The organism is Fuscovulum ytuae, assembly GCF_029953595.1.
In the GTDB taxonomy this organism is placed as follows: domain Bacteria; phylum Pseudomonadota; class Alphaproteobacteria; order Rhodobacterales; family Rhodobacteraceae; genus Paragemmobacter; species Paragemmobacter ytuae.
This window is the reverse complement of record NZ_CP124535.1, coordinates 622,387-677,836: the sequence shown is the minus strand read 5'-3', so window position 1 is coordinate 677,836 and position 55,450 is coordinate 622,387. Positions and strand designations below refer to the sequence as shown.

The window sequence follows — 55,450 nt, the reverse complement described above, 5'->3', positions numbered from 1 at the left end:
ACAGGCCTGCCGCCTCGGCCGCCAAAAGCGCTGCATATTCCGCCTCAACCACCGGCAGAAGATCGCCGCAGGGTTTGATGCGGACGGAGAGATAGCCGCCGTCGATCGGGGTGACGAGGGCGTAGACCCAGTAGAACAGCCCGTCACGGGCGCGGTTCTTGACATAGGCGCCAATAGGATGGCCGGCCTTTATCCCCTCCCACAGGAGGTGAAAGACGCCCTTGGGCATGTCGGGATGGCGGATGATCCGGTGCGGTGCGCCAATCAGATCGGCGGCCGTGTAATCGGCAATACGCAGGAAAACATCGTTGAAGGCGCAGATGACACCGCGTTCATCGGTGCGGGAAAAGAAAATCTCATCCGCTGCAAAGGGGGCAGCCCCGGTTGCGGGGCGCGCGGCGGGGCCGCAGCGGCGCGAGAAATCTTGGCCTGTCATCCTCTGGCCCCACTGGTGGCAATGCCACATCTGCCCCGCGCAATCCGGGTCCCACTCTCATGAAGGGAGTGACGACCGGTTTTGCGCTTGGTTTAGCGGGCGGGCCGGACTGGCCTGTCAGAGCGGCTCGATATCGCCCGCCGCGCGGGTCGCATGGAAGTCAGCCACGAAGGCCTGCAAGCGTCCGGCAGCGATTGCATCCCGCAGACCCTGCATCAATTCCTGATAGTAATGCAGGTTGTGCCATGTCAGCAGCATTCCCGAAATCATCTCGCCCGCTTTGAACACATGGTGCAGATAGGCGCGGGAATAGCCCGTGCAGGCAGGACAGGTGCAGTCTTCGTCCAAGGGGCGTGGATCATCCTGATGGCGGGCGTTCTTGATGTTGACCTGCCCGCGCCGTGTCCAAGCCTGCCCGGTGCGCCCTGAACGGGAGGGAAGGACGCAGTCCATCATATCGATCCCGCGTTCGACGGCCCCGACGATATCGTCGGGCTTGCCCACACCCATCAGATAACGCGGCTTATCTTGCGGCAGGAAACCCGGTGCATAGTCAAGGACAGAGAACATCGCCTCTTGCCCCTCGCCCACCGCAAGACCACCCACAGCATAGCCGTCAAAGCCGATCTGTTGCAGCGCGCTGGCCGACTCTTCGCGCAACTCACGCGTGACGCCGCCTTGCATGATGCCGAAAAGCGCGTGCCCCGGACGGTCCCCAAAGGCATCGCGCGACCTCTGCGCCCATCGCATGGACAGCCGCATGGATTTCGCGACCTCGTCTTCCGTGGCCGGAAGTGCAGGGCATTCGTCAAAACACATCACGATGTCGGACCCAAGAAGGCGCTGGATCTCCATGCTGCGTTCGGGGGTCAGCATGTGGCGTGACCCGTCGATATGCGAGGAGAACCGCACCCCCTCCTCGGTCAGTTTGCGAAGCGAGGCCAGCGACATGACCTGAAATCCGCCGCTATCGGTGAGGATCGGGCGATCCCAGTTCATGAAGCGATGCAGACCCCCAAGCCGCGCGATGCGTTCGGCGGTGGGTCGCAGCATCAGGTGGTATGTGTTGCCCAAAAGGATATCGGCCCCTGTGGCGCGCACGCTATCGGGTAGCATCGCCTTGACCGTCGCCGCCGTACCCACGGGCATGAAGGCGGGGGTACGAATTTCGCCCCTTGTCGTTTGAATCACGCCCGTGCGCGCCTTGCCATCCGTCGCCTGAAGCGTGAAGCCGAAGCCCTGCGCCATGAGGGAAACCCTTTCCTGAAAGCGGCCCCTTTTGGCGCAAAGGGGTAAGCAAGGGCAAGGGGCAATCCCGTCAATGCCTGCGGCGGTGCGTTTGGCGTGGGGGTGGCAGGCTGTCGCCTTCTTCTAGCGCGCGGCGAAGGCGGCGAATGAGGACAGATCGACCACGCTCATCCGTTGTGGCACGCAGAGCCTCGTCAATATCCAGCATGAGCCGCGACACATCATTGTGCCAATCCATCCGCGCCACCTGTTCGGGGGCAAGGCGCGGCGGCCCCTCTCCGGCGCGGCGGATTGGGCCATCAGGGGTCAGGTCAAAGCTGTCATCCAAAGCGGGCATGAAAAGACGTTCGGCGGGAATACGGGGTGCCAGCCGGGCGGCAAGGCCTGACATCGCCTCTTCCTCACCATGCGTAAGAAAGACCCCCGCCCGGATCGGCAGGCGTTCCGCAACCCATTGCACCAATTCCGGTCCGTCGGCATGGCCGGAATAAAGGTCGATCGACCGGATATGCGCGCGGACGGGAAAGGCTTCGCCCTGAATCCGCACCTCATGCGCGCCATCCTGCAAAAGGCGACCCAGCGTCGCCTCTGCCTGATAACCCACCAGAAGAAGCGTTGCCTCCTCCTTCCAGAGCCAATTCTTCAGGTGATGGCGGATGCGCCCCGCCTCGCACATGCCAGAGGCGGCAAGGATGATATGAAAGCCCCTTGCATGGGCCAGCGCGCGCGACTGTTCGACGGTTTCGGTAAAGCGCAGGTGATGATCCTGCAAACCATGAACCAGCGCGCGGCCGTTCTCAAGTTCGGCGGCATGGCGGCGGAAAATGGCTGTGGCTTTTCCCGCCATGGGGCTGTCGACATGGATAGGGCAGAAGGGAATGTCGCCCGCCATCATCATCGTGGTCAGGTCGGCGATGAGTTCCTGTGCGCGTTCCACGGCGAAAGTTGGGATCAGAAGAACCCCATCCTCACGCCACGCCGCCTTGACCGCATCCCGCAGCATGGCGCGGCGCGCGGGGGCGCTTGCATCGACGCGGTCCACATCGCCATAGGTGCTTTCGCAGATGACGTAATCCATGCCCGTTGGCCCTTCGGGATCGGGCTGGAGCAGTTTGCTGTCCGGCCCAATATCGCCCGAAAACAGCAAGCGAAGGGAGGGATCGGAAATTTCCACCTCTACGGAGGCGGACCCAAGAAGGTGGCCTGCGTTCCAGAACCGCGCGCGCAGGCCGGGGATGACCTGCACCCAGTCACCCAATGGATGGCCACGAAAGCGTTCCAGAGTGCGTGCCGCGTCGCGCCCGTCATAGATGGGCGTGACCTCTTCGCCGCCGCGCCGTCGGTTGCGACGGTTGAGCATTTCAACCTCGCTTTCCTGAATATGGGCGCTGTCGGGCAGCATCACGCCACAAAGGTCCACAGTGGCGGGGGTGGCGTGAATCGGACCGGAAAAGCCATCCTTCACCAGTTTGGGAAGAAGACCCGAATGATCGATATGGGCATGGGTCAAAAGAACAGCGTCGATCTGCCGGACATCAAAGGGAAAGGGGCGATAATTCAACGCCTTTTCCGTTTTCGACCCCTGAAACATTCCACAATCAACAAGGACCGCGCCGTGGCGCGTCTGAAGCCGGAAGCAGGACCCCGTCACTCCCCGCGCCGCGCCATGAAACGTGAGGATGGGGTGGGACATGGCGCTATTCCAGCACCTCAAACTGCACCGAGACGGGTGTGCAATCGCGGCCGTTGATCGGGATCATATCTTGCGGACATGTCGACATGACCACCACGCAATCCATCACCGCGCGCAGGGTCACATGGTCACCGGGGCGTGACAGCGGCTCGCCCCAGATGATGGTGCCATCCGGGGTAATTGGGATGTTCATCCACAGGTTCAGGGGGGCGGGAACTTGCGTGCAGGGAAAGCCGATCAGGGCCAAGGCGGCCTGTAAATTGTCGGTGCAATTGTCGTGATAGCCCGAGCAGCCCAGAGATTGGTAGCGATGCAGGTCGCAGGCCGCGATGACCGTGTCATGGCGACCGGGCGAGGTATCCTCTTCAAGGATCAGGATCGGACGGCGGCGGTTGGTTACCAGTGCATCGCCCTGTTTGGGAAAGACCGATCCGAGGAAGGCATGGAGATGTTCCATCGACATCACCTCATTCGGATCAGCGGCGTTGAAGGCCCATGTGTCAACGACTTGGGTGCCATGGGTGTTCACGATGCGGATCGCCTGCCCTGCTGCCAGACGCACCGCCCGCCCCCGACGTGCTGGAACCGTGTCCATCCGAACCTCCCGTCTTTTGGGCAGGATGAGCCTGATGGGACCCGGTGGCAAGGGGCGGCTTTTAATCTTCGAGGCGCAGCCAGTCTGTCACGGAAGAAAGCAAGGGGCGAAAATAGGCCACCATACGCCCCGGCGGATCGGCGGTGGCTCCATCGCGCCACGGGGCGACCCCATGGATCAGGTGACGGTGCAGGATCACCGCCGTCCCCGGTGCGCCGGGCAACTCTACACGGGGGCAGGTGTCGAAGACCTGCCTGCGGACGGCCTGATAGGCATTGGTGATGTCGTGATCCTCTGGCGGGCCTTCACAGCTGGCAAAGGCCGCGCGCAGCGCCGGGCCGATGATGCGGTGGCTGCCTTCCCAGACCACAAGAGGTGCCGCCCCCGTATCGGCGGGGTTAAGTGGCAGGCCCAGAATCCAGCCATGCGCTTCCTTCACCATGCGGCGTTTTTCGGGTCCCACCGGAAGTAGCCCGTCCAAATGCGCCCCATCGCGGTTCAGGCGAAAGCGGAAGGCAGCCTCCGTCTCTTCCGTGCCTTGCCGGGGATAGCCGGGGCGCGTGACGGAAAGCTGCGCCGGGTGGAGCGGTTCGGGGGCAAGGCCAAGCTCGGCCCATGGCAGCGCCACTCCGCCCACCGCGCCATCGGGGGCATTCGGAAGGGCGTCGAGGCCCACGAACCACGTACCACCACAGCGCCATGCCTGGTCACTTTCGGTGACGGCCGTTTCTGCTATCGGGCGTGCGGCGGCGGCCCAATCGGCTATCCCGCGCCCCGCCACGCGCCGCCAGCCGCACGTGCCGAAATCCCCTGCCATATGGTTCCTCTACCCTGCCCGACCCCCGCCTTGTCGCCAGAATGTCACTGGACCCCGTTGGGGAAAAGGCGTATCCGCTGCGGCTCTTTTCCGATCAAGGCCCTTTTCCATGCACGCCCCCGCCCCCGCACGCGACAGTATCCTGCGGCCCGCCCTTGTTCTGGGCCTTTTGTCCTGTGTCGGGCCCTTTGCCATTGATATGTATCTGCCTGCCATGCCGCAGATTGGCGCCGCCTTGGGCACGTCGGTGCCTGCAATGCAGACGACGATCACGGCATACTTTATCGCCTTCGGGTTGGCGCAACTGGTCTATGGCCCATGGGCCGATCAGGCAGGCAGAAAACAGCCGCTTTATGCGGGACTGGCCATTTTCCTTGTCGGGTCGGTGATCTGCACGCTCGCGCCCACAATCGATTGGCTGATTGCCGGGCGGTTCGTGCAGGGATTGGGAGGCGCGGCCCTGATGGTGGTGCCACGCGCGATTATTAGGGACATGTATACCGGCCATGCTGCAACGCGGCTGATGGCGGCGGTGATGCTGGTCATCTCTGTCTCGCCCATGCTGGCACCCTTGGCGGGAGCGGGGCTGATGCAGGTGACAGGCTGGCGCGGAATCTTTGGCGTGCTGCTGATTGCGGGGGTTCTAAGCCTTGCCATGCTGGCCTTGGCCCAGCCCGAAACGCTGCGCCCAGAACATCGCCAGCCCTTTGACATGCGGGCCGCGCGGCGCGGGATGGCGCGGCTATTGGGCGACCGGGTCTTCATGGGGCTGACCTTTCTTGGCGGCTTCGGCATGGCGAGTTTCTTCGTCTTCATCGCCTCGGCCTCCTTCGTCTACACACAAGCCTTCGGCCTATCGCCGACCGGGTTTTCCCTGGCTTTCGCTGTGAACGCGTTGGGCTTCTTTGCTGCTTCGCAGGCGGCGGGGGTTTTGGGGATGCGCTTTGGTGCGCGCCGAGTGATTGGCTGGGCCAGCCTTGGTTTTGCGGGGTTTACCCTGATGTTGCTGGCGCTGGCGGCAATGGGGCTGGCGACACTTGCCGTCTGTATCGGCGGTTTGTTCCTTGCCAATGCCTGCCTTGGCCTGATCATCCCCACGACAATGGTCATGGCGCTAGAGGACCATGGTGAGATTGCGGGCCTTGCCTCATCCCTTGGCGGCACGCTTCAAATGCTGGCAGGTGGCGTGATGATCGCCGCGACGGGACCGTTCTTCGATGGCAGCGCAATGCCCATGCTTGCAGCAATCGCGATCTGCGGGGTGATGGCGCTGATCCTGTCGCGGGTGGCGTTGGCAGGGCGTCAGGCGGCCTGAACCGTCACCTCTGCCAAGGCCTTTTCGACAAGCCGCACCCCCGCGCCGGGGCGCGATGCACCTTCGGAAAGGACGCGCCGCCAGCCACGCGCCCCTGGTTGACCGTGAAACAGCCCTAGCATGTGGCGGGTGATTTGATGGAGCCGCCCACCCCCCGCCAAATGCTGATCGATATAGGGCAGCATCGCATGGACCACCGCCACGGCATCCAAGCCCGGCCCATCCCCCCAAAGCGCATCGGCCCCGATCAGCACCCGCCCCGGTTCGTGATAGGCCGCGCGCCCGATCATCACGCCATCAAGCCCGGCCTCCAGCATCGCGCGCGACTGATCCAGCGTCGTAATCCCGCCGTTGATGCAGATCGTAAGATGCGGAAATTCCGCCTTCATGCGCCGGACCAATGCGTAATCCAGCGGCGGGATTTCGCGGTTCTCCTTGGGCGAAAGGCCCTGAAGCCATGCCTTGCGTGCATGGATGATGAAATGGCTTACCCCTGCTGCTGCCACCTTTTCCAGAAAATCGGGCAACACCTCTTCGGGGTTCTGGTCATCAACGCCGATCCGGCATTTGACCGTGACGGGAACGGGGCTTTCCTCTTGCATCGCCGCCACGCATTCAGCCACGAGCGTTGGGCGCTCCATGAGCACGGCACCAAAACAGCCTGATTGTACCCGATCCGAGGGGCAGCCCACGTTCAGGTTGATTTCGTCGTAACCATAGGGCGCAGAAAGCCGCACCGCCTCCCGCAATTCCGCAGGGTCAGACCCGCCCAGTTGAAGGGCGATGGGATGCTCCTCCTTGGAATAGCCCAGAAGGCGGTCGCGGTCGCCATGCACGACCGCGGGCGCCGTGACCATCTCAGTGTAAAGCATGGCGCGGCGCGTCATCAGACGGTGAAAAACCCGGCAATGCCGATCCGTCCAGTCCATCATCGGGGCCACGGACAATCTCTGCGGTTGTTCTGCCATCTTCATCATGTTCATTTCACGCGCAGGCCGCGGTGAAAGCCGCAACCCGCGCCCTGATATCCGCAAAAGGTGCCTTTTGGCGACCCCTTGCAGAAAGCGGGATGCGGAAAGGGTACAGTCCGTTGGCCCGCATGGCCTACGCGTCTTCTCCTTGAGGGCCATCGGCGATGATGCGGCGAAGAAGGACATCCAGTTCGGCGGTAATTTCCGGACCAAGACGGGCACGCAGCGCCCGGTCATAGGCGATGGCACGCTTGCCGAGGTCGGCAAAAACCGCGCGTCCTGCATCTGTTAGCGACAAAAACTCGGCCCGGCGGTCCTGCGGGCTGGTGGTGCGGGACAAAATACCTTGCTCTTCCAAGGCGGCGACGGCGCGACTGACCTTGGTCTTTTCAATATGGCTGATTGTGCAGATGTCGCGGGCGGTCATGGACCCGAACTTGCCGAGGTTGGCCAGCACCCGCCATTGCGTGCGGGTCATGCCATAAGCGGATTTGTAGCTGGTTTGAAAGGATCGCGACGTCGCCTCAGCCGCTTGATTGAGGAGATAGGGCAGAAAGCGTTCAAGGTCGAAATCGGCTTGATCTGGCATGGCGGCGTCCTTTGGATCGCTGGACCGTGGCACAGGGCGGGCGGCCTGTCACGCCTGCGGTTTCACACGGTCCGGATGCGCCGCGGCAAAGGCAGCGATTGCCTCGGCGCGTTCAGCAATGGCCGCAAGGCGCGGATAGGGTGATAAGTCCACCCCCCAGCGGCGGGCATTGTAAACCTGCGGAACAAGGCAAAGGTCGGCAAGGCCGGGGGCATGTCCATGGCAAAAGGGCAAGTCAGGCCCTTGCGCCAGCAACCCTTCGAACCCTTGCAGACCGAGCGTGATGAATTGGCCCATCCAACCTTCCATCGTGGCTGACCCGCCCAAAGAAACAGCGTGGCGTGCCACGCGCAGATTGCAGATCGGTTGCACCTCCATCGCGATGGCATAGGCGAGCGCGCGGGCATGGGCACGGGCAGCGGGATCCTTGGGAAGAAAGCCCGCATTGCGGGTTTCATCGAGGTATTCAAGGATGGCGAGGGATTGGGTCAGGCGCTGCCCGTCGATTTCCAGCACCGGAACGAGACCCTGCGGATTGGCAACAAGATGGTCGGCGCTTTGTTGATCGCCCGCCACCAGATCGACGGGGCGTGACTGGTAAACCAGACCAAGCAGGTTCAGCGCGATACGAATGCGATAGGCCGAAGATGACCTCCAGTAATCCCACAGGATGATGCTGTCCGACATCGCCCGCCCCTTCTGCAAAGCCATAGATCGAAGTCAGGTTTAACTTGACTTAGTTGCGCCTGCAACTAATTCTGTGACTCGAAAGGCCTGCCCCACTCAATGGGGTGCAGGCCCCTTAGGAGGTTCCCATGACCAGCCAGAGCTTGCCCGAAGGGATGATCCGCGCGGTGTCGCAAAGCGGCCCGTATGAGGGCTATATGCCCGGTTTTGCCAATGATTTCGAAACCGAGGCGCTGCCTGGCGCGCTGCCGCAAGGACAGAATTCGCCACAAAAATGCGCCTACGGGCTTTATGCCGAACAACTCTCTGGATCGGCCTTCACCAAGCCGCATCCTGAGCGGACATGGTGCTATCGCATCCGCCCCAGCGTGAAGCACACGACGCGGTTCGAGAAGATTGATGTGCCGTTGTGGAAATCTGCGCCGCATGTGCTGCCGGACGTGATTTCGCTGGGCCAATACCGTTGGGACCCGGTGCCGCATGCAGCCGAGGATCTGACGTGGATCACGGGAATGCGGACGGTCACGACAGCGGGGGATGTGAACACTCAAGCGGGCATGGCGTCGCATATCTATCTTGTGACGAAGTCGATGGAGGATGAGTATTTCTACTCGGCCGACGGCGAGTTGCTGGTCGTCCCGCAGGAAGGGCGGCTGCGCTTCTGCACGGAGCTTGGCATTATCGATGTGGAACCGAAGGAGATCGCACTTCTGCCGCGCGGGCTGGTTTACAGGGTCGAAGTGCTGGACGGCCCGGCGCGCGGTTTTGTCTGCGAGAATTACGGGGTGCCTTTCACCCTGCCCCATCGCGGGCCGATCGGTGCGAATTGCATGGCGAACCCGCGCGATTTCAAGACTCCGGTCGCGGCTTTTGAAGATCGGGATGCGCCCTCTTCGGTGGTGTTGAAATGGTGTGGGCAGTTCCACCGGACGCAGATTGGGCATAGCCCCCTTGATGTCGTGGCGTGGCACGGGAATTACGCGCCGTGGAAATACGACCTACGGACCTACTCCCCGGTGGGGGCGATCCTATTCGATCATCCCGACCCGTCGATTTTTACCGTGCTGACGGCGCCTTCGGGGCTAGAGGGGACGGCGAATATCGATTTCGTCCTGTTCCGCGAACGCTGGCTGGTGGCGGAAAACAGCTTCCGCCCACCATGGTACCACAAGAACGTCATGTCCGAATTGATGGGCAATATCTACGGCATCTATGACGCGAAGCCCAAGGGGTTCGTGCCGGGTGGCATGTCCTTGCACAATTGCATGTTGCCGCATGGGCCGGACCGGAACGCGTTTGAGGGCGCGTCGAATGCCGCGCTAAAGCCTGAAAAGCTGGACGAAACCATGAGCTTCATGTTCGAGACGCGCTTTCCCCAGCATCTGACGGAATGGGCGGCGAAGGCGGCGCCCTTGCAGGATGATTACATCGATTGCTGGGAGTCGCTGGACAAGAAGTTCGACGGCACGCCCGGTGTCAAATGACAGAACCGGGGGTTTCACACCCCCGGACCCCCGTTGGATAGTTTCAGACAGAAAATGAAGGAAACCAGATGGGCCTGATCCGGTCTTGGGTGCAGGGCGCGAATGCGGCAGAGTCGCCCTTTCCGCTGAACAACCTGCCCTGCGGGGTGTTTTCCATGGGCGATGACGAAGAGCCGCGTTGCGGGATGGCGATCGGGGATTTCGTTCTGGATGTGACGGGGCTGGAGGAAGCGGGTCTGATCGCATTGGACGGCGGGCCCCTTCTGGATGTGCCGTTCTGGAACGAGGTGATGGCGGCAGGGCCTGCGGTCTGGGCGTCGCTGCGTGCACGGGTGACGGAAATTCTGATGGATGGCGCGGGAGAGCGGGTCGCGGTGGAGCCGTTCCTTCATCCGCTTGCCAAGGTTGCGTTCCATCTTCCCTTCCTTGTGGCGGAGTACACGGATTTCTATGCCGGGCGGCACCACGCGACCAATGTGGGCACGATGTTCCGGGGGGCGGAAAATGCGCTGCCACCGAACTGGCTGCATATTCCCATCGGATATAACGGGCGGGCGTCATCGGTCGTGGTGTCGGGAACTCAGGTTCGGCGGCCTTGGGGTCAGGTGAAAGGACCCGATCATGCCCTGCCCGCCTTTCAGCCATCGCGGCGGTTCGATATCGAGTTAGAGATGGGTGCGGTGGTCGGCCTGCCATCCGAGGGGCCGGTGACGGTGGCAGAGGCGGATGCCATGATCTTCGGCTATGTGCTGCTGAACGATTGGTCGGCGCGGGACATACAGGCTTGGGAATATCAGCCGCTTGGACCTTTTCAGGCCAAGGCGACCGCGACGACGATTTCGCCTTGGATCGTGATGAAGGCGGCGTTGGAGCCGTTCCGTGCATCAACGCCCCCGCGCGAAGTGCCGCTTCTGCCTCATCTACAAGAACCGGGCCCCATGCTTTACGACATCGCGCTGGAAGTGACCTTGGCGCCAGAGGGGGGCGCAGAGACGGTCATCGCGCGGACGAATTATGCCGAGATGTATTATTCCGCCGCGCAACAACTGGCGCATCACACGACCAGCGGGTGCCCCATGAACACGGGCGACCTGCTGGGATCAGGAACGATCTCGGGACCCACGAAGGACAGCCGAGGTAGCCTGCTAGAGCTGTCATGGGGTGGCAAGGAACCCATCGCCATCGCAGGTGGGACGCGGACGTTCATCGAAGATAACGACACGCTTACCCTACGCGGGCATTGCCGGGGAAATGGCTACAGGATCGGGTTTGGCGACTGTGTGGGGACGGTTCTCCCCGCGCTGGCCGACCCCTATGCAAGATAAGGAACAGGGATATGGCAAAGGCTTTCGCCTCGCAGGGCGATCTTGCGGAAAAGAAGATCAGCTTTACGGAAGTTGGTGACGGGCTCTACGCCTTTACCGCCGAGGGGGACCCGAATTCCGGCGTCATCATCGGGGATGACAGCGTCATGGTGGTCGAGGCGCAGGCCACGCCGCGCCTTGCGCAGAAGGTGATCGATTGCATCCGGGGCGTGACGGACAAGCCGATCAGCCACGTCGTGCTGACGCACTACCATGCGGTACGGGTTCTGGGGGCATCGGCCTTCGGGGCGTCGCAGATCATCATGTCAGAGGCCGCGCGCAACATGGTGGCCGAACGCGGGCAGGAAGATTGGGACAGCGAGTTTCAGCGCTTTCCGCGTCTGTTTCAGGGGCATGAAAGCATTCCCGGCCTGACTTGGCCCACGACGACCTTCAACGGCAAGATGACGGTCTGGTTGGGCAAGCGGCGGGTGGATATTCGCCAGTTGGGGCGGGCGCATACGGCGGGGGATGCGGTCGTGCATGTGCCGGATCAGAACGTCATGTTCACCGGCGATATCGTTGAGGCGCATTCCGCCTGCTATTGCGGGGACGGGCATTTCGAAGAGTGGGGCGCAACGCTGGAGTCGATCCGGGCCTATGACCTAGATGCCATCGCGCCGGGTCGGGGCGATGCGGTTGTGGGCCGTGCAGCGGTGAATGGTGCATTGGACCGGACGAAGGATTTCGTCGAAAGCACCTATCGGCCTGTGGCGCGGATCGTGGCGCGGGGCGGTTCCCTGAAAGAGGCTTGGGACGCGGTCCGCGCAGAATGCGACCCGAAATTCAAAGATTACGCGATTTACGAGCACTGCCTGCCGTTCAACGTTTCGCGTGCCTATGACGAAGCGCGTGGCATCGCCCATCCCCGCATCTGGACCGCGCAGCGCGATCTAGAGATGTGGGCGGCCTTGCAAAGTTGAGGGGGGCGCCATGAAGCAGGACATGCCCGATCGCTATGCGCTTGCCTTCCAGCTTTACCCTTACGCGAAGTCGCCGGATCAGACAGCAGCCGACCCTGTGCGCCACAGGGTGATTGTTGTGGGCGGCGGTCCAATTGGCCTTGCCACCGCGCTTGACCTTGGGCGGCGGGGGGTGCCGGTTCTGCTGCTGGATGATCATGAAGGGGCGGGACTGGGCAGCCGCGCGCTGTGCTTTGCCAAGCGGACGCTGGAGATTTGCGACAGATTGGGTGCGGCACCGCACATGCTGGAAAAGGGCGTGCAGTGGAACCTTGGCAAGGTCTTCCATGACGACCGACTGCTCTACGAGTTCAACCTTTTGCCCGAAGGTGGCCATGCGATGCCCGCCTTCATCAATTTGCAGCAACCGTGGTTTGAAAAGTTTCTGCATGACGCCATCCTTGCCGCACGGGCCGCCGGGGCACCGATTGAAATCCGGGGAAAAAACCGGGTGGAGGCGGTGACCCAAGCCGCGGATCACGTGACGCTTGAGGTGATGACCCCGGATGGTCCCTACAGCTTGCAGGCAGATTGGCTGATCGCCTGCGATGGTGCGCGCAGCCCTGTGCGGGGGATCCTCGGGCTTGGCTTTGAAGGCCGCGTTTTCGAGGACAATTTCCTGATCGCCGACGTCAAGATGAAGGCAGATTTCCCGACTGAGCGCTGGTTCTGGTTCGAGCCGCATTTCAAATCCGGGGACTCGGCACTCCTGCATAAACAGCCCGACGACATATGGAGGATCGACTTCCAGTTGGGCTGGAACATCGATCGGGCTAAGGAGTTAGAGCCTGAACGCATTCGGGCGCGGGTGGATGCGATGCTGGGTCCGGGGGTAGAGTACGAACTGGATTGGTGTTCCATCTACACCTTCCAATGCCGCCGGATGGAGCGGTTCCGCCATGGGCGCGTGCTCTTTGCGGGCGATAGCGCGCATCAGGTTTCCCCCTTCGGCGCGCGGGGTGCGAATTCCGGCATTCAGGACGTGGACAATCTGGCATGGAAGCTGGCGCTGGTGGTGCAAGGGGTTGCCCCCGATACGCTCTTGGACAGTTATGATGCCGAACGGGTGCATGGGGCCGAAGAGAATATCCTGAATTCCACCCGCGCCACGGACTTCATCACACCGAAGACACCGGTTTCGAAAATGTTCCGCAACGCCGTTCTGGAACTGGCCGAGACAGTGCCCTTTGCCCGAACCGTGGTGAACTCTGGACGGCTGTCTTTGCCTTGCACCTATGACGGCTCGGCGCTGAACGGACCGGATCAGGCAGAGATGCCCGCGCGGACGCGGCCGGGGTCGCCCTGCCCCGATGCGCCTTTGGGCGACGGCTGGCTATTGGCGCGACTAGGGCACGGCTTTACGCTGATGGGGATCGGGACAGAGGTGCCTGCGTCGATCGCGGCACATGGGGTGGCGGTGGCGGGGCTTACGCTGCCCCCTACGTCAGAGCTTCGGGCACGATATCTGGGTGGCGCAGCGGCGGCGGTTTATCTGATCCGACCGGATCAGCATGTTGCGGCGCGCTGGGATCATCTGGATGAGGCAGCCGTTGCGGCAGCGGTCGCGCGGGCCATCGGAAAGGAATGAAGCGGTGCTGATCACAACCCCAAACCTGACGAAGCCAGATGAAAGCTATGCCCGCCTGATCGCAACGCATGACGGCCTGACCGAAGCGGAAAGCCATGCGCTCAATGCGCGTCTGATCCTGATCCTAATGAACCATATCGGCGACGATGCCGTGTTGGCCGAAGCGATGGCCCTTGCTCGCAACGTTGGGGCGCATGGTGCGGCGGCGGTGTGACGGGCACCTGTCGCCGCCTTAACCACCCGATCCGAGGGTAAGCGACAGGAAGGCCCGAAACACCTGCGCCGGTGCAGAGAGCGGGCGCATCCGCGCCCAAGTCAGGCCCACATCCATTGATGGCACAGGTTCTACCGTCACGCGCTGTTCGATCCGCTGGCCATCCAGCGACCATGGCCGATAGACCATATCGGACAGGATGGTCACTCCCATGCCCGCCGCGACCATGGACCGAACCGCCTCAACCGATGAGGTGGAAAAGGCAACTTCAGGCGTCAGTCCGTAGTGATCCCAATAGCGGCCTGCGGTGCGGTTCGCCTCATCCACGGTCAGCATGATATAAGGTTGGCGGACCACGTCCTGCAAACTGACCTGAGGCTGCGTCAAAAGCGGGTGGTCCGAAGGCAGCCACAACCTGCGGCGCGACCGGAACAGGGTTTCGGCATCAAGATCGTCGTGATTGGCAAGGTTCGAGGTCAGCAGAACCGCAAGGTCCAATCCCCCGGTCACCAGCGCATTCTCGATCGCAGCGCGGGGCTGCTCGGTCAGTTCCAGCGTGATGCCCGGATAACTGCGGCGAAAGGCGGCGTAGTGACGGGCCATGAAATAGCCCGCGACCGTATAGGTCACCCCAAGGCGCAAGCGGCCCGTAAGGCGGGTTTCCTCACCCAAAGGGCTGCGCACCGCATCCTCTACTGCCGCCATGATGCCGCGCGCCCGCGCCAGAAACCGCGCGCCTTCTGGCGTCAGCGCCACGCCTTGCGCGCCGCGCGACAAAAGTTTCACGCCCAAATCCGCCTCTAGGCCCTGAATGCCCGCCGTAACGGCGGACTGCGACACGTTCATCTCGACCGCCGCATGGCTGATCTGCCCCGTCTCGGCCGCGGCGATGAAATATCGAAGCTGTTTGAGCGTAAGAGGCATGCGAAAACCGTATCACTTTTTTCGATGTCGTGTTGCAGAATTTCGTATTTGCAAATGACATCCGACTCGCCCCACCATCTCCTCATCGAAGACATTGCGGGGGGTGCCATGCCAGTCACGGTCAACTGTGACATGGGCGAGAGCTTTGGTCTGTGGCGGATCGGGGATGATGCGGGACTGATGCCGCTGATCCATATCGCCAATGTGGCCTGCGGCTTTCATGCCAGTGATTTCGACCACATGCGGGCCACCGTCCGACTGGCCAAGACGCATGGCGTCAAGGTCGGCGCGCATCCAAGCCTGCCCGATCTTCAAGGGTTCGGGCGGCGCGAGATGAAGATGGGCCGCGAAGAGATGGCCAATTGCATGATCTATCAGATCGGCGCGCTCTGCGGTTTTCTAAAGGCCGAAGGGATGGAACTGAACCATATCAAACCGCATGGCAGCCTTTACGGCATGGCCGCTCGGCAAGAGGATATTGCCCATGCCGTTTGCGATGCTGCCGATGTGTTTCAGGTGCCGATCCTTGGCATGACTGGCACTCTGCATGAAAAAATCTACCCTGCGCGCGGGCATCGCTTCGTCGCGGAATTCTACGCCGATCTGGAATATCGCCCCGACGGTAGCCTGATCGTGACGCGCGAACATGATGCGAAAGATCCCGCCCTCATGGCGGCGCGCTGCACCCGCGCGATCACCGAAGGCAAGGGAACCGCGACCGACGGGTCGGATATTCCCGTCCGCTGCGATTCCATTTGCATTCACTCCGACACGCCGAACGCCATCGACATCGCCCAAGCGGTGCGGGCGGCGGTGCAGCCCTATACCTGAGAGGTTCCCATGGCCCAGCTTCTTTCCCCCCTGCCCGGCACGTTCTACCGCGCCTCTGCCCCCGACAAACCGCCGTTCAAGGCGGATGGCGATGCGGTTGAGGTGGGCGATGTGATCGGCCTGATTGAGGTGATGAAATCCTTCCACGAGGTGAAGGCCGAGGTGGCAGGGCGCAATATCCGCTTTGTCACCGACAATGAAGAACCGGTGATGGCCGGTGCCGTTCTGGCCGAGGTCGACTGATGCTGAAGAAGGTTCTGGTCGCCAACCGGGGTGAGATTGCCGTTCGGATCATCCGCGCGGCCAAAGACCTTGGGATTGCGACTGTGGCCGTTTATTCTGACGCCGACCACGACAGCCTGCATGTGCAGCTGGCCGATGAGGTAGTGGCGATCGGCCCCCCGGCGGCGAAGAAAAGCTATCTGAACATCGCGGCGATTTTGCAGGCGGCGGCGGATACAGGGGCGGATGCTATCCATCCCGGCTATGGTTTTCTGGCCGAAAATGCGGGCTTTGCCGAAGCCTGCGAAGCGGCGGGCATTGTCTTTGTCGGCCCTTCGGCCGAGGCAATCCGCACCATGGGTGACAAGGTCGCGGCACGATCTGCCGCCCATGCGGCGGGTGTGCCAGTGGTGCCTGGATCGATGGGCCGCGTCGCCGATATAGACGAAGCGCGGCATATCCTGATCGACACGGGCTTTCCCGTGATGATCAAGGCGGCAGCAGGCGGAGGCGGCCGTGGCATCCGCATCGCCACTTCGCTGGCCGAGTTTGAGGCGGCCTTCCCGCAGGCCGCAGCCGAGGCGCTGGCCGCCTTTGGCGATGGCGGGCTTTACATGGAACGCGTGGTTGCCAAGGCCCGCCATATAGAGGTGCAGGTTCTGGGCGATGGCACCGATGCCGTGCATCTGTGGGAGCGTGAATGTTCGCTGCAACGCCGCCGCCAGAAGGTCTGGGAAGAGGCGCCGTCACAGGCTCTTACCGACCGCGCGCGGGACGAGCTGTGCCAAAGCGCTGTGCGCCTTGCCCGCGCGGTGGGCTATTCCGGCGCGGGAACGGTAGAGTACCTTTACGATGATGCCAGCGGGCAGTTTTACTTCATCGAGATGAACACCCGCATTCAGGTCGAACATCCGGTGACCGAAATGATCACCGGGATCGACATTGTGGCCGAGGGTCTGCGCATTGCAGGCGGCGCGCCCTTACGTCTGCATCAGCGCGATATCATGGCCAAGGGGCATGCGATTGAGGTGCGTCTGAACGCCGAAGACCCGTCGCGCGATTTTGCCCCCTTCCCCGGCACGGTCAGCGATCTGCGGGTGCCCGGGGGCCCGGGCGTGCGCTTCGAGTCGATGCTTTACGCAGGTTACACCGTGCCACCCTTCTACGATTCCCTTCTGGCAAAGCTCGTCGTGCATGGCGCAACACGCGAAGCCGCGATCAGGCGCCTTGTGCGTGCCTTGGGGGAAACCCGTATCGAGGGGCTGCGTACGACCAAGCCGCTATTCCTTGCCTTGGCCGCCGACCCTGCGGTGCAGGCCAATGACGTTCACACCCGCTGGCTGGAAGGCTGGCTTGACATCCACGCGGCCCGGCTTGTGCCGGAGCTGGAGCCTTGAGGGAGGACCCATGTCGATCCGATTCACCTTTGGCGGCGACGAGCATATCTTCGGCGAGGTGTCCGAGGACATGTCGCTTGAGGCATTCTTCACCTCGCTGTCCATGACCAATGCCGTAAAGGCGGCCGGGATAAAGGGCGTGACCGAGATCTGCCCCGCCAATGCAAGCTTTCAGGTCAAGTTCGACCCTGATGCCATCAAGCCCGGCGATCTGTTGAAAGAATTGCAGGGGATGGAGGCGGCGGCAGCGAAATCCGACGCCACTTTGAAAACCCGGATCATGGAAATACCAGTCCTCTATCAGGACCCTTGGACGCATGAAACCCTGATGCGGTTCCGCGAACGCCATCAGGATCCGTCGAAGACCGACCTTGAATATGCGGCTGAAGTAAACGGTCTGGGCACGGTCGAGAATTTCGTGAAGGCCCATTCCAGCCAGCCTTGGTTCGTATCGATGGTGGGCTTTGTTGCGGGGCTGCCGTTTCTTTACCAGATGGTGGAACGCAAACGGCAGTTGCAGGTGCCCAAATATCTGCGACCCCGGACCGATACGCCCAAATTGACCATCGGGCATGGCGGTTGCTTTTCCTGCATCTATTCGGTGCGCGGTGCGGGTGGGTATCAGATGTTCGGCGTCACGCCGATGCCGATCTACGATCCGACGCAGCAGGTTTCCTATCTGCAGGACGAGATGTGCCTCTTCCGTCCCGGCGACATCGTGAAATGGAAGCCCGTCACCCGTGACGAATACGACGCCGCGATCGAAGCGGTCGATGCGAACCGGTTCGAACCGGTGATCCGTTCGGCGACCTTTTCTTTGACCGAGTTCAACAAGGACATGGCCGGAACGAATGCCAAACTGATGGAGGCGCTGAATGGCCGTTAAGGTGATCTCTCCGGGCCTGTCCACGACGGTGCAGGACCTTGGCCGCCCCGGTTATTACCATCTGGGCATCCCGATTTCCGGCGGCATGGACCGCTTTGCCCTGCGCGTGGCCAATATGCTGGTGGGCAATGACGAAGGCGCTGCCGTCCTTGAGGCGGTCTTCCTTGGGCCGGAACTGGAATTCACCGCCCCGGCGACCGTTGCGGTCACTGGGGGCGACCTGCCGCCCAAACTAAACGGCGAAGACCGCGCAACGTGGGAATCCTTTACGGTAAAGGCTGGGGATCGGCTGTCCTTCGGGTTCCTTAAGGCCGGCGCGCGAGCCTATATCGCGGTGTCTGGCGGCATCGATGTGCCGATGAAGCTTGGCTCGCGTTCGACCTATACGCTGGGCGCATTGGGGGGGCATGAAGGGCGCGCGCTGAAGGCGGGGGATGAATTGCCCGTCGGTGCAGGCGGCAGCGGTTCGGGTGCCGTGCCTGCGGCGCTGCGGCGCGGGCCGGGGAACCCTGCGGAATTGCGCATGCTGCCGGGGCTTTATTGGCACCGGATTACCGCCGAGGCCGGCAAACGCTTTTTCACCGATACCTGGAAGGTCGCGCCAGAGGCAGACAGGATCGGCTATCGCTTCAAGGGTGGCACGGCACTCGACTTCGTGCCGCGCGAACAGCCCTTCGGCGCCGGGTCAAACCCGTCCAACATCGTGGATGCCTGCTATCCCTATGGCAGCATTCAGGTGCCCGGCGGGACGGAACCGATCGTCTTGCATCGCGATGCCGTGTCGGGCGGGGGATATATGATGCTGGGCTGCGTGATCAGCGCCGATATGGACCTGATCGGTCAGTTGCAGCCGCATAGCCCTGCCCGCTTTGTCGAAGTGACAATGGATCAGGCGCTCGCCGCGCGGGCTGACCGACAGGCCGCCCTCCAGCGCGTGCGCGATCATCTGGGCCGATAAGGACAGGGGGGGTGCGGGACAGGCAGATGACCGAACAGCGATCAGCCCCTGCCCCGCGCCTCGGACGGTGTCACGCCGAAACGCGCGCGGAAAGCGCGCGAGAACTGCGCCTGATCGGTGAAGCCGCGCGCATAGGCGATCTCGCCAATAGCGCGGCGATCGGCGGGGTTTTTCAGATCCTCAAGTGCAGCCTGCAGGCGCGAGTCGCGGATCCACTGGCCCAGCGTCTGGTTGGTGTCGCGCAAAAGCTCATGCAGGTAGCGCAAAGAGATGCCGCAGCCCGCCGCCACAGTTTCGGGGCCAAGTTCCGGGTCATCGATATGCCGACGAACGAAGGCCTCGATCCGTGCCAGATGCGCGGTGCGAACGCTGGAGGCGCCCGAGGTCAGCACCCGGTCATCCGACTGGATCGCCAAGGCCAGAAGATCGACCAGCTGTCGCCCCACCGTCGCACGGGTCTCCGCCGTCATCGCGTCATAGCGCTGTGGGATCAGGTGGACCATGTCGACAAACAACCCGTTCGCGCCATTGGTGGCGTCGAATTGCAGGCTGCAAAAGCGGTCGGGCGCGCGCACCCGGCCCCCCAGCATGTCCTTCGACAGCTTCATGACCCACAGATCGGCTGCCTCGGCATGGCTGAATTCATAAGGTTCATGGCTGCGTTCAATGAAGAAAGCGCCCGGATTGGCGCGCACCTCCCGCCCGCCTTGCGTAAAGCGCAGTTCGGATTTCGCAGGAAGCGTGACCAAAAATTCTTCCGGCCCCGGTTCGCGGAAGTGTTTGGGCAAGCGGCGGTAAAGCAGCGCATCCGACGTCAGCCGAGACAGCGACACCCCGCCCAGATCCCAGCTTGTCAATTCACCGTTGAAGGATTCCGGCTGCGGGAAAGACAGGTCCAGTGGGAAGTAGGTCCGCGCGATGGTTTCGTGCCAATGGCGGCTGCGTGCCGCCTGATCGACCCCGCGCGTGGTGATCGTGGATTTCATGCAAGTCATCCCCCTTTGGCCCATCTGGGCATGGGGGCGCGAGTCGGGCAAGCACCCTGCCGCCCCCTATGCACGGAAATGCAAAATCCGATGCACAAGGTGCAAAGACCTGCGGGGCAAAGCGCCGTTAGCCTTCCCTTATCAACGGCGCAACAGACGCTGTGCGACAGGGAAGGATTGCGAAACGGACGGGGGGCGCCCCCGCGCCTCGCCCTGTTGCACGGCCCCTATCGGAGGGCGGCATGATGGCACGATCGCAAAAGAAGAAGGTGGAAGTGGACCCCATCACCCTTTCGGTGGTGCGCGGGATATTGGAAACGACACAGCGCGAAATGACGCTAAGCCTTGAGAAGACCGCGCGGTCAAGCGTGTTCAACCTCGCGCATGACTATTCGACGGCGCTGTTCAACCACCGCCCCGAAATGATCCTTCAGGGACAAGATATCCCGATCCATTTGGGCAGCCTGATCCCGGCGATGAAGGTGGTGGCGAAATACTTCGAGGGCGACATTCATGAAGGCGATCTTCTGATCCACAACGACCCCGCATGGGGCGGCAGCCATGCCATCGACACCTGCTTTTACAAGCCCGTCTTCTGGAAGGGCAAACTGAAGTTCTGGACGGTCTGCAAGGGCCACCTTACCGATGTAGGCGGCCCGGTTCCCGCAGGCTACAACCCGAATGCCAAAGAGATTTACGCAGAATGCCTGCGCATCCCGCCCGTAAAGGTCTGGGATCGGGGGCAGCCGCGCAAGGATGTGTTGAACTTCATCCTGACCAACATGCGCGCGCGACGCGATCAAGAGGGTGATTTCAACGCCCTGATCGGGGCCTGTCAGGTGGGCGAACGCGCCCTGATCGCCATGCTGGAAAAATATGGCGAAGAGCAGGTCGATGCCTGTATCGAAACCCTGCTCGACATGGCCGACCGCCAGATGCGCGGCCTGATCGCCGAAGTGCCGGATGGCACCTATGAAGGCGCCGCAATCCTTGAGGATGCCGGCCACGGTTTTGGCGATTTCGAGATCAAGGCAACCGTCACCATCAACGGCGACCGCTGCCACATCGCCATCAGCAGCCCGCCGCAGATTCCCTATTTCATCAACAGCTATGAGGGGAACAGCCATTCCGGCGTCTATCTGGGCCTGATGATGTTCGCCCAATTGCCGCCGCCTTACAATGAAGGCCTCTATCGCTGCGTGACGGTGGATTTCGGGCCCAAGGGCACGATTTGCAACGCCGCAGAACCTGCGCCGCATATGAACTGCACCACGACGCCGATGGAAACCCTTACGGATGCGGTGCGGCTGGCCTTCGAAAAGGCCGTGCCTGCCAAAGTGTCAGCGAGCTGGGGCCATGCGAATGGCTTGAACATCGCAGGCTGGGACAAGCGGCATGACGAGGAATATGTGACGATGGTCTTGGCCACCATCATTTCGGGTGCGGGTGCCACGCCGTCACAGGACGGCTGGCACGCCTGCGGGCCGGAATGCTGTTTCGGGGCGCTGACATCGGGCGATGTGGAGCTGTTGGAATACAGCTATCCCATCATCATCCACCGCTATTCCTTGATGACCGACAGTGGCGGGGCGGGCAAGTTCCGCGGCGGCAGCGGCACGGCGTGGGAGGTGGAGCCGCTCAATGACGACATGACCTTCATCACCTTTGGCGAAGGCCGTCGCATCCCCGCCGTGGGCGCGGCAGGCGCGGCCAGCACGATCATCGACACAAAGGTCGGGCGGCTGGAACTGGTCGAAGGGGACCGGACCGAAACCATCCGTGAAAACGTCATCAAGGTCATCAAACCCGGTGACCGCATCACCAACATGAACCCCGGCGGGGGCGGCTACGGCAACCCGATGGAACGCGCTGTCGAAAAGGTGCTGTGGGATGTGAAGAACGGCCTCGTCTCGCTGACCGGGGCAAAGGAGGATTACGGCGTCATCATCACCGACCCCGCCACGTTGCACGTCGACATGGCAGCAACCGAAGCTCTGCGCGCGACCCGTCGCGCCGCGGCCGCGAAATAAGGGGGGCCATGTGATGAAATCCGAATATCGTCTTGGCATCGACGCAGGCGGCACCTTCACCGATTTCGTTCTGGCCGACCGGACAGGTCAGGTTCGGCTTTACAAGGCACTCAGCACGCCGCAGGACCCCACGCTCGCTATCCGCAACGGGTTGCAACTGATCTCGGAAGATCTGGGCGTCCCGCCCGAGGCGGTGGTGTCGAATTGCGACCTGTGCATCAACGGCACCACGGTCGGGTTGAACGCGCTGATCACCCATAAAGGTGCGAAGACCGGTCTGATCTGCACTGCGGGGCACGAAGATTCGCTGGAAATCCGTCTGGGCCACAAGGAAGACGGCTATCGCTATGATCCGGAATATCCGCCCGCCACGATGCTGGTGCCGCGCTATCTGCGGCGCGGGGTGCAGGAACGGGTGCTGTCGGATGGCACAGTCCGCATTCCCCTGAGCGAAGACGACGTGCGCGCGGCGTGCGAGCTTTTCAAGGCCGAAGGGGTAGAGACAGTGGCGATCAGCTTCGTCTGGTCCGTGCTGCATCCCGAACACGAGGCCCGCGCAGGCCAGATCGTGCGCGAGATGTTGCCCGATGTGGTGCTGACGCTCGGGTCAGAGCTTTACCCGCAGGTGCGGGAGTATACGCGCACGTCGACCGCCGTGGTGAATGCCTATCTTGCCCCGATCATGAAACGCTATGTTGAGGCGGTGGATGGCTATTTCCGCGCGCTGGGGGCGAAACAGCCGGTGCGTTACTACCAGTCAAACGGGGGCCTTGCCATCGGGCAGGCCATGACGGATCGGTCGGTCTATGCGATCAATTCCGGACCTGCCTCTGCCCCGGCGGCAGGCCAATATGTCTGCGCGCCCTTCGGCAAGACGGATGTCATCACCGTCGACATGGGCGGCACCTCGTTCGACATCACGCTGACCAAGGATGGCAGCACCAATATCAACAAGAATATCGACTTCCTGCGCTATCGCATCGGGGTGCCGATGATTCAGGTGGAAACGCTGGGTGCGGGCGGCGGGTCCATCGGTTGGATCGATGAGATGGGGCTGATGCAGATGGGCCCGCAATCGGCGGGGTCCGATCCCGGGCCGGCCTGCTATGGTCAGGGTGGCAAGCTACCAACCGTGTCGGATGCCAACCTGGTTCTTGGCTATCTGAACCCCGACGGTCTGGTGGGTGGCCGCCTGCCCCTGGACGCTGGTAAGGCGCAAGAGGCGATCCGCGCCCATCTGGCTGATCCCTTGGGCATGAGCGTGGAACGCGCAGCCTATGGAATGTTCACCATCGTCAACGCCAATATGGTCAACGGCATACGCCGCGTGACGGTGGAACGCGGTTATGACCCGCGCGACTTCGTGCTGGTTGGCGCGGGTGGCGCGACGGCCGCACATATCACGGCGCTGGCCGATGCGATGGGGATCGACACCATCGTTCTACCAAAGCTTGCCTCGGGCCTTTGCGCCTTTGGCCAGATCATCAGCGACGTGAAATACAACTACATGGCCACGGCCCCCCTGCGGCTCGACAATGACGCGGCCTATGCGCGGATCGACAGCCTTTTCGCACAGATCGAGGCGCAAGGGGTGGACCATCTGAAAAGCGACGGCTTCAAAGGCCGCGATATCGTGACAAAGCGCAGCCTCGATATGCGCTATGTCGGGCAGGTACACGAATGCACGGTCGAGATCGGGACCTTCAAGGTCGACGCCAAGAGCATCGCAAAGATCAAAGAGGCGTTCCACAAGCGGCATAAGGAACTTTACACCTATGCCGAACCCGCCTCGACCGTCGAAGTGGTGAATATCGAAAGCACCCTCTACGGCGTGGTCGACAAGCCCGAACGCATGAAGATCGGCAAGGGGGCCAGCCCGGCCAAGGCGTTGAAAGGGCATCGCGACGCGGTGTTCAGCGCCGATGGCAAGCGCATCAAGACGCCGATCTATGACGGGACCCCCTTGGGGGCCGGGGCCACGATCAAGGGGCCGGCGGTGATCGAAGAGATCACCACCACCATCGTCATCGAACCGGGTTGGACCGCAAAGCTGGATGCCAGCGGGTCCTACCTCATCACCCGTGACCGGAAAGGAGCGAAATGACCGCGCTAGCCGCTGACAAGGTTTCGGTCGCCTTCGCAGGGCTCAAGGCCCTGTCAGAGGTGGACCTGACGGTTACACCGGGCCAGATCGTTGGGCTTATCGGCCCGAACGGGGCCGGAAAGACCACCCTTGTCAACGTGCTGACCGGTTTTCAGGCCATGACGGAAGGGGAGGTTCGATTGGACGGGCAACCCCTTTCCGGCCTGAAACCGCATGAGGTACGCCGCCGGGGTATCGCGCGCACCTTTCAGGGCGGACGGCTGTTCCGCGACCTACCCGTCATCGACAATCTGGAGGTGACGGGGGTCGGTCTGGGCCAATCGCGCGCCGCCGCCATCGCCGAGGCTGAGGAGATGCTGGATTGGGTCGGCATCTCCCCCTTGGCCAACCGCATCGCGGGCACCCTTCCCTATAGCGACGAACGCCGCGTGGCGATTGGGCGCGCGCTGATGGGGCGGCCGAAATACCTGCTGCTCGACGAACCCGCCGCGGGCATGAGCGCGCAAGAGGCCACGGACCTATCTGCCCTGATCCGCCGCATCGCGGGCGAAATGGGCTGCGGCGTGATCCTGATTGAACACAACGTTGGGCTGGTGCTGGGCCTGTGCGACCATATCGTCGTGCTCGACTCCGGCGCCGTCATCGAAACCGGCACCCCTGCCGCCATCCGCGCCAGCGAGACGGTCCGGCACGCCTACATGGGCACCGCGACCGACACCGACCTTCCTGTGATGGAGGTCGAGACATGAGCCTTCTGTCGCTGTCCAACATCTCGGTTCGCTATGGGCGGCTGACGGCGGTGCGGGGGGTAAGCTTCACGCTGGCCGAAGGCGAGATGCTGTTCATCACCGGGCCGAACGGCGCGGGCAAATCCTCGCTTCTGCGGGCGATTGCCGGGGTGACGCCGCCTGCGGGCGGGCGCGTCGATTTCGCCGATCACGACATCACCGGGCAGGCCCCCGAAGACATCGCGCGGCTGGGCCTTTCCATGGTCCCAGAGGGCCGCGATGCCTTTGCGGGCCTGACAATCGAGGAAAACCTCATGGTCGGCGCGGGCATGCATGCGGGCAGCAGGGGGTGGCGCGCGCGGGCGGCCAGCGAATTGGAAGCGGTCTATGCCACGTTCCCCATCCTCAAGGACCGGCGGCACACCCAGGCAGGGCTTCTCTCTGGCGGACAGCAGCAGATGCTGGTCATCGGGCGCGCGCTGATGACAACCCCGCGCCTTGTGGCCATCGATGAGCCCAGCCTCGGCCTTGCGCCCAATATCACCGATCAGGTCTATGAACGGCTGGCCACGCTGCGGGCTGAGCGCAAGCTGACACTGCTGATCGTCGAACAATCTTCGACCCGCGCGATGATGGCGGGTGGGCGGATGATGCTGATGCGCGGGGGCGAGATCGTGCTGGATGGCGATGCGCGTGCCCTTGGCCAATCTGAGGCGATGCAGGCCGCCTATTTCGGATACGGAGATCACGGATGATGCAGGTCGTCTTCGACGCGCTGTCGCTGGGATCGCTTTACGCATTGGGGGCGTTAGGGATCGCGCTGATTTTTGGCGTGATGCGCCTGGTAAACTTTGCCCATGGCGATGTGATTGCCTTCTGCGTCTTTGCCCTGCTCTGGCCATCGGTCGATGCGGTGGCGATCATTTTTGCGGGCAATCTGCCGTGGTATCTGCTGATCCCCTTCACGCTCTTGGTGGGCGCAGGTCTTTCGGTCCTCTCCGAGGCCCTCGTTTTCCGCCGCTTTCGCCGCGCGAACCCTGCCACGATGATGATCGCCTCTTTCGCGCTCGGCTTCGTAATCCGCTACTTCCTGCTGATGCTTTTCTCCAGCCGCCCGAAAAGCATCTCGCTTCTGCCGGAACTCAGCCAGCCGATCGAACTTTTCGGCGCACGAATCCCACTTTTGCAGTTGATCACCATCCTTGTGACCATTGCCGTCCTGCTGGGCCTAACGGCCTTTCTTCGGCGCACCCGGTTCGGGCTGGAAATGCGGGCCGCGGCCGAGAATTTCACCATGGCGCGCGTCTTGGGCGTCCGCGCCAATCGCGTGATCATGGGTGCCTTTGCCCTGTCTGGTGCGCTGGCGGCCGCCATCGCCCTGATCCTTGGATCGCAGACCGGAACGGCCAATATCATGATGGGGGCCAGCGTCATGCTCATGGCCTTCATCGCCACGGTGATCGGTGGCATGGGCAGTCTTGCCGGGGCGGTGATCGCAGGCTTTGCGCTGGGGGCGATTGCCACGGTGATGCAGGTCATCCTGCCGCCTGACGCGCGGGCCTTCCGCGATGCCTTCGTCTATGGGGCAGTAATCCTTGTGCTGATCTTCCGGCCGCAGGGCCTGCTCAGTGCCCGCAGCACGAAGGAGCGCGTCTGATGGCCCGTTCTGTCGCCCGCCGCACCATCCTGACGCCGATCCTGCTCTCGTCCCTTCTGGTGGCTTTCGCGCTGGCCGCATGGCTGGCCGGATCGCGGCCCTTCAACCAGACGGTCATCGACATTTTTCTTCAGGTGATCTTCGTCGTCGGCCTGTTCACCTTTATCGGGAATTCCGGCGTCATCTCTTTCGGGCACATCGCCTTTGCCTGTCTTGGCGGCTATGTCGCGGCCTGGACCACGATCAAGCCGATGATGAAGGGCATCTCGATGCCCGGCCTGCCCAATTGGCTGATGCAACTGGAGCTACCCTTCTGGGTCGCGGCCCTTGCGGGTGGGGCTTTCGCGGCCTTTTGGGCGCTGGTCTTCGGGGCGGTGCTGATGCGGCTCTCGGGCATCGCGGCCTCCATCGCGACCTTTGCCATGCTCGCCATGGTCAACTCCATCTATTCCAACTGGGACAGCGTGACGGCGGCCACCTCTTCCGTCGTGGGCATTCCCATCGTGCGCACGGTCTGGCCCTATCTGATCGCAGCCATTCTGTCTGTCTTCGTCGCTTGGGCCTTTTCCATCAGCCGCCATGGTCTGGCGCTGCGCGCGGCACGCGACGAACCCACGGCCGCATCGGCCAGCGGCGTGGATATCACGCGCGTGCGGCTGGTGGCCTTTGTCATATCGGGCGCGATCATGGGCGCGGGTGGTGCGCTTTACGCCCACTCAATTGGGCTTGTGACGCCCGATACCTTCTACCTCGGCCTGACCTTCACGACGCTGTCGATGCTCGTCGTGGGCGGCATGGGCAGCCTGTCCGGCGCGGTGATCGGCGTTCTGATCCTGTCCAGCCTGATCCAGGTCCTGCGCTGGCTGGAGGCGGGTGTGACCATCGGCGAAGGCAGCTTTGCCCTGCCCGGCGGCGTGCAGGAAATCGCGCTGGGCGTGGTGATGATCCTGATCCTCATGTTCCGGCCTGCCGGAATCATGGGCAACAGCGAACTGACCGGACGGATATTCCGGTCTGAAAAACCGGGGACACCCGGATCAAACGACGCAAGTCAAACAACGGGAGATCAGAGATGAAAAGACTGACAGCGATCCTTGCCGCGACGACCTGCCTTGCAGGCGCGGCCTTTGCCGATGACGATCGGATCGTGGTGGGCTTCGCCACCGCCGAGACGGGCTTCATGCAGGCCTATGACAAGCCCGCACAGGATGCTGCGATGATCCGCATCGAAGAGATCAACGCCGCAGGCGGCCTGCTGGGCAAGCAGATCGAGGTGGTGAATGCCGACACCAAAACCGACCGCGCCGAAGGGGCCAAGGCGGGCCTTTCCGTGATCGATCAGGGGGCCGATATGGTGGTCGTGTCCTGCGACTATGACTTTGGCGCCCCGGCCGCGCTGGCCGCGGAGTCAAGCGGCCTGATTTCCTTCTTCCTCTGCGCGGAATCGGTGAAGGCGGGCATTCAGGGCGTGGGGCCAAACTCCTTCTCGGCCTCGGTCCTTGCGGCCGTCCAAGGCGCGACGATGGCCGAATGGGCCTATAACAAGAAAGAGGCGCGGACCTTCTATCGCCTGCTCGACACCTGGACGGAATACAACAAGGGCATCTGCGACGGCTTTGATTGGATGATGCCGAAACTGGCCGATGCCACACTGGTGGGCGAGGATACCTTCCTGAACGAAGACGCCTCCATTGCCGCGCAGATCACCCGGATCAAGTCGCTGCCCGAAGAACCCGATGCCATCATGCTCTGCACGATGATGCCCGGGGCGGTTTCCGCCATCAAGCAGATCCGCGCGGCGGGCATTAATTCGATGATCCTGAACGGATCGGGCGTAGATGGGTCCTACTGGTTGTCGGCCGTGCCCGACCTGTCGAACTTCTTCGTCCCGGTTCAAGGCTCGATCTATGGCGATGACCCGAACCCGGACGTGACGGCCTTCAACGCCAAGTACAAGGAAGCCACGGGCGGCGATCCCTCGACCCAATATGTCTATCCGGGCTATGTGATGATTGATGTCTGGGCCAAGGCCGTGGAACGGGCAGGCACCACTGAAACCTCTGCCGTGGTGGCGGAACTGGAAAAGATGAACGGCGAACCCACGCTCTTTGGCCCGCGCACCTTCACCAGCGAACTGCACCACCAGAACCAAGCGCGTTACCTGATCGTCGAAACCAATGCGGGCAAGCCCGGCGTGGTGGATGAATGGACGATCTCGGAGCCGATCCCGGTTGCCGATCTGATGAAGTAAGGCCATAGGCCCGAAGAACGGCCCCGCCTTTCGCGCGGGGCCGTTTCCTTTTCACCCCCGCGACTTGCGATAGCTGTCCTTCACCGCGATCAGTTCACCATCGAAGGTGAATACGTCGCAGCCGTGCACATCGACCTTCGCCCCGTCGCGCGTCACGCCACGAAAGCGCCATGTCGACAGACCCGTGTCGCCCATCACGGCATGCGCCCCCTCGCCCCATTCTGCCTGAGGGAAGGCGTCAAAGATCGCGGCATAGGCCGCGCGCACCGCATCGCGCCCTTGATGCACCGCCCCCTCTGCCAAAGGCCCCGCAGAGGCGTGAAAGGCGCACTCCACCGCCATACAGGACATCAGCGCCTCCAGATCGCGGGCATTGAAGGCCGTCATCAAGGCCTCCATCGTCGCGCGGCGGCGATGGGCCAGCGCGTCATCCACCACTTCCACCTCAAGGAAAGCCAAGGGGGCGGTGGACGATCCGTTGGTCACATTATGCTCCACCCCCACCCGGCGGGAATAGGGCACGCCCTGCCGCAACTCCGCCCGCGCGGCCTGCCCGCCCGGCAGGTCGAGCGCAAGCGTACCATCCGTCAACGGCACGATCACATAATCATGGCCATGCCGATGCCAGCCGGTTTCCGCACCGGGGGCGAAACGCCATTCCGTCACCTTGAAACGGTCGTCATCGATATGAACGATCGGCTGCGCCTGTTCCGGCATGTGAAGTCTCCCCTGATATCCTCGGCACAGAATAGGCGCATCCATCAGCCGCAGATAGCAATTTCAACCTGACGAAAGCCTAAGCGAAAAGCTTCGTTCCCAGCCAAACAAGCGATATCAGCACAGGTTGATGGATCAGATAGACGGCCAGCGAATGCCGCCCCGGCCAAGCAAGGCGCTGTATCCAAGCCGCAGGTTGCCAGACAGCCAACCGCGCCCAAAGTCCCGCCCGATCCATCGCCTTGGCGATGGTCATCCCGGCCAAAAAGGCCGCGAGCCATGGGAACACCGGGACGAAATCCATAGACCAAGGCACCTTGGTGCCAAGCCCCGTCCACACCAGCCAAAGCGGGTTAAGGGCATCAAAGGCCAGGGTCCGATCCGCCACCACCACCGCCACGGTCAGCATCGCAAGGAACGCCCAAGGCAAACCGACCAGCGCCATGCCGATCAGGCTGGCAAAGGCTATGGAATGCAGGATGCCGAAGAAGATGAAGGCCTGCGGCAGCACCGCCAAGGTCGCCCCAGATACCACCAGTGCCGCACCTGCCACGCGCAAGAACCGCTTCCGAAAGGCAGGCCAGCGCCGCCCCTTGCCATGGGCAAGCACAAGACTCAGCCCCGCCAAACAAAGGAAACTGCCCGCCACGACCCTTGCAAAGATCGCCCAACCGCCCGTGACGGTTGTGCCGGGGTCCAGATGTCCAAAAAGTTCCAGATCGAAGGTGAAATGAAAGACCGCCATGCCCAACAGCGCAAGGCTGCGGGCAAGATCGACGGCGACCAGACGATGCCCCTTGCTTTCGTTCAAGAATCGTCCCCTCGGCAATCGCGATGCCTTGTTTCTGAGGGGTTTCCAACCGGATCACAAGCGCAACACCGGGTGGCCCACCCCTGCCCCGCGACCTTTCGCGGATTGACTTCCCACCCCGCCTGTGCGCCCATCATGACAGGGAACCGGGACGAGGCGTAAACCTCGCCATACAGATGTCAGCCGAGTACGACGATCAAAACGCCATATCCACGATTGCCGAAACCTTGACGGGTGGCCGTCAAGGCCCGGTCAGCCGAGAGCATGTAACAGCCTTGGCGACTGAAGTGCTCCGTCAGGTTGCACGCCGCGCGGTCGAGGTGCGCCGCGCCAAAGACCGGGCCGCCGTCCTTGTGGCCGCCATCGCCCTGACCTCCGGCACCGAGGAAGAGGCCGCGGCCGCGCTGGAATCGCTCGACGATCCGTTGAACGGGCTGGACTGGTTCCTTGCCGAGCGCCTAGGCCCCATCGCAAAGGAGATCGGCATCCTTTGGAACAGCGACAAAGTGTCGTTCCTTGAGGCGACAGTGGGCGCGTCGCGCATCTATTCCTATCTGCGCTATCGCCGCCGCCCGCCCCTGATGCCGGATCGCGGCGTACGCAAATCGGCAACCTTTGCGCTCGTGCCGGGGGATATGCATACGCTTGGGATTTCCGCCGCCACCGATGTCTTCCGCGCCCGCGGGTGGGATATCACCCTGCTGATCGGTCAAAGTCATGACGAGTTGAACAGCCATTTCGAAACTTCGGAAGATATGCTCTTCGGCTTTTCGGCAGGGTCCGACCATTCTCTTGCCGCACTAGGTCGGTTGGTTGTCGCGCTGACCGTGGCACGCCCTGCGGCCCAGGTCATGGTGTCGGGCCAGATCGCAACGGAACCGAGTGCGATTCTTGCGCTTCCGGGGGTGGATTTCTGCGATGCCGAATTGGAAGGCGCCTGCCGCTGGTTCGAAGCGCAGGTGGTTGCCCATCCCGGCTGATGGCCCGGCCAAAAGCCACGCTGAAACGCAAAGCGCGCCTGCCTAATTCGATACCTTCGATGCCCCGCCCTGCCGGTTTGACAACCGCCGAGGCGATACCCCGTAGCGTTGGCGAAACGCCTTGGTAAAGGTATTCGTCGCGTTGAACCCGCAGCCATATGCCACTTCGGCCACGGGAAGATCTGTCTCGGTCAACAAGGCGCGGGCACGTTCCAATCGCAACCCGTTCAGGTATTGCTTTGGCGACATCCCGACATAGCGCTGAAACAGTCGCTCCACCTGACGGCGCGACACGCCCATCGTGGTTGCCACGGCCTCGATATCTACGCCCTGTTCTAGGTTTTCCTCGAATTTACGGATCACCTCCACCAGCACGGGGTTGCGTATGCCAAGGGTCGAGGACAGCGACATACGTTGCCGCAGATCGGCAGGTCGCTGCTGACCGTGCAGACACATCTTCAAGACGGCATCTGCCAGTCGATCACCATAATTCTTGGCTACGATCTCGATGAACAAATCCGTTGCCGCCGCCCCCCCGGCACTGGTCAGGATGCGCCCGTCAATACAATACAGCTGCTCTAAGGGACGCAGATGGCCAAAGGTTTCCACAAAGGGGGGTAGGTTCTCCCAGTGCAAGGTAAAGCTGCGGCCTTCCAAAATGCCCGCTTTGGCCAAGGCATAGGCCCCGGTGCAAAGCCCGCCGACCGTGCGGCCCATCCGCCATTGCTGGCGCAGCCAATCGGCCACCTTGCGGCTGGCGGATTTCTCAGGCTCCACCCCCGCGCAGACAAAGACCATCGCCTTTGACTTCGTGTCGCCCAAGGGGCCATCGACCTGCAACTTGACGCCATTTGAACAGCCCACCGCCGCCCCTGTTTCCGACAGAACCTCCCATTCAAACAACATCTGGCCCGCCAGCTGGTTGGCAATCCGCAACGGTTCGATGGCCGAGGAAAAAGCGATGAGAGAGAAGTTCGGCAAAAGCACAAAGGTCATCTGCACCGGTTCAGTGACCTTGGGCACCGGCACATGGGCCACACCTTTGGGAACGAAATTTGCCGTCATGCCCCGCTCCATCCCGCTGTCATCCGCTTTGCTGGCCCGCATCCCGCGCGGCAAACGCCCAATCGCGAAAGGCCTGCGCCGCCCGCGCCTGCATTGCCTTAGCTCCCGGCCCTGCCACGAGGTGATAGCCATGATCTTCCAGCACCGAAAGCGCCGAAAGCTGCACAAGCCGCCCCGCGGCCAGATCATCGCGGATCATCGCTAAGGGGCAAAGTGCCACGCCCTGCCCCGCCAAGGTGGCGGCGCGCAATAGGTTGAAATCTTCAAAAACCGGGGCGGCGGGCTGCATCGGCAAGGGCACCCCCATCCGCCGAAACCAAGCAGCCCAACCCGAATGATCGGTATCATGCAAAAGACCAAGCGACAGGTATTCCGACGCACGCTCCGGCATTCGCCCGCCTTGCAAGATCGCGGGGCTGCACACGGGCACACTCGCCCCCGGCAGGAATGGCTCAGCTTCCCCTTCGGCAAGATCGGGCCGCCCCTTCGCAAAGACGAAGGCCAGATGGACATCGCGGAAATCGATGTCCCTTCCATGCATGGCATAGACCACCCTTATCTCCACCTCCGGGTGCGCCGTCCGAAAATCGGACAGGCGCGGGATCAACCAGCACACCGCCACCGATGGGATGGCCGCGATGACCAACGGCCCCGCCTTCATCCCCGCTTTGGCACGCCCACAGGCGGCCTCCATCTCGGCCAAAGACAGCCCCACCGCCCGCGCCAGTTCCGCCCCATGTGGCAAAAGGCGTGGCCGCCCCCCGTCGCGATCAAAAAGCGGCCCGCCCAACCATTCCTCCAGATGCCTTATCTGGTGGCTGACCGCCGACTGCGTGACGAAAAGTAAATCCGCCGCTGCCTTGAAAGACCCTGTTTTCACCACTGCATCCAAGGCCCGCAAGGCGTTTAGTGGAATCTGCATGACGCGCGCCCCAAGGACAAATGAGATTTTCTCATCCATCGCATGAGAAAGCCTCTTTTGACAATCGCCCCAACGAAGGCGAACTGTTCGCCGCAAAAGCATCACCCGACGGAGGCCGGAAATGGAACGCGAAAGACTGCAAAACTACGTGGGCAATGGCGACCGCCCTGCCCCCACCTTCTCGGATGCCGAAATGCAGCGTCGTCTGGACGCGATCCGCAAGGTGATGGCCGACAATGGCATCGATGCAGCGCTCTTCACGTCCTATCACAACATCAACTACTATTCTGACTTCCTGTTCTGCCAATTCGGACGGCGCTATGGTCTGCTGGTGGATCACACGATTTCCACCTCCATCTCGGCGGGGATCGACGGGGGCCAGCCGTGGCGGCGTACCTTTGGCGGGCGCAACGTCACCTATACCGACTGGCAGAAGGACAACTACTTCCACGCCATTCGCCAACTGACGGCAGGGGTAAAGCGGCTGGGGATCGAATACGATCACATCACCATCGACACGTTAAACCTGCTGAAGTCCGAATTCCCGCAGATGGAATTCGTCGATATCGCCGCCCCGGCCATGCGCCTGCGGATGATCAAATCGGCCGAAGAAATCGCCCATATCGAAAAGATGACGCGTATCGCCGATATCGGCGGTGCCGCCTGCGTCGAAGCCACCCAAGTGGGCGTGCCTGAACATGAGGTGGCGCTGCATTCCACCGCCACCATGGTGCGTGAAATTGCCCGCATCTGGCCTGAGGGCGAACTGATGGACACCTGGACCTGGTTCCAGTCTGGCATCAACACCGACGGCGCCCATAACCCCGTCACCAGCCGCAAGATCGAACGCGGCGACATCCTGTCGCTCAACTGCTTCCCGATGGTCGCGGGCTATTATGTGGCGCTGGAACGCACGCTTTTCGCAGAAACCGCGACCGACGAACACATCCGCCTGTGGGAATTCAACTGCAAGATCCATGATCGCGGCAAGGAGCTGCTGGTGCCGGGCAACAAGTGCAGCGATGTCGCCAAAGAGCTTAACGCAATGTATGCAGAGGCGAGTCTTCTGCAGTACCGCTCCTTCGGCTACGGCCACAGCTTCGGCGTGCTCTGCCACTATTACGGCCGCGAAGCCGGGCTAGAACTGCGCGAGGATTGCGACACCGTCCTCGAGCCGGGCATGGTCGTTTCGATGGAACCGATGATCACCATCCCGAACCACTTGCCCGGCGCGGGCGGGTATCGGGAGCATGACATCCTCGTCATTACCGATGACAACAACAAGGGCAACCGCAACATCACGGGCTTCCCCTACGGACCGGATCACCTGATCGTTGGCAAGCGCGGCGCGTAAGGACCGCCATACGGATCAAGGCGGGGCCGCTGCATCCGGCGGCCCCGCCCCGTCGCCGTGACGTGGATCGGTTCTTTGAACCTCCTTCACGGGCCAGACTTCCAAAAGGCCGCAAAGTATCACCAGCGCGCCCCCGATCACCTCGCTCCGCGACAGGGTTTCCCCCGCAAAAAGCGCGGCCGTAACGGCACCAAAAATCACTTCTGTCATCAGAAGGATGCCAACCCGCGCTGGGTCCAGCCGAAGCGCAGCCCACATCAGCGCAGCGATGGACAAGCCCCACCACAATGCCCCGGTCAGCATCACCTGAACTGCAACGGCAAAGCGGTCGCCCTCGGCAATAAGGGGAAAAGGTTCAAGAAAGGGCGCGAACAGGACCGAGGTCACCGCAGCCCCGATGGCGAACAAAAAGGCCGCAGGCGCGGGCGGCAGCGTTGATCGCAGCCGCATTCCTGCCGTGGCAAAGGCCCAGATCAGACCACCGACGAAGGCCATCCATTCGCCCAGACTGCCGGGCAGCGGCACCCCATCCTCGCCCCCCAGCATGATGAACAGACCCAAAAGGCCCGCCGCAATGGCCGCAATCCGCAAGCGCGGCACCTGCCAGCCCAGCAGGAAACGGGCGATCAGCACGCTCCAGACCGGGCTGAAGAACCACAAAAGGACAATCAAGGCCACGCGCCCATAAAGGAAGCCGATGGAATAAAGCGCGAATGCCGCCCCTCCCAGCGCCAGCGCCAACACGCCCACTCGATCGGCCTGCCGGATAGCAGCGCCATGCCGCCAAAGTGACGGCAACAGCACCAGCGCCGCCGCAAGCGTGATCGCCCCCGTCCCCCACGCCCCGTCAAGCCCAAGATCGGCAATCGCGCGGACAGGCAGCCAATAAAGACCCCAGAAAATGCCAGTCACCAATACGATGGCCGAGGCAATGAAGGTGGTCCCCATGTCTTTCGCACTCTTTGCAAATCCGCGCCGACAGCACCTTGCCCCCACGCCAAATGCAAGGGCGAAATCGACCACGTGCGACCTGTTCGTCGCTGTCCCTTTCTGCGGGAAAACCGCCCCTTGGCGATAATGGTGCCCCCAGAGGGGCTCGAACCCCCGACCCCCTGATTACAAATCAGGTGCTCTACCAGCTGAGCTATAGAGGCACGATGGTTCAGATAACCGCTTTCCCGTCCCCTTGCAAGGCGCGGTCAGGCGCGGTTTGCGCGGGCCAGCGCCGCCACGGCGGCAAGGCCTACGGCCATCACAACCAGCGCGGCCGGGGCGGCTTCGCCCAGCCGCTCAAGACTTGCCAACTCGTAGACCCGGGTAGCCAGCGTATTGAAATTGAAGGGCCGCAGCAGCAACGTCGCAGGCAATTCCTTCACGCAATCCACGAAGACGACCAAAAGCGCGGTTGCCACCGACCCGCGCATCAAGGGCAGGTAAACCGCTCCCAAGGTGCCGCCTGCGCTGCGTCCCAAAGACCGCGCCGCCATCGGCAGATTGGGCGAGACGCGCCCGAAGGCCGCATCCACCGCGCCCTGCGCGATCCCGAAAAACCGCACGCCATAGGCCAGGATTATGGCACCCGCTGTCCCCGTCATGATCAGCCCCGGATCCCAGCCCGTCAGCGCCAGCACCCCATCCGCGACCCGGTTATCCAAAGCCGCTAACGGCACCAGAAGCCCCACCGCAAGCACTGCCCCCGGCGCCGCATAACCCAGCGTTGTCAGGGGCAGCACGACCCGCGCCACCCCCCGTCCCGCCATCCGCACGGCATAGACCAGAAAGAGCGCCGCCCCCACCGTCAGCACCGCCGCAAGGCCACCCACCAAAAGCGTGTTCCCAAGCGCCTTGAACAACCCCGGCGCAACCCAAACATCGGGATTGTCCAGCGAATGATCCAACATCACCGCCACCGGCAGCAGAAAGCCCAAGGCAAAGGGCAAAAGGCAAAGCGCAAAGGCCATCCAACCGCGCGTGCCAGACAGGATCGCCCGCTCCACCGGGCGCTGCGCGCGCCCCATCCGATAGAACCGCGCGTTGCGCCGCCCCGTCCGCTCTAACGCGACCAGCAGGAAGATCAACATCAGGATCACACCCGCGATCTGCGCCGCCCCGCCCGCATTATTGCCGTTGAGCCACGTGGAAAAGACGCCCGTCGTCAGGGTCTGGATGCCGAAATAATTCACCGTTCCGTAATCGGCGACCGTCTCCATCAAGGCCAGCGCCACGCCTGTCGCGATGGCAGGCCGCGCCAAGGGCAGGCCCACGCGGAAGAACAGACCCCAAGGCCCCGCCCCCAAGGCGCGCGCCACCTCGTATCCGCAACCCGACATTTCGCGGAATGCGGCACGGGCCAGAAGATAGACGTAAGGGTATAGCGCAAAGGACAGCACAAGGATGGCCATCTCCGCCGATCGCACCTCAGGGAACCAGTAATCCCGCGCGGTCTCCCAACCCATCGCGGCGCGCATCGCCCCCTGCACAGGCCCCGCATATTGCAGGAAATCGACAAGCGCATAGGCGCCGACATAGGCCGGAATCGCCAAAGGAAACAGCAGCGCATGGTCCAGCCAGCGCGACCCCGGAAAACGATACATCACCACCAGCCATGCCGCCCCCGTGCCCACAACCGCTGTCACGATCCCGACGCCCAGCATCAGATACAATGTCGTGCCGAAATAGCGCGGCAGCACGGTAGACAGCAGATGTGGCCAGATGTTCTCGGTCGGATGCAACGCGATCCAAAGAACCGACAGCATCGGCGCCAGAACGATACCCGCAATCACCACAGCGCCCAGCGACCAGCCATCCAGCCGAGGCAAGCGCAGAGGAATCCGACTGTTTTGCTCGGTCATCATGCGGCAGCAGATAACGGAAAGCGGTTTCCCTGTCCAGAAAAGCCCGTATAGTCGGCGTGAAAAGACGGTAGAGAGCAGTACAGTCACCATGCGTATCGTTTACCACCTCGGTGCCCATTGCACGGATGATGAAAGACTTGTCCGCTGTCTGTGGAAGAACCGGGACACCCTTGGGGCGCAAGGGATCGTCGTGCCTGCGCCAACCCGCTATCGCACGCTCCTGCGGGATACCGCCGTCACGCTGAAGGGCCGCGCCGCCAGCCGCGACACGCAGGCCGTCGTCCTTGACCAGATCATGGACGAAGAACGCGCCGACCGTCTGATCCTGTCATGGGAAAACTTCCTCAGCTATCCGCAATGGGTGATCCGGTCGGACAGGCTTTATCCTGCGGCGGCCGAACGCATCCGCGCCTTCACCCAGATTTTTCCGGAAATCGAGGGTGAGTTTCACCTCGCCATCCGCAACCTTGCGTCTTTCCTGCCCGCGCTCCTCAGCCGCCTTCCGGGCAAAAGCTATGACGATGTCATGGGCGGCGCGGAACCCCGCACGCTCAGCTGGTTCCGCCTGATCGAAGAGGTCCGCACCCTGAACCCGGACGCCAATCTCACCATCTGGTGCGATGAAGACACGCCCCTGATCTGGCCCGAAGTTCTGGATGCCGTCTCCGGCCATGCGCCGGGCACCGTGCTGACAGACAGCGACGACCTTCTGACCGAAATCATGTCCTCCGAAGGGCTGGACAGGATGCGTGCCTATCTGAAATCCAACCCGCCCTCCTCCGTGATGCAGCGGCGCCGGATCGTGTCGGCCTTCCTTGATAAATTCGCCCTGCCCGATCAGGTGGATATGGAACTGGATTTGCCCGGCTGGGATGACGACATGGTCGCCACGCTCACGGCGAATTACCGCGACGATATCGCCCGCATCCGTGCAACGCCGGGGGTCACCTTCCTGTCGGCCTGACCCCCGACTTGCGGCTTACTGCATCCCAAGGGCTTGCTTATACATCTCAAGCACCGCCTCTTCCTCGGCGATCTCATCGGGCTTGCGCTTTCGCAGGGCGATCACCTTGCGCATCACCTTGGTGTCGTATCCGCGACCCTTGGCTTCGGCCATCAGCTCTTTTTGCTGTTCGACCACGTCCTTCTTTTCGGATTCCAGCTGCTCATAGCGCTCGATGAATTGGCGCAGCTCGTCGGCGGTGACGTTATAGGCATCGGTCGGGTCGCTCATCCTGCCCTCGTTGTTTTACGGAAAAACGGAAGACCTTCCCTAACCCGCCTGGCCCGCCGGGTTCAAGCCACCCCTTGCCACCTTGCCAGCACGGTCGGGCCGCGTTACCACCCCCGGCGCGGATGAAGCCTGCGGAGGCAGCAATGGACTACATGATCTGGGGCGGTGCGGCGCTGACGCTTTTGGGCGTGGCAGGGCTTTTGTGGTGCGTCGTCTTGGGCGTTCAGGCCAAACGCGCTGCCCTGCCAGAGACCGAAGTGAAGGCAAGACTGCAACGCGTGATCGCGCTGAACCTTGGCGCCCTGGCGATTTCCGCGCTGGGGCTGATGGCCGTGATCTTCGGCGTCATCCTTGGCGGCTAAGACCTATGCACCAAACCCTCGCCCTTCGCCGATCAACCGATCCAAAAGCGGCGCGGGGGAATAAAGCGCAGGCGCCTCGGCTGCCCAGACCTTCAGATCGCGGCGAAGAACCAAAAGGCCGCGCCGATCGGCCTGATGCATCGGCCCGCCCGTCCAGCGTGCAACAATGCCTGCAGCGATGGCGACCCAATCCACCACCGCCGCATCGCGCGCCACCCCCGCCTCGATCAACCGCGCCCCGGCATTGGCCAAGGCCCCAAGGCAGCGCCGCGCGATGACCTCTTCCACCCGGCTTGGGGTTCCCTCTCGCCCCTCGCCCGCGATCCCTGCCAAGGCCAGCGCCTGCGCGATCACGGCTCGCGGCACCTTGCGCGCTTCCATATGCGACACCGCCTCGGCCAGCGCCGTGGCCAGCGCCGCCGCAATCGGCCCGCCCGGCCCCGTTGTGACAAGGGTCCAGCCCATCTTGCGCGCAAAGGCCAAAGCCAATGCTGCACGCTGCGGGGCAACGCCATCCAGCACCAATTCGGCCAAAGGCTGCGCCTGATCCACCAAGGAGAGGGCCATGGCACCGGCAGGCGAGGGAACACCCAAGGCCAGCACAGCGCGCGGCGCAGACAGCACCAGATCGCTGCGGGTCGTCAGCACCAACTCGGCCTCACCCAAACGTGCGGGGCCGATTGCCGGCAAAAGCCGCGCCCAATCAGCATCCCGTGCCTCTGGCGTCAAACCACCGGCCTGAACGGCAGCCTCTTGTGCAGCGGCCACCGTCTCTAATGCCGCGACCAGCACATCACGGTCAGGATCGGCCAGCATCACCGCAAACCCCGCTTCCAATGCCCGCCGTGCGACCATGGGGGCCATGCCCCCCGCCCCCCAAATTGACAAACGCACAGGCGGCTTCGCCTCAATCCGCCCAAATGCCGCCGGCACGCGGCGCGCTGCGCGTTCTGCCCGAAAGGCATGGCGCAGGCCCACCGATTCCACCGACGCCGCCAGATCGCCAAAGGCCGCCGATTCAAAAGCCAACCCCTGCTCCAACGGCAGAAGGAGCGCCGCCTCCACGCAATCCACGATCCTTCCGGGCGCCGGAAGCCGTCCTCCGCGCCGCGCCTGCCGCGCCGCGTCCAGCGCAGCGCGATAACCCGTCACATCCCGAAAGCCGTCGCGCAAATCGCCCGTCCGCCGCCACGTCCCGCTTTGCGCCAGCGTGAGCGCCGCGGCCCGCGCCTCGGCCACCGCATCCACCCCTGCAGGGATCACCCGGTCGATCACCCCGATCGCCAAGGCCTCTGCCGCAGGCAAAACCCGCCCCGTCAACATCAGATCAAGCGCCACCTCCGCCCCTACAAGGCGTGGCAGGCGCTGTGTCCCCCCGGCCCCCGGCAAAAGGCCCAAATGCACCTCTGGCAGCGAAACATGCGCCCCTTCGACCGCAAGCCTCAGATGCGCGGCCAGCGCAAGCTCCAGCCCGCCACCGATTGCAGGCCCCGAAAGCAGAACCACGACGGGCAGCGAAAGCCCCTCGATCCGGTCGCAGATATGCCCCAAAGGCAGGGCCACAGGGTTCGACCCCATCTCGCCGATATCGGCACCCGCCGAAAAGATCGGCCCATCCCCCCGGATCAGCACGGCTTCAGCCCCACCTGCCTCGGCTTGATCGACTGCGGCAGCAAGGTCGACCCGCATTGTGGCCCCAAGGGCGTTGACGGGTGGATGGGACAGCACGATCTCGACCAGCGCACCTATGCGCGTCACCCGAACCGTGCCACCCTCGGCCATCGCCCCATCCATGCCTTCCGCACCTCTATCCCAAGCCCCACTATTAAAGCGCGTGTCGTGGAAGAAAGGCAATGCCGCCGCGGCGGTGGGTGCGGCGCCTCAGACCGGAAGGTTATCGTGATCTTCCTCAATCCGCGCTTCATCAGCCCGGCGAGTGGCCTCTTCTTCGGCATCGGGGATGGGATCGGCGGGCACGCCCGGCATCAATTGGGCAATGGCCTCCATCTCGGCCCGCAAAAGCGCAAGGGTCAGCGCCTGCCCGGCTGCAGCCGCCTCAAGCGCTCCCCCCATCCAACCAGCCATCCGCGCCAAGTCAGCGCCTTGTCCGTCCTTGTCATGGTCCATCCGTATTCCCCCTAACTGGCGCAGTTGCGGCAAAAGGGCGTGTAGGGCAGCGCATCCAGCCGCTCTTCGCTGATCTTTGCTCCGCATCTTACGCAAGTTCCGTACTCGTCTTCTGCAAGGCGTTGCAGGGCGGCTTCGATGCGGCGGATCTCTTGCTGGCCACTCACGCCCATACCTTCCAGCACCTCATCGCCCTCGCGTTCGGTAGCCAACTCCTCCCAATCCGCCGAGTGATGCGAATCAAGCTCCGCCTCAATTCCGGCCAAGCGCCCGCGCAGGTCGGCAAGCCGTGCCTCAAGCTGGGTCTTTCTGGTGGCAAGCGATGTCATTTTGGGGCCTCCCTGTCATCCGTCCGTCATGCAACTGTTGCGCGTCCCGCAGGCACCGACCTTGACCTTGATCAAGAAGCGTTCACCGAAGCGCAAACAATGTATTCAAGACTTGTAATACCTTTTCACCCGCCCATATCCTCGACGACCGCCGCGGAAGGGGCCGCGACGGACCGTGACAAGACGCCGCCAAGGCGCGGCAGACAGGGAAAAACATGATCGAGACGGAATGGCTGTGGGGCCTCCTCGGCGGCCTCATGATCGGGGGCGCGGCAGCGCTTTATCTATTGGTGAACGGGCGTGTCATGGGGGCCTCGGGCATCATCGGCGGGCTGGTCGATGGGTCGGGTCGCAATGCGTGGGGCGAAAGAGTGGCCTTTCTGGTCGGTCTGATCGGCGCGCCCGGATTGGCCGTTCTGATCTTCGGCGGGGCCGAAACGCATCTGACAACCAACCCGGTGGTGATCATCGCCGCAGGGCTTTTGGTGGGCCTTGGCACGCGCATGGCCAATGGCTGCACGTCAGGCCATGGGGTCTGCGGCATCTCGCGTTTGTCGCTGCGCGGGATCGTGGCAACCGTGTTCTATATTCTGGTGGGCGGGATCGTGATGGTTCTGGCGCGCCATGTTCTGGGGTGGATCTAAGCCATGCAGCGCAACCTTTTCGCGGCCCTTTCGGGGGCGATCTTCGGCCTTGGCCTGCTAATTTCGGGGATGACCGACACCACAAAGGTGCATGGCTGGCTGGATGTCTTTGGCAACTGGGACCCGACGCTGGCCTTCGTGATGGGTGGCGCGATCATCCCCATGACCATCGCATGGCGCATCGCAGCACGGCGTCGGGTGGCAATGCTGGGGACCGCCATGCCGCTGCCACAAGACAGCACCGTGGATGCCAAGCTTGTTCTGGGGTCAAGCCTCTTTGGCGCGGGCTGGGGACTTGCGGGGCTTTGCCCGGGTCCGGCACTGGCGTCATTGGGATGGGGCGGTTGGGGCGGTCTCCTCTTCCTTCTTGCCATGGTCGTGGGTATGGTCGCGGCGCCCGCCGCAAAGGCGCGCATCGACCGGATCACGCAGGCGGCTTGACCCGCCCCACCCACGCGAAGGAGAGGCAGATGGACATCCGCGCCCTGACCCCGGACTATGCCGTATCGCCCCAGATCGACCCCAGCGATCTTCCCGCGATCAAGGCCGCCGGTTATGTCACGATCATCGACAACCGCCCGGATGGGGAAATCCCGCCCGATCTTCATACCGATGCGATGCGGCAGGCGGCCGAAGCGCTGGGTCTGACTTTCGTGGCCAACCCGGTGATCGGCGGCGCGCTGACGATGGACAATGTCACGGCACAGCGCGCGGCCATTGAGACAAGCGCGGGCCCGGTCTTTGCCTATTGCGCGTCGGGCAATCGATCCTCGGTCGTCTGGGCGCTGGCCCACGCGGCCGAGATGTCGGCAGATGACCTGATCGGCATTCCGGCCCGTTTCGGTTACAATCTGGAACATCTCCGTCCCACGCTTGAAAGCCTTTCTCGCCGCTAAGGGACCGGGGGTGTTCGGCCCCCGTGCGCTCTTGTTGCCCCCCGCAGACGCATTTGCCGCCGCTAGAACAAGGGCCCCGCCCGCGCGCCGAGGGGCATAGTGTCTTCGTCCATGGCGCGAGAGGGCGCCGCCTCCCCTGCATCGCCCATAAGTCGCAAGGCGCGCAGACTGCCATGCCGGCCCAGCCGTGCCGTGGCCACATGCCGACCATCCAACCCTTCGACCGCAATCCGCCCAACATCGGCCCGCGGCAGGGCAATAGCCTGCCCCACCTGCAAGGCCATGACCTGCCCCAAGGGCAAGGTCAGCCGGTGCAGCACCGCGTCCAGCCGCACCTGAGCCCCTTCAACCTGCGCCTGAAGCTCTGCCCGAAAGCGCAGGCTGGCGCTATCGGCAACCTGCGGGATCGCCGAGGGGCGCTGTTCGGGCAGCGCGAGCCAGATCTGCCCTTGCCGCGCGCCTGCGGCCAGATCGACTGTCACCTCAAGCAGGCGATAAACACCTTCCTCCAGCAAAAGCGACAGCGCCCGCCCGCCATCCGCCACTGAGGCAAAGCGGAACCCCCGCGCCAGCGCCGCGAGCCGCGCCTCCGTCGCCGCCACCTCCAGCGCTGAAAGCGCATGATCGATCACGGGGGCAAGCAGCGCCGCATCCGTTCGCGTTGCGCGCCTTGCCATCGCCTCGCCCGCCGTCACAGTCCCGGTGGTGAGTGCCTCAACCATCCCCGCCATCAGGGCCGCATCGATCACTGCGGCGGCAAGCCCCTCGCCCGCCTTGTCATCCAAGACAAAGATCAGCGACGGTTCCGGTAGGGTTTCCACAATCTCGGCCAGCACACGCCGATGCTGGCGCAGCCCCGCCATCCGAAGCGGCGCGCCCAGTTCATCCTGCCCCGCCCGCCCCAGCGAAAGGGCCACGACCCGTTCTATCGCCGCCTGATCCGGCGCGCCTTCAGCCCCGCGTTTTAACCGCACCAATGACATGCCTGCATCCTGCCTCATGCCCCGCCAACATGGCGCGATTCGGTGAAGAAAGGGTTAGGCCGCCTTCTTTTCGCGACGCAAAGGTAGGGTCACGCGAAAGGCCGCACCGCCCTGTCCGGGCAGATAATCCACCCCGCCACCCAGATTGGCCATCACCTCACGGCAGATCGCAAGCCCAAGCCCCGCCCCCCCGGCGCGCGTCTGATCGGTCAGCCGGGCGAATTTCTCGAAAATGATGCGCTGGCTTTCCTTGGGGATGCCCGATCCGTTGTCGATGAAATCCACAGACACGCGCCCGGCACGCTGCCGCACCACGATCCGCAATTCCGGCGCGGCGGCGTTGCAATATTTCCGTGCATTGGAAATCAGGTTGATGAAGACCTGCACCAGACGGTCGGCATCGGTGCGCAAAAACAGGTTCTCGGACGGAAGGTCACGCAGGATCAAAAAGCTGCGCTCCGGCCTAGTATGACTGGCCGCCGCCAGCGCCCGGTCGATCAATTGTTGAAGGTTCGCCAAACCGATATTCAGCTGAACCGACCCGTTTTCCAACACACCAAGATCCAGCAGATCATCCAAAAGCCGGGTCAACCGGATCGCTTCTTCATGAATGATCCGTCCGTAATGCGACACCATCTCGGATGGCAGATCGCCTTCGGTCAAAATCTCGGAAAACGCACGGATCGATGTCATGGGGGTACGCAGCTCATGGCTGATCTGGCTCAGGAAGGCATCCTTCTGCACCGAAAGCTGGGTGAGCTTCTCATTCGCCTCGCGCAATTGCTGGGCCGTGCGGGTCAGTTCGGCCTGCTGCGCCTCAAGCTTGGCAGAATATTCCATGATCTGCGCGGTTTCATTGGCCACCGCCATCAGATCCTCAACCGATACGGTCGCACGCCCCACCAGCTGGCTGATCATCGCATGGGCCGTCGCGGCACCCACCGATCCGGCCAGCCGCCGTTCCAGATCAGCCACAAAATCCGGCGTCGGTTCGGGCAGATACCCCTCCTTACCCTGCGCCCGCGCCTCGGCGGCAAAAAGCGCCAGCGCCGCCTCCTCGCCAAGAATACGCTGCGTCATGATCAACAGCGGCTCCGGCTCTGCCCAACCGCGCGCCCAGCCCTTCGGCCCCGCCGCCTCGGCATCAAAGACATTCACGAAAGCCGCGCCCTGCATCCGCTCCACCGGGCCGGGGAAGGTGAGGACGGAAAACAGGCAAAAGGCAAAGGTATTCAGCGCGACAGACCAGACCAACGCATGCAAAAGCGGGTCCATCCCTTCCACCCCAAAGAGGGCCTCTGGGCGCAGCCAGCCGATCCCCGCAGGGCCTTCGGCAAAGACTGCCGCCGACAGCGCCGCATCCGGCCCGAAGGACGGCAGATAAAGCGTATAGGCCCAGACCACGAAACCCGTGACCAATCCCGCCACGGCCCCTGCCTTGGTGGCCCCGCGCCAGAACATGCCGCCCACCAACACAGGCATCACCTGCGCCACGCCGACAAAGGCAATCAACCCGATCGCCGCCAGCGCCGCCGATCCCCCCGACATCCGGTAATAGAGGTAACCAAGCGTCAGCACCGCCACGATGGCAAAGCGGCGCGACAAGATCACGATCCGCCGCACATCCCCCGTCAGCGCCGCCTTGGGCCGCAGCTTCAGCCAGATGGGCATCACAACATGGTTTGAAACCATCGTGGCCAGCGCGATGCTTTCCACGATCACCATCGACGTGGCCGAAGAAAACCCGCCAAGGAAGGCCAGCATCGCCAGCGTCCCCTGCCCTTCCGATAAGGGCAGCGTCAGGACAAACATATCCGGGTTCGCCCCATCGGGCATCCGTTCCAACCCGATCACCGCAATGGGCACGATGAAAAGGCTCATCAACAACAGATAAAAGGGAAAAGCCCAGCTTGCGCGGGCAAGGTGGCGCTCCTCGCCCCCTTCCACCACCATGACCTGAAACATGCGCGGCAGGCAGATCACCGCCGCCGCCGAGACGAAGATCAGCCCCGTCCACCGCCCCGGTTCCAGCGGCCAATCCCGCAGGTCCGACGCCTCGATCCGCGCGAATACATCGGCAGGCCCGCCCGCCAGCCCCCAGACGACGAAGACGCCCACAGCCAGAAGCGCCACCAGCTTGACCACCGCCTCCACCGCGATGGCCAGCACCACGCCGTGATGCTGTTCATTGGCATCAAGATTGCGGGTGCCGAACAAGATGGTGAACAGCGCAAGCCCCGCCGCGACCCAGATCGCCGTTGCATCGCTGTCGGGCAGCGCCCAGCCTTCGGGCGTCTCACTGGCAAAGACGGCAAAGGACAGCGTCACGGATTGCAATTGCAGCGCGATATAGGGTGTCGCCGCGACAACAGCCAAAAGCGTGACCACGATCCCCAGAAGGTTCGATTTGCCAAAGCGTGACGAAATCAGGTCCGCAATCGACGTCACCCGCTGCTGCCGCCCGATCCGTACAAGCTTGCGCAACAAAAGCCACCAGCCCACGAAAACCAGCGTCGGGCCAAGATAGATCGTCAGAAACTCCAACCCCGACCGCGCCGCATAGCCGACCGCGCCATAGAACGTCCAAGCCGTGCAATAAATCGACAGGGACAGGGTATAGATCATGGGCGACCGCAGCCATCCCACCCGCCCCATCGCCGCGCGCCGTTCGGCAAAGAAGGCCACCGCGAACAAGAAGGCCACATAGGCCAGACAGGACAGGACAAGCACGTTGAAGGGCATCGCGGTCAGCCCTCCTCGGGATCGTCGCTGCCGCTTTCATCGGCCAGCCCCGGCGCCATCAAGGCCGCGACCAGCACCAGACCGAACCAGACGGCAAAAAGATAGATGCCATCGGGGGCCGTGTCAGGGCGCGCCGTCTCGGCCGGTTTCCAAAGCACCGGCACAAGGAACAGGAACAGGCCAAAGACCGGCAGCATCCGCGCCGCATCCCGAAGACGCCGCTTGCGATAGCTGCGCCGTTTTAGAAAAAGGGGCGCGCGGCTCCGCTTCATTTCCCGACAAGTGCCCGGACAGAGGCCAGCATTTCGGCATTCGAAAAGGGCTTCGTCATGAACAGCGTCACACCCGCGCGTTCCGCCGCCTCACGGTCGCGGCCCTGCCCCTTCGCGGTCAGCATCATCACCGGCGTGGCCCCTGTCTCTGGATGGGCGCGGATTGCCTCGACCACATCTAAGCCCGAACAGCCCGGCAGCATCAGATCAAGGATCACCAGATCAGGCCGTTCCGCCCGCACCGTTTCCGCGGCACCAATCCCGTCATGCAGGGTAGAAACTCTGCATCCCTCGCGGCTCAGCAGAAAGCGGATCGCCTCGGCGATATTGGGTTCGTCCTCGATCAGCAGGACATGGCTTGTCATCGCGTTCCCCTCCCGAAGGACAGCCACGGCTGTCACGCATGGCCTCCCCCTCGCCCCGTCTGACGCGGGGCTATAGGCTGAACGATGCCCCAGAACCCGCCCCCCTGTCAAAAGGGCAGATGGCCGGGTCAACCCATACTCGCATCTGTCAGGATCGAAGGCTCACGCCGCGCCGGGCAATCGCCCCGCGCACAGACCCGGCAGGATGACCCCACGACCTGCGCCCCGGCCATATCCCCGACCAGCGCCACGCTGCCCCGCAAAGGCTGCACCAACATCGCCGCCTCGCGCAATTCCACACCGCCCAACCCTTCGGGATGACGGATCGCGCAATGGGCAATCGCGCGAAAGCGCCGCCCCCCGCGCCCCGCCACCACCAGATCGGCCACCACCGGGCTTCCCGTCCGCCCCAGCGCGGCATAAAGCGGCCAAAGCGGGCAGGCAGACCCAAAGCGCGGAAAGGCAAAACCTTCGGCGGGTTTGCGCAGGACCAAGGCCCCCGAGGCATCGCACAGCGCAAGCCCCGCCTCCGACCCCGGTGACAGCGCCATGCGGCGCAGAACCACCGTCACCTCCACCCCCAAGGCTGCGGCAAGCCGAACGGGGTCCGCCTCGGTTTCCAAAGCCTCCAAGGGCACGCGTGCCGCGTCCCGTGCCATCACCTGCATCCAATCCCGCGCCAACCTGCGCGCCGCGACCGAGGCCAACCCCGCCACCTCGCCCTCCAAGACGGCAGACCCCGGCCCACCCGGCTCCAACTCCGCCAGATGCCAGCCGCGCGCGGCAAGCCACGCCTCCACCTCTTCCTGCGGCGCAATCATGACCTGCGCCTCGGCCCGATCCGAACCATCCAGAAAGGCGACAAGCGCTTCGGCCCCCAGCGCCAACCGCTCGCTATCGCCATGCAGGTTCTTTAGAAACCGCATCCGCCATTCCGGCTCAATATCCTCCGTCTCTGCCAGAATGGCAGCCGTCGACCGAACCGAAGCCACCGCCGACAATACCTCATGAAGCGAATCCGACAGATGCGGGTCATGCGTCATCCGGTCATTCAACGCCTCGACCGCCCGCTCCAGCCCCGCCGCCCGCCGCGCCAAACCCCGCGCCAGCGCAGCCCAACCAGGAAAGCGACCAGCAAATTCCTCGGCCCGGTCCAGTTCTGCCCCGCTGCCCGGCAATGCGGTGGCGGCGGCGCGTAATTCCTCGATCTGCGCGCCCTCGGCTCCATCCTCCAAAGCCTCAGCCGCGACCCCCAGATGATCCGCCAAAGACTCCAGCAGCAGGGGCGAAACCCGGCGACGGTTATGTTCGATCAGGTTCAGATAAGGCGCCGATACACCAACCGCCGCGGCCACATCTGCCTGCCGCAACCCCAGCGCCAAGCGCCTCTCGCGCAATCGCGTCCCTGTCAGCGCCGCCCGTGCCATGGCCCCCCCGTTGATCCAGGCTCAATTTACAGACAGCTGAAAACTTTACAAACCCCGGATATGGCAAAAGGAAAGGGCGCACGCGGGTTCCCCCACGCGCGCCCCCAATCCGTTTCAGACGCGATTACTGCAGCGCCTTATCCGTGATCGCCGTGGTAAAGGCACCAGCATCCGGTGCCTTGGTGATGGCCGGGTTTTCCGGGCTCACCGCCGCCAGCAACGCCTCGACCGTCGCGTTGAAATCGGCCGGGTCAAGCGCCCCGTTCGACCCTGCGGTCAGCTTGGCCACCTCACCCATCATGTAGGTCTGATGCTCCAGCGTCTGGAGGCCCGTCTGATCGGCATCCACCACGATTTGCGCGGCCTCTGCCGGGTTCGCCTCGGCATATTTCCAGCCCTTCATGCTGGCACGGACAAACCGCACCATCTTGTCTTCAAAGGCCGGATCGGCCAGCGCCGATTCCAGAACATACAGGCCATCTTCCATCACCTTCACGCCCTGCTCCCCATAGGAGAAGAACGTCAGCTGATCCGGCGTCAGCCCGGCATCCAGCACCTGACCATATTCGTTATAGGTCATCACGCTGATGCAGGCCGCCTGCCCATTCAGCAGCGCTTCCACATCGAAGGCCTGCTTCAGAACAGTCACGCCGCCTTCGCTGCCATCGGTGGCAAGGCCCAGCTTCGCCATCCACGCATAGAAGGGATATTCATTGCCAAAGAACCAAACGCCCAGCGTCTTGCCCGGGAAATCGGCGGTCGATTCCACGCCCGCATCCTTGCGGCAAACGAAGGACAGACCCTGATTCTTGAACGGCTGCGCGATATTGACCAGCGGCACCCCGCGCTCCCGCGCGGCCAGCGCCGCGGGCATCCATGTGGTAATGACATCCGCACCACCACCCGCGATCACCTGTTCCGGCGCGATATCGGGGCCACCCGGAAGGATCGTCACGTCAAGGTTCTCTTCGTCAAAGAACCCCTTCGCCTCGGCCACGTAATAGCCCGCGAATTGCGCCTGCGTGACCCATTTCAGTTGCAGCTTCACCTGATCCTGCGCCGAAGCCGCCCCCGCCGCCATAAGCGCCATAAGCGCGCCCGTCACCAAACCCTTCATCATCTCTCCGACCTCCTTGTCGTTGGTATCCTTGACGTCATCCCCGCATTCTCTGGGAGGGGTGCCAGAACGTGACCTTGGCCTCGACCAATGCCACGAAACCGTAAAAAAGCGTGCCAGCAAGGGCTGCCACGAAAATCTGCGCCCAGACCATGGGCAGCGCAAGCGATCCCACCGCGGTCGAGATGCGGAACCCCATCCCCCGCGTCGGAGAGCCGAAGAATTCCGCAACAATCGCCCCGATAACCGCAAGGGTTGTGGCAATCTTCAACCCGTTAAAGATGAAGGGCATGGCCGCAGGAAGGCGCAGCTTGAAAAGCGTCGTCCAATAGCCCGAGCCATAGGTGCGCATCAGGTCGCGATGCATCCGCTCCGCCGCGCCAAGCCCCGCCACGGCGTTGACAAGGACAGGGAAGAACACCATCGCAAAGACCACCGCCGCCTTTGACTGCCAGCCGAACCCGAACCACGTCACCATGATGGGGGCCACCCCCACGATGGGCAGGGCCGCGACGAAATTCCCCACCGGCAGCAATCCCCGCGTCAACATCGGCGACCGGTCCACCAACACCGCCACCACCAGCGCCGCGCCGCAGCCCATCGCATAGCCCGAAAAGGCCCCCTTCACGATGGTCTGGACAAAGTCCCCCCACAAAAGGCCCAGATTGCCCCCAATCGCCCCCGCCACCACCGAAGGCGCAGGCAAGATCACCTCTGGCACCGCAAAGGCACGCACCGCCCCTTCCCACAGCACCAGAACCGCAACCCCGAACAGAACCGGCGGCACAAGAGCCGCCAGCCGCCCCCGCGCATGCCGCGCGATCCAGACATTCGCGCCCCAAGCCGCGAGCCAGAAGACAATGGCGATGCCAAGCCCGCTCATGGCCGCACCCCCATCGCCCGATCCGCGGCCCGCTGCACGGCGCCCACGGCAAGGATCAACAGCCCCGCCACCAAAGCCGCCGCGAAAAGCGACGCCCACATCAGCAGCGGCTGCCCGAACTGGCTCGCCACGAGCATCCGCGCGCCAAGGCCCTCCACCGCGCCGGTTGGCAATTCGCCCACGATTGCACCCACCAGTGCCGCCGCGATGGCCACTTTCAGCGAGGCAAAGAAATAGGGCATCGACGCAGGCAGCCGCAAATAACGGAAACTCTGCCACCCGCTCGCATTCCACGTGGCAAGCTGGTCAAGTTGCATCGCATCCGGGCTGCGCAACCCTTTCACCATGCCCACCAGCACGGGGAAAAAGCTCAGATAGGCGCTGATGATGGTCTTCGATACCAGCCGGTTCTCCAGCCCCAGCATCTCGCCCAAGGACAGCGTATTCGACAGAACCACGATCATCGGGGCCAGCGCCACGATGGGGATCGTCTGGCTGATCACCGCCCAGGGCATCACCGTCATCTCCAGCACCCGGAAATAGACGATCCCGATGGCCAAGCTGACGCCCAGCAAGATACCCATCAGAAAGCCCGACAGCGTCGCCTCCAACGTGACCCAGCCGTGATAGACAAGGCTGCGCTTCGATGTCACTGCCTGCCCCGTGATCCCGTCCCACAGCGCCACCGCCACCTGATGCGGCGCGGGCAGCATGGGGCGATCCAAGGCCATGGTCGCCGTGACCAATTCGCCAAAGCCCACCACACGCCCCTCGCGCCCGGCCTGATCATAGACCCAGGCCGAATTCATCCACACAGTGCCGAGATACCAGATCACAAGGATGATCCCCAAAACGGCCAAAACGGGCAGTGCCTTGTCCTTCATCCCTGCCCTCTCACCCCTCTGCGCCCGTAGGCCAGGCGATCATCGCAACCGCCACGATCCCCAGCGCCACACCCGCCGTCTGCACCCCCGTCAGCCTTTCGCCGAACCAAAGAACACCGATCAGCGCCAAGGCCACCAATTGCACCACCGAAGAGATCGACACCGCCAGCGCCAGCCCGCTTTCCCGCATCAGCCGCACCATCATCAGATTGCCCACCAGAAAACAGAACAGCGCCAGCGCCAGCGTCGGCCAAGCCCCCGACGCGGCATAGGCTCGCAGGACGGAATTGGCCAAGACAAAGGCCGCCATCGCCCCTGAAAGCCACAGCATCAGCCCCGCGCTCATGCCCTGCCCCCGGCTTCATCTTGGCCCAAATACTCACCCGCACCGCCTGCCAAAGGCACGACGTCGCAAGTCATCCCCCCTCTCCCTCCCCCAGTAAGGAGGAGGGTCGGGGAGGGGGTCGCCCCATCGCGCAAAGGCTCAGACCTCATCGCCATGCCCCGCCCTCAGTCCATCACGCACCCGATGGGCAATCTCAATGAACGCGCGTGAGTCGCGGATGTCCAAAGGCCGCTCTTTCGGCAGGGGGCTGTCGATCACATCCGTGATCCGCCCCGGTCGCGGACTCATCACCACGATCTTCGTCGACAGATACACGGCCTCGGGGATCGAATGGGTGACAAAGCCGATGGTCTTGCCCGTCGACGCCCAAAGCTTCAGCAATTCCTCGTTCAGACGGTCGCGCACGATCTCGTCCAGCGCACCGAACGGCTCGTCCATCAGCAGGATATCCGCATCAAAGGCCAAGGCCCGCGCGATCGACGCCCGCTGCTGCATCCCGCCCGAAAGCTGCCAAGGGAATTTTTTCCCGAACCCCGACAGTTCCACCAGATCCAACACCCGCTCCACCCGGCGGTCCTGCTCGGCGCGGTCAAACCCCATGATCTCCAAGGGCAGCCGGATATTGCCCGCAATCGTCCGCCATGGATACAGCCCCGCCGCCTGAAACACATAGCCATAGGCCCGCTTCCGGCGCGCCTCGTCCGGCGTCATCCCATTCACCGTGAGACTGCCGCCAGTCGGTTGTTCCAACGCCGCCACACAGCGCAGGAAGGTCGTCTTGCCACAGCCCGACGGCCCGATAAAGGACACGAAATCCCCCCGGTTCACCGTCAGGTTCACATCCTTCAACGCATGCACCGGCCCGTCCCCCGTCTGGAAGGTCAGGTTAAGCCCTTTCGCCTCGATCACCGGCGCGCCTGCGGTCAACGTATCCTTCATCCCACCTTTTCCCCGGCGCGACCCCGCGCACCGTCATGAAATCTTTGCGCCCTTGCGCCACTCTGGCGGCATGCCCCCAAATGGACCCTAACGCCCATGCCCGGAACACTCGCCTTCGCCCCCACGCCCGAAGATCTGGAAGACGATCTCTTCACCGTCCCGGTCCTGACCTTCGCCCCGCCCGGGACCGAGGACATGCCGGCACAGGAAGACGAGGGCTGACCCGCCCCCCCGATCCCATCGCCCGCCCGCCCCGCAGGGCATGCCCCGTGCAGACCGATGCGACCGCGGCAGAGATCGCCCGTCCCCCTCATACCGACCTCGTCAATCCGCCATCGACGCGCAGGTTCTGCCCGGTGATGTATCCCGCACCCTCAGACGCTAGGAACCCAACCACCGCTGCGATCTCTGCCATCGTGCCATAGCGCTTCATCGGCACCATCGCCGCGCGTTCCTCCGTTCCGGGCAGGCTGTCGATCCAGCCCGGCAGGACATTGTTCATGCGGATATTCGCGGCCGCATAGCTGTCTGCGAAGATCTTGGTGAATGCCGCCAACCCGGCCCGCGCCACGGCCGAGGTGGGGAACATCGCCGACGGCTCAAAGGCCCATGCAGTGGAGATATTAATGATCGCCCCACCCCCTGCCGCCTGCATGATCGGAACCACCAAACGCGTCGGGCGCACGACGTTCAGGAAATACACCTCCTGCCCGCGCAACCAATCCTCGTCGCTGATCTCCAACAGCGGCCCGCGCGGCCCGTGGCCCGCGCTGTTGACCAGCACATCCACCCGCCCCCAGCGGTCCATCGCGCCATCGACCAAGGCGCGCAGGTCATCGACCGATTGATTGGACCCCGTCACCCCAAACCCGCCAAGGGCGCTTGCCAGCGCCTCGCCCTTGCCCGACGAAGACAGGATGCCCACGGCAAACCCGTCCTCGGCCAGCTTGCGCGCCGCAGCGGCCCCCATGCCGCTGCCCCCTGCGGTGACAAGGGCAACCTTCACCGTCAGACCCCCGTCGCAGGAATGCCCGTCCGCACCACAGGGCGCGGCGCGGTCAGGTCTTTCCATTGCGACAGCGCTCGGTTCACCGCAGGCCGCGCCTCGCGCCCGACGAATTTCCCATGTCCTTCCTGCGTTTTGACGGCCCCGTCATCCACCGCCACCTGCCCCCGCGTCAGAACAAAGCGCGGCAGACCTTTCACCTTGTGGCCTTCAAAGACGTTGTAATCGATGGCCGATTGCTGCGTGCCGGCGGAAATCACCTTCTCCTTCTCAGGGTCCAGCACCACGAGGTCCGCATCCGCCCCCACCAGCACCGCGCCCTTCTTGGGATAGAGGTTCAGAATCTTGGCGATATTCGTGCTCGTCACCGCCACGAATTCATTCGGCGTCAAACGCCCCGTCGCCACCCCATGGGTCCAAAGCATGGGGATACGATCCTCCAACCCCCCGGTTCCATTCGGGATCTTGGCGAAATTCCCGATCCCGAACCGCTTCTGTTCCGTCGTAAAGGCGCAGTGATCCGTGGCCACCACCGACAGCGACCCCGACATCAACCCGGCCCAAAGGCTCGCCTGATGCTCCTTGTTGCGGAACGGGGGCGACATCACCCGCCGCGCCGCATGGTCCCAATCGGGATGGAAATATTCGCTCTCATCCAGCGTCAGGTGCTGGATCAGCGGCTCCCCCCAAACCCGCTTGCCCGCCGCCCGCGCCCGCCGGATCGCCTCATGCGCATCCTCGCAAGAGACGTGGACGACATACAACGGCACCCCAGCCATGTCGGCGATCATGATGGCGCGGTTCGTGGCCTCCCCTTCCACCTGCGGTGGCCGGGAATAGGCATGGCCCTCGGGTCCGGTATTGCCTTCGGCCAACAGCTTTGCCGTCAGTTCCGCCACCACATCGCCATTCTCGGCATGCACCATGGCCAGCCCGCCAAGGTCCCCCACCCGACGGAAGGACGAGAACAACTCGTCATCATTGACCATCAAGGCGCCCTTGTAGGCCATGAAATGCTTGAAGGAGGTGATCCCCGCCTTCACGCTCTCTTCCATGCCCTCCCAGACCTTCTCGCCCCACCAAGTCACGGCCATGTGGTAGGAATAGTCGCAATTCGCGCGGCCCGATTTGTTGTGCCACATCTGGGCCGCATCCATCAGCCCCTGCCCCTGCCCCGGCAGCACGAAATCGACAACCATGGTCGTGCCGCCCGACAGCGCCGCGCGCGTGCCACTTTCAAAATCATCCGCCGA

Annotated in this window: 57 protein-coding genes, 1 tRNA gene and 1 pseudogene (2 of these 59 running past the window's edge); 26 read left to right on the top strand and 33 right to left on the bottom strand. The window is 63.1% G+C overall.

The genetic code is table 11. The features are described 5' to 3' along the window. From QF092_RS03335 to QF092_RS03315, 5 genes are all read right to left on the bottom strand, one after another. Positions 1–436 carry the 5' portion of a PAS domain-containing protein gene (locus QF092_RS03335; protein WP_281467630.1) on the bottom strand. The gene continues 845 nt to the left of window position 1, outside the view, so only the first 436 of its 1,281 coding nucleotides appear in the window; it begins with the start codon at positions 434–436; its stop codon lies beyond the left edge, outside the window. 117 nt (positions 437–553) lie between these two features. After that, complete coding sequence (gene tgt / locus QF092_RS03330) at positions 554–1,684, bottom strand: tRNA guanosine(34) transglycosylase Tgt (RefSeq protein ID WP_281467628.1); 1,131 nt, start codon at positions 1,682–1,684, stop codon at positions 554–556. 70 nt (positions 1,685–1,754) lie between these two features. After that, positions 1,755–3,377: an MBL fold metallo-hydrolase gene (locus QF092_RS03325; RefSeq protein WP_281467626.1), complete on the bottom strand. Its 1,623-nt coding sequence runs from the start codon at positions 3,375–3,377 to the stop codon at positions 1,755–1,757. A 4-nt stretch (positions 3,378–3,381) separates the two neighbouring features. Further along, entirely contained in the window at positions 3,382–3,972 is a 591-nt protein-coding gene (locus QF092_RS03320; RefSeq protein ID WP_281467623.1) for a DUF1989 domain-containing protein, read from the bottom strand. A gap of 61 nt (positions 3,973–4,033) precedes the next feature. Then, positions 4,034–4,789, bottom strand: a complete 756-nt coding sequence (locus QF092_RS03315; protein WP_281467621.1) for a phytanoyl-CoA dioxygenase family protein — start codon at positions 4,787–4,789, stop codon at positions 4,034–4,036. Positions 4,790–4,898: 109 nt separating this feature from the next. Here QF092_RS03315 and QF092_RS03310 point away from each other — a divergent pair, with 109 nt between their 5' ends. Continuing rightward, on the top strand, positions 4,899–6,104 hold the full coding sequence (locus QF092_RS03310; RefSeq protein ID WP_281467619.1) for a multidrug effflux MFS transporter: 1,206 nt from the start codon (positions 4,899–4,901) through the stop codon (positions 6,102–6,104). Here the strand turns inward: QF092_RS03310 and dusA are convergent. The 3 genes from dusA to maiA all read right to left on the bottom strand — a co-directional run bounded on the left by dusA (position 6,092) and on the right by maiA (position 8,351). Beyond that, complete coding sequence (gene dusA, locus QF092_RS03305) at positions 6,092–7,036, bottom strand: tRNA dihydrouridine(20/20a) synthase DusA (RefSeq protein WP_281467617.1); 945 nt, start codon at positions 7,034–7,036, stop codon at positions 6,092–6,094. The genes QF092_RS03310 and dusA overlap by 13 nt on opposite strands. Positions 7,037–7,208: 172 nt before the next feature. After that, positions 7,209–7,664, bottom strand: a complete 456-nt coding sequence (locus QF092_RS03300; protein ID WP_281467615.1) for a MarR family winged helix-turn-helix transcriptional regulator — start codon at positions 7,662–7,664, stop codon at positions 7,209–7,211. Between the two features lie 48 nt (positions 7,665–7,712). Next, on the bottom strand, positions 7,713–8,351 hold the full coding sequence (gene maiA / locus QF092_RS03295) for a maleylacetoacetate isomerase (RefSeq protein WP_281467613.1): 639 nt from the start codon (positions 8,349–8,351) through the stop codon (positions 7,713–7,715). A 128-nt stretch (positions 8,352–8,479) separates the two neighbouring features. On the opposite strand from maiA, the gene hmgA reads away from it, so the two are divergent. From hmgA to QF092_RS03270, 5 genes are all read left to right on the top strand, one after another. Continuing rightward, the gene (gene hmgA, locus QF092_RS03290) at positions 8,480–9,835 is read left to right on the top strand and encodes a homogentisate 1,2-dioxygenase (RefSeq protein ID WP_281467611.1); all 1,356 of its coding nucleotides are present in this window, start codon (positions 8,480–8,482) and stop codon (positions 9,833–9,835) included. 68 nt (positions 9,836–9,903) lie between these two features. Beyond that, complete coding sequence (gene fahA, locus QF092_RS03285; protein ID WP_281467609.1) at positions 9,904–11,160, top strand: fumarylacetoacetase; 1,257 nt, start codon at positions 9,904–9,906, stop codon at positions 11,158–11,160. Positions 11,161–11,171: 11 nt separating this feature from the next. Further along, entirely contained in the window at positions 11,172–12,122 is a 951-nt protein-coding gene (locus QF092_RS03280; RefSeq protein WP_281467606.1) for an MBL fold metallo-hydrolase, read from the top strand. A 10-nt stretch (positions 12,123–12,132) separates the two neighbouring features. Further along, positions 12,133–13,749, top strand: a complete 1,617-nt coding sequence (locus tag QF092_RS03275; RefSeq protein ID WP_281467604.1) for an FAD-dependent oxidoreductase — start codon at positions 12,133–12,135, stop codon at positions 13,747–13,749. A gap of 4 nt (positions 13,750–13,753) precedes the next feature. Beyond that, the gene (locus tag QF092_RS03270) at positions 13,754–13,963 is read left to right on the top strand and encodes a DUF2783 domain-containing protein (RefSeq protein WP_281467601.1); all 210 of its coding nucleotides are present in this window, start codon (positions 13,754–13,756) and stop codon (positions 13,961–13,963) included. An 18-nt stretch (positions 13,964–13,981) separates the two neighbouring features. Here QF092_RS03270 and QF092_RS03265 read toward each other — a convergent pair whose 3' ends face one another. Continuing rightward, entirely contained in the window at positions 13,982–14,887 is a 906-nt protein-coding gene (locus QF092_RS03265; RefSeq protein ID WP_281467599.1) for a LysR family transcriptional regulator, read from the bottom strand. Positions 14,888–14,941: 54 nt separating this feature from the next. Here QF092_RS03265 and QF092_RS03260 point away from each other — a divergent pair, with 54 nt between their 5' ends. From QF092_RS03260 to QF092_RS03240, 5 genes are read left to right on the top strand one after another with little or no spacing between them, the layout of a single operon-like run. Beyond that, entirely contained in the window at positions 14,942–15,718 is a 777-nt protein-coding gene (locus QF092_RS03260; protein WP_281467597.1) for a LamB/YcsF family protein, read from the top strand. Between the two features lie 9 nt (positions 15,719–15,727). Next, positions 15,728–15,961: an acetyl-CoA carboxylase gene (locus QF092_RS03255; protein WP_281467595.1), complete on the top strand. Its 234-nt coding sequence runs from the start codon at positions 15,728–15,730 to the stop codon at positions 15,959–15,961. Then, positions 15,961–17,337, top strand: a complete 1,377-nt coding sequence (locus QF092_RS03250) for an acetyl-CoA carboxylase biotin carboxylase subunit (RefSeq protein WP_281467593.1) — start codon at positions 15,961–15,963, stop codon at positions 17,335–17,337. The genes QF092_RS03255 and QF092_RS03250 overlap by 1 nt, the downstream gene beginning before the upstream one ends. A 10-nt stretch (positions 17,338–17,347) precedes the next feature. After that, on the top strand, positions 17,348–18,223 hold the full coding sequence (locus tag QF092_RS03245) for a 5-oxoprolinase subunit B family protein (protein ID WP_281467590.1): 876 nt from the start codon (positions 17,348–17,350) through the stop codon (positions 18,221–18,223). Then, on the top strand, positions 18,213–19,181 hold the full coding sequence (locus tag QF092_RS03240; RefSeq protein ID WP_281467589.1) for a 5-oxoprolinase subunit C family protein: 969 nt from the start codon (positions 18,213–18,215) through the stop codon (positions 19,179–19,181). The genes QF092_RS03245 and QF092_RS03240 overlap by 11 nt, the downstream gene beginning before the upstream one ends. A 41-nt stretch (positions 19,182–19,222) precedes the next feature. On the opposite strand, the gene QF092_RS03235 is transcribed toward QF092_RS03240, so the two are convergent. Beyond that, entirely contained in the window at positions 19,223–20,167 is a 945-nt protein-coding gene (locus QF092_RS03235) for an AraC-like ligand-binding domain-containing protein (RefSeq protein ID WP_281467587.1), read from the bottom strand. A gap of 242 nt (positions 20,168–20,409) precedes the next feature. On the opposite strand from QF092_RS03235, the gene capB reads away from it, so the two are divergent. Genes capB through QF092_RS03200 form a run of 7 tightly spaced genes read left to right on the top strand, consistent with a single transcriptional unit; the run spans position 20,410 to position 28,937 of the window. Then, complete coding sequence (capB, locus tag QF092_RS03230; protein WP_281467585.1) at positions 20,410–22,197, top strand: caprolactamase subunit beta; 1,788 nt, start codon at positions 20,410–20,412, stop codon at positions 22,195–22,197. Between the two features lie 13 nt (positions 22,198–22,210). Continuing rightward, a complete protein-coding gene (gene capA, locus QF092_RS03225; protein WP_281467583.1) occupies positions 22,211–24,301 on the top strand; it encodes a caprolactamase subunit alpha in 2,091 nt (696 codons plus the stop codon). Continuing rightward, positions 24,298–25,050 carry an ABC transporter ATP-binding protein gene (locus tag QF092_RS03220; RefSeq protein ID WP_281467581.1) on the top strand — a complete coding sequence of 251 codons (753 nt, stop codon included), beginning with the start codon at positions 24,298–24,300 and terminating at the stop codon, positions 25,048–25,050. Before capA ends, QF092_RS03220 begins: the two co-directional genes overlap by 4 nt. Further along, positions 25,047–25,784, top strand: coding sequence for an ABC transporter ATP-binding protein (locus QF092_RS03215; protein WP_281467579.1), 738 nt, complete (start codon positions 25,047–25,049; stop codon positions 25,782–25,784). Before QF092_RS03220 ends, QF092_RS03215 begins: the two co-directional genes overlap by 4 nt. Continuing rightward, positions 25,781–26,686 (top strand): branched-chain amino acid ABC transporter permease, encoded by a 906-nt coding sequence (locus QF092_RS03210; protein WP_281467577.1) that lies wholly within the window; start codon positions 25,781–25,783, stop codon positions 26,684–26,686. The genes QF092_RS03215 and QF092_RS03210 overlap by 4 nt, the downstream gene beginning before the upstream one ends. Further along, the gene (locus QF092_RS03205; RefSeq protein WP_281467575.1) at positions 26,686–27,762 is read left to right on the top strand and encodes a branched-chain amino acid ABC transporter permease; all 1,077 of its coding nucleotides are present in this window, start codon (positions 26,686–26,688) and stop codon (positions 27,760–27,762) included. Before QF092_RS03210 ends, QF092_RS03205 begins: the two co-directional genes overlap by 1 nt. Continuing rightward, the gene (locus tag QF092_RS03200) at positions 27,759–28,937 is read left to right on the top strand and encodes an ABC transporter substrate-binding protein (protein WP_281467573.1); all 1,179 of its coding nucleotides are present in this window, start codon (positions 27,759–27,761) and stop codon (positions 28,935–28,937) included. The genes QF092_RS03205 and QF092_RS03200 overlap by 4 nt, the downstream gene beginning before the upstream one ends. A 51-nt stretch (positions 28,938–28,988) precedes the next feature. Here the strand turns inward: QF092_RS03200 and QF092_RS03195 are convergent, their stop codons facing one another. Both QF092_RS03195 and QF092_RS03190 read right to left on the bottom strand, forming a co-directional pair. Further along, on the bottom strand, positions 28,989–29,654 hold the full coding sequence (locus tag QF092_RS03195) for a nuclear transport factor 2 family protein (protein ID WP_281467571.1): 666 nt from the start codon (positions 29,652–29,654) through the stop codon (positions 28,989–28,991). Positions 29,655–29,733: 79 nt separating this feature from the next. Beyond that, complete coding sequence (locus QF092_RS03190) at positions 29,734–30,465, bottom strand: heparan-alpha-glucosaminide N-acetyltransferase (protein WP_281467570.1); 732 nt, start codon at positions 30,463–30,465, stop codon at positions 29,734–29,736. A gap of 176 nt (positions 30,466–30,641) precedes the next feature. Here QF092_RS03190 and QF092_RS03185 point away from each other — a divergent pair, with 176 nt between their 5' ends. After that, positions 30,642–31,445 (top strand): hypothetical protein, encoded by an 804-nt coding sequence (locus tag QF092_RS03185; protein ID WP_281467567.1) that lies wholly within the window; start codon positions 30,642–30,644, stop codon positions 31,443–31,445. A 42-nt stretch (positions 31,446–31,487) separates the two neighbouring features. Here QF092_RS03185 and QF092_RS03180 read toward each other — a convergent pair whose 3' ends face one another. After that, positions 31,488–32,552 (bottom strand): GlxA family transcriptional regulator, encoded by a 1,065-nt coding sequence (locus tag QF092_RS03180; RefSeq protein ID WP_281467565.1) that lies wholly within the window; start codon positions 32,550–32,552, stop codon positions 31,488–31,490. Next, positions 32,530–33,432 (bottom strand): LysR substrate-binding domain-containing protein, encoded by a 903-nt coding sequence (locus QF092_RS03175; protein WP_281467563.1) that lies wholly within the window; start codon positions 33,430–33,432, stop codon positions 32,530–32,532. The genes QF092_RS03180 and QF092_RS03175 overlap by 23 nt, the downstream gene beginning before the upstream one ends. A gap of 121 nt (positions 33,433–33,553) precedes the next feature. Here QF092_RS03175 and QF092_RS03170 point away from each other — a divergent pair, with 121 nt between their 5' ends. After that, positions 33,554–34,786 carry an aminopeptidase P family protein gene (locus tag QF092_RS03170; RefSeq protein WP_281467561.1) on the top strand — a complete coding sequence of 411 codons (1,233 nt, stop codon included), beginning with the start codon at positions 33,554–33,556 and terminating at the stop codon, positions 34,784–34,786. A 15-nt stretch (positions 34,787–34,801) separates the two neighbouring features. Here QF092_RS03170 and QF092_RS03165 read toward each other — a convergent pair whose 3' ends face one another. The 3 genes from QF092_RS03165 to QF092_RS03155 form a co-directional block, all read right to left on the bottom strand. After that, entirely contained in the window at positions 34,802–35,734 is a 933-nt protein-coding gene (locus tag QF092_RS03165) for a DMT family transporter (RefSeq protein ID WP_281467559.1), read from the bottom strand. Positions 35,735–35,864: 130 nt separating this feature from the next. Next, positions 35,865–35,940, bottom strand: a tRNA-Thr gene (locus QF092_RS03160). A gap of 45 nt (positions 35,941–35,985) precedes the next feature. After that, positions 35,986–37,638, bottom strand: a complete 1,653-nt coding sequence (locus QF092_RS03155; RefSeq protein WP_281469738.1) for an ABC transporter permease — start codon at positions 37,636–37,638, stop codon at positions 35,986–35,988. A 91-nt stretch (positions 37,639–37,729) separates the two neighbouring features. Between QF092_RS03155 and QF092_RS03150 the strand changes: the two genes are divergently transcribed. Continuing rightward, complete coding sequence (locus QF092_RS03150; RefSeq protein WP_281467557.1) at positions 37,730–38,605, top strand: hypothetical protein; 876 nt, start codon at positions 37,730–37,732, stop codon at positions 38,603–38,605. A 15-nt stretch (positions 38,606–38,620) separates the two neighbouring features. On the opposite strand, the gene QF092_RS03145 is transcribed toward QF092_RS03150, so the two are convergent. Beyond that, a complete protein-coding gene (locus tag QF092_RS03145) occupies positions 38,621–38,875 on the bottom strand; it encodes a GapR family DNA-binding domain-containing protein (RefSeq protein WP_281467555.1) in 255 nt (84 codons plus the stop codon). Positions 38,876–39,018: 143 nt separating this feature from the next. Between QF092_RS03145 and QF092_RS03140 the strand changes: the two genes are divergently transcribed. Further along, entirely contained in the window at positions 39,019–39,237 is a 219-nt protein-coding gene (locus QF092_RS03140) for a hypothetical protein (protein WP_281467553.1), read from the top strand. Positions 39,238–39,240: 3 nt separating this feature from the next. On the opposite strand, the gene QF092_RS03135 is transcribed toward QF092_RS03140, so the two are convergent. The 3 genes from QF092_RS03135 to QF092_RS03125 all read right to left on the bottom strand — a co-directional run bounded on the left by QF092_RS03135 (position 39,241) and on the right by QF092_RS03125 (position 41,693). Continuing rightward, entirely contained in the window at positions 39,241–41,031 is a 1,791-nt protein-coding gene (locus tag QF092_RS03135; RefSeq protein ID WP_281467551.1) for an enoyl-CoA hydratase-related protein, read from the bottom strand. An 87-nt stretch (positions 41,032–41,118) separates the two neighbouring features. After that, positions 41,119–41,364 carry a hypothetical protein gene (locus tag QF092_RS03130; protein WP_281467549.1) on the bottom strand — a complete coding sequence of 82 codons (246 nt, stop codon included), beginning with the start codon at positions 41,362–41,364 and terminating at the stop codon, positions 41,119–41,121. Between the two features lie 11 nt (positions 41,365–41,375). Continuing rightward, complete coding sequence (locus QF092_RS03125; RefSeq protein WP_281467547.1) at positions 41,376–41,693, bottom strand: TraR/DksA family transcriptional regulator; 318 nt, start codon at positions 41,691–41,693, stop codon at positions 41,376–41,378. Between the two features lie 206 nt (positions 41,694–41,899). On the opposite strand from QF092_RS03125, the pseudogene QF092_RS03120 reads away from it, so the two are divergent. The 3 genes and pseudogenes from QF092_RS03120 to QF092_RS03110 form a co-directional block, all read left to right on the top strand. After that, a pseudogene (locus QF092_RS03120) lies at positions 41,900–42,337 on the top strand (YeeE/YedE family protein); the annotation flags it as partial. A gap of 3 nt (positions 42,338–42,340) precedes the next feature. After that, the gene (locus QF092_RS03115) at positions 42,341–42,778 is read left to right on the top strand and encodes a DUF6691 family protein (RefSeq protein ID WP_281467545.1); all 438 of its coding nucleotides are present in this window, start codon (positions 42,341–42,343) and stop codon (positions 42,776–42,778) included. Positions 42,779–42,807: 29 nt separating this feature from the next. Then, positions 42,808–43,233, top strand: a complete 426-nt coding sequence (locus tag QF092_RS03110) for a protein tyrosine phosphatase family protein (protein WP_281467542.1) — start codon at positions 42,808–42,810, stop codon at positions 43,231–43,233. 62 nt (positions 43,234–43,295) lie between these two features. On the opposite strand, the gene QF092_RS03105 is transcribed toward QF092_RS03110, so the two are convergent. The 10 genes from QF092_RS03105 to QF092_RS03060 form a co-directional block, all read right to left on the bottom strand. Further along, complete coding sequence (locus QF092_RS03105; protein WP_281467541.1) at positions 43,296–44,234, bottom strand: FliM/FliN family flagellar motor switch protein; 939 nt, start codon at positions 44,232–44,234, stop codon at positions 43,296–43,298. Positions 44,235–44,270: 36 nt separating this feature from the next. After that, the gene (locus QF092_RS03100) at positions 44,271–46,958 is read right to left on the bottom strand and encodes an ATP-binding protein (RefSeq protein WP_281467538.1); all 2,688 of its coding nucleotides are present in this window, start codon (positions 46,956–46,958) and stop codon (positions 44,271–44,273) included. Between the two features lie 5 nt (positions 46,959–46,963). Next, positions 46,964–47,230 carry a hypothetical protein gene (locus QF092_RS03095; protein ID WP_281467536.1) on the bottom strand — a complete coding sequence of 89 codons (267 nt, stop codon included), beginning with the start codon at positions 47,228–47,230 and terminating at the stop codon, positions 46,964–46,966. Further along, a complete protein-coding gene (locus QF092_RS03090; protein ID WP_281467534.1) occupies positions 47,227–47,595 on the bottom strand; it encodes a response regulator transcription factor in 369 nt (122 codons plus the stop codon). Before QF092_RS03090 ends, QF092_RS03095 begins: the two co-directional genes overlap by 4 nt. 128 nt (positions 47,596–47,723) lie before the next feature. Further along, the gene (locus QF092_RS03085) at positions 47,724–49,022 is read right to left on the bottom strand and encodes a helix-turn-helix transcriptional regulator (RefSeq protein ID WP_281467532.1); all 1,299 of its coding nucleotides are present in this window, start codon (positions 49,020–49,022) and stop codon (positions 47,724–47,726) included. A gap of 124 nt (positions 49,023–49,146) precedes the next feature. Continuing rightward, positions 49,147–50,139, bottom strand: coding sequence for an ABC transporter substrate-binding protein (locus QF092_RS03080; RefSeq protein ID WP_281469734.1), 993 nt, complete (start codon positions 50,137–50,139; stop codon positions 49,147–49,149). 37 nt (positions 50,140–50,176) lie between these two features. Beyond that, positions 50,177–51,022 carry an ABC transporter permease gene (locus QF092_RS03075; protein ID WP_281467530.1) on the bottom strand — a complete coding sequence of 282 codons (846 nt, stop codon included), beginning with the start codon at positions 51,020–51,022 and terminating at the stop codon, positions 50,177–50,179. After that, on the bottom strand, positions 51,019–51,906 hold the full coding sequence (locus tag QF092_RS03070; protein WP_281467527.1) for an ABC transporter permease: 888 nt from the start codon (positions 51,904–51,906) through the stop codon (positions 51,019–51,021). Before QF092_RS03070 ends, QF092_RS03075 begins: the two co-directional genes overlap by 4 nt. A gap of 10 nt (positions 51,907–51,916) precedes the next feature. After that, positions 51,917–52,252: a hypothetical protein gene (locus QF092_RS03065; protein WP_281467526.1), complete on the bottom strand. Its 336-nt coding sequence runs from the start codon at positions 52,250–52,252 to the stop codon at positions 51,917–51,919. Between the two features lie 138 nt (positions 52,253–52,390). Next, a complete protein-coding gene (locus tag QF092_RS03060; protein WP_281467524.1) occupies positions 52,391–53,191 on the bottom strand; it encodes an ABC transporter ATP-binding protein in 801 nt (266 codons plus the stop codon). A gap of 96 nt (positions 53,192–53,287) precedes the next feature. Between QF092_RS03060 and QF092_RS03055 the strand changes: the two genes are divergently transcribed. Then, the gene (locus QF092_RS03055) at positions 53,288–53,413 is read left to right on the top strand and encodes a hypothetical protein (RefSeq protein ID WP_281467521.1); all 126 of its coding nucleotides are present in this window, start codon (positions 53,288–53,290) and stop codon (positions 53,411–53,413) included. A gap of 88 nt (positions 53,414–53,501) precedes the next feature. Here QF092_RS03055 and QF092_RS03050 read toward each other — a convergent pair whose 3' ends face one another. Further along, positions 53,502–54,203, bottom strand: a complete 702-nt coding sequence (locus QF092_RS03050) for an SDR family oxidoreductase (RefSeq protein WP_281469732.1) — start codon at positions 54,201–54,203, stop codon at positions 53,502–53,504. Further along, positions 54,200–55,450, bottom strand: partial view of a dihydropyrimidinase gene (hydA, locus tag QF092_RS03045; RefSeq protein ID WP_281467519.1) — the 3' portion only. The gene runs 204 nt beyond the window's last position; 1,251 of the gene's 1,455 nt are visible here — the last part of the coding sequence; its start codon lies off the right edge, out of view — the gene reads right to left on this strand; the stop codon is at positions 54,200–54,202. Before hydA ends, QF092_RS03050 begins: the two co-directional genes overlap by 4 nt.

Excerpts from the sequence above, each read along its gene's own strand:
- QF092_RS03130 (WP_281467549.1), bottom strand. The coding sequence starts at position 41,364 with ATGGACCATGACAAGGACGGACAAGGCGCTGACTTGGCGCGGATGGCT.
- QF092_RS03100 (WP_281467538.1), bottom strand. The coding sequence starts at position 46,958 with ATGCCCTTCAACGTGCTTGTCCTGTCCTGTCTGGCCTATGTGGCCTTC.
- QF092_RS03070 (WP_281467527.1), bottom strand. The coding sequence starts at position 51,906 with ATGAAGGACAAGGCACTGCCCGTTTTGGCCGTTTTGGGGATCATCCTT.
- QF092_RS03055 (WP_281467521.1), top strand. The coding sequence starts at position 53,288 with ATGCCCGGAACACTCGCCTTCGCCCCCACGCCCGAAGATCTGGAAGAC.
- QF092_RS03060 (WP_281467524.1), bottom strand. The coding sequence starts at position 53,191 with ATGAAGGATACGTTGACCGCAGGCGCGCCGGTGATCGAGGCGAAAGGG.
- QF092_RS03300 (WP_281467615.1), bottom strand. The coding sequence starts at position 7,664 with ATGCCAGATCAAGCCGATTTCGACCTTGAACGCTTTCTGCCCTATCTC.
- QF092_RS03215 (WP_281467579.1), top strand. The coding sequence starts at position 25,047 with ATGAGCCTTCTGTCGCTGTCCAACATCTCGGTTCGCTATGGGCGGCTG.
- QF092_RS03275 (WP_281467604.1), top strand. The coding sequence starts at position 12,133 with ATGAAGCAGGACATGCCCGATCGCTATGCGCTTGCCTTCCAGCTTTAC.
- hmgA (WP_281467611.1), top strand. The coding sequence starts at position 8,480 with ATGACCAGCCAGAGCTTGCCCGAAGGGATGATCCGCGCGGTGTCGCAA.
- QF092_RS03220 (WP_281467581.1), top strand. The coding sequence starts at position 24,298 with ATGACCGCGCTAGCCGCTGACAAGGTTTCGGTCGCCTTCGCAGGGCTC.
- QF092_RS03240 (WP_281467589.1), top strand. The coding sequence starts at position 18,213 with ATGGCCGTTAAGGTGATCTCTCCGGGCCTGTCCACGACGGTGCAGGAC.
- QF092_RS03325 (WP_281467626.1), bottom strand. The coding sequence starts at position 3,377 with ATGTCCCACCCCATCCTCACGTTTCATGGCGCGGCGCGGGGAGTGACG.
- capB (WP_281467585.1), top strand. The coding sequence starts at position 20,410 with ATGATGGCACGATCGCAAAAGAAGAAGGTGGAAGTGGACCCCATCACC.
- QF092_RS03200 (WP_281467573.1), top strand. The coding sequence starts at position 27,759 with ATGAAAAGACTGACAGCGATCCTTGCCGCGACGACCTGCCTTGCAGGC.
- QF092_RS03125 (WP_281467547.1), bottom strand. The coding sequence starts at position 41,693 with ATGACATCGCTTGCCACCAGAAAGACCCAGCTTGAGGCACGGCTTGCC.
- QF092_RS03260 (WP_281467597.1), top strand. The coding sequence starts at position 14,942 with ATGACATCCGACTCGCCCCACCATCTCCTCATCGAAGACATTGCGGGG.
- QF092_RS03150 (WP_281467557.1), top strand. The coding sequence starts at position 37,730 with ATGCGTATCGTTTACCACCTCGGTGCCCATTGCACGGATGATGAAAGA.
- QF092_RS03315 (WP_281467621.1), bottom strand. The coding sequence starts at position 4,789 with ATGGCAGGGGATTTCGGCACGTGCGGCTGGCGGCGCGTGGCGGGGCGC.
- tgt (WP_281467628.1), bottom strand. The coding sequence starts at position 1,684 with ATGGCGCAGGGCTTCGGCTTCACGCTTCAGGCGACGGATGGCAAGGCG.
- QF092_RS03085 (WP_281467532.1), bottom strand. The coding sequence starts at position 49,022 with ATGGCACGGGCGGCGCTGACAGGGACGCGATTGCGCGAGAGGCGCTTG.
- QF092_RS03165 (WP_281467559.1), bottom strand. The coding sequence starts at position 35,734 with ATGGGGACCACCTTCATTGCCTCGGCCATCGTATTGGTGACTGGCATT.
- QF092_RS03080 (WP_281469734.1), bottom strand. The coding sequence starts at position 50,139 with ATGAAGGGTTTGGTGACGGGCGCGCTTATGGCGCTTATGGCGGCGGGG.
- QF092_RS03135 (WP_281467551.1), bottom strand. The coding sequence starts at position 41,031 with ATGGATGGGGCGATGGCCGAGGGTGGCACGGTTCGGGTGACGCGCATA.
- QF092_RS03090 (WP_281467534.1), bottom strand. The coding sequence starts at position 47,595 with ATGACAAGCCATGTCCTGCTGATCGAGGACGAACCCAATATCGCCGAG.
- QF092_RS03250 (WP_281467593.1), top strand. The coding sequence starts at position 15,961 with ATGCTGAAGAAGGTTCTGGTCGCCAACCGGGGTGAGATTGCCGTTCGG.
- QF092_RS03140 (WP_281467553.1), top strand. The coding sequence starts at position 39,019 with ATGGACTACATGATCTGGGGCGGTGCGGCGCTGACGCTTTTGGGCGTG.
- QF092_RS03115 (WP_281467545.1), top strand. The coding sequence starts at position 42,341 with ATGCAGCGCAACCTTTTCGCGGCCCTTTCGGGGGCGATCTTCGGCCTT.
- QF092_RS03265 (WP_281467599.1), bottom strand. The coding sequence starts at position 14,887 with ATGCCTCTTACGCTCAAACAGCTTCGATATTTCATCGCCGCGGCCGAG.
- QF092_RS03180 (WP_281467565.1), bottom strand. The coding sequence starts at position 32,552 with ATGCGGGCCAGCAAAGCGGATGACAGCGGGATGGAGCGGGGCATGACG.
- QF092_RS03320 (WP_281467623.1), bottom strand. The coding sequence starts at position 3,972 with ATGGACACGGTTCCAGCACGTCGGGGGCGGGCGGTGCGTCTGGCAGCA.
- QF092_RS03255 (WP_281467595.1), top strand. The coding sequence starts at position 15,728 with ATGGCCCAGCTTCTTTCCCCCCTGCCCGGCACGTTCTACCGCGCCTCT.
- maiA (WP_281467613.1), bottom strand. The coding sequence starts at position 8,351 with ATGTCGGACAGCATCATCCTGTGGGATTACTGGAGGTCATCTTCGGCC.
- QF092_RS03310 (WP_281467619.1), top strand. The coding sequence starts at position 4,899 with ATGCACGCCCCCGCCCCCGCACGCGACAGTATCCTGCGGCCCGCCCTT.
- capA (WP_281467583.1), top strand. The coding sequence starts at position 22,211 with ATGAAATCCGAATATCGTCTTGGCATCGACGCAGGCGGCACCTTCACC.
- QF092_RS03170 (WP_281467561.1), top strand. The coding sequence starts at position 33,554 with ATGGAACGCGAAAGACTGCAAAACTACGTGGGCAATGGCGACCGCCCT.
- QF092_RS03075 (WP_281467530.1), bottom strand. The coding sequence starts at position 51,022 with ATGAGCGGGCTTGGCATCGCCATTGTCTTCTGGCTCGCGGCTTGGGGC.
- QF092_RS03185 (WP_281467567.1), top strand. The coding sequence starts at position 30,642 with ATGTCAGCCGAGTACGACGATCAAAACGCCATATCCACGATTGCCGAA.
- QF092_RS03210 (WP_281467577.1), top strand. The coding sequence starts at position 25,781 with ATGATGCAGGTCGTCTTCGACGCGCTGTCGCTGGGATCGCTTTACGCA.
- QF092_RS03155 (WP_281469738.1), bottom strand. The coding sequence starts at position 37,638 with ATGACCGAGCAAAACAGTCGGATTCCTCTGCGCTTGCCTCGGCTGGAT.
- fahA (WP_281467609.1), top strand. The coding sequence starts at position 9,904 with ATGGGCCTGATCCGGTCTTGGGTGCAGGGCGCGAATGCGGCAGAGTCG.
- QF092_RS03235 (WP_281467587.1), bottom strand. The coding sequence starts at position 20,167 with ATGAAATCCACGATCACCACGCGCGGGGTCGATCAGGCGGCACGCAGC.
- QF092_RS03065 (WP_281467526.1), bottom strand. The coding sequence starts at position 52,252 with ATGAGCGCGGGGCTGATGCTGTGGCTTTCAGGGGCGATGGCGGCCTTT.
- QF092_RS03195 (WP_281467571.1), bottom strand. The coding sequence starts at position 29,654 with ATGCCGGAACAGGCGCAGCCGATCGTTCATATCGATGACGACCGTTTC.
- dusA (WP_281467617.1), bottom strand. The coding sequence starts at position 7,036 with ATGATGGACTGGACGGATCGGCATTGCCGGGTTTTTCACCGTCTGATG.
- QF092_RS03110 (WP_281467542.1), top strand. The coding sequence starts at position 42,808 with ATGGACATCCGCGCCCTGACCCCGGACTATGCCGTATCGCCCCAGATC.
- QF092_RS03105 (WP_281467541.1), bottom strand. The coding sequence starts at position 44,234 with ATGAGGCAGGATGCAGGCATGTCATTGGTGCGGTTAAAACGCGGGGCT.
- QF092_RS03095 (WP_281467536.1), bottom strand. The coding sequence starts at position 47,230 with ATGAAGCGGAGCCGCGCGCCCCTTTTTCTAAAACGGCGCAGCTATCGC.
- QF092_RS03245 (WP_281467590.1), top strand. The coding sequence starts at position 17,348 with ATGTCGATCCGATTCACCTTTGGCGGCGACGAGCATATCTTCGGCGAG.
- QF092_RS03205 (WP_281467575.1), top strand. The coding sequence starts at position 26,686 with ATGGCCCGTTCTGTCGCCCGCCGCACCATCCTGACGCCGATCCTGCTC.
- QF092_RS03175 (WP_281467563.1), bottom strand. The coding sequence starts at position 33,432 with ATGCAGATTCCACTAAACGCCTTGCGGGCCTTGGATGCAGTGGTGAAA.
- QF092_RS03145 (WP_281467555.1), bottom strand. The coding sequence starts at position 38,875 with ATGAGCGACCCGACCGATGCCTATAACGTCACCGCCGACGAGCTGCGC.
- QF092_RS03280 (WP_281467606.1), top strand. The coding sequence starts at position 11,172 with ATGGCAAAGGCTTTCGCCTCGCAGGGCGATCTTGCGGAAAAGAAGATC.